The organism is Rhodococcus sp. DT1 (genome assembly GCF_049844875.1).
GTDB lineage: Bacteria > Actinomycetota > Actinomycetes > Mycobacteriales > Mycobacteriaceae > Rhodococcus.
On sequence record NZ_JBNCLW010000004.1, the window covers coordinates 55971 to 113641 of the forward strand.

Annotated in this window: 52 protein-coding genes (2 of these 52 cut by a window edge); 20 read left to right on the forward strand and 32 right to left on the reverse strand. The window is 67.9% G+C overall.

Annotated elements, in window-relative coordinates; translation table 11 throughout:
• Positions 1–1590, forward strand: the final stretch of a protein-coding gene (locus ACLQ3J_RS10920; protein WP_425903228.1) for an arabinosyltransferase domain-containing protein. It extends 1719 nt beyond the left edge of the window; 1590 of the gene's 3309 nt are visible here — the last part of the coding sequence; the start codon falls outside the window, past its left edge; its stop codon occupies positions 1588–1590.
• Positions 1591–1642: 52 nt separating this feature from the next.
• Positions 1643–2284, forward strand: coding sequence for a TetR/AcrR family transcriptional regulator (locus ACLQ3J_RS10925; RefSeq protein WP_169620772.1), 642 nt, complete (start codon positions 1643–1645; stop codon positions 2282–2284).
• 77 nt (positions 2285–2361) lie between these two features.
• On the opposite strand, the gene ACLQ3J_RS10930 is transcribed toward ACLQ3J_RS10925, so the two are convergent.
• From ACLQ3J_RS10930 to ACLQ3J_RS10995, 14 genes are all read right to left on the reverse strand, one after another.
• Positions 2362–3906, reverse strand: a complete 1545-nt coding sequence (locus tag ACLQ3J_RS10930) for an acyl-CoA carboxylase subunit beta (protein WP_169652235.1) — start codon at positions 3904–3906, stop codon at positions 2362–2364.
• Between the two features lie 7 nt (positions 3907–3913).
• Entirely contained in the window at positions 3914–8875 is a 4962-nt protein-coding gene (gene pks13, locus ACLQ3J_RS10935) for a polyketide synthase Pks13 (RefSeq protein ID WP_425903524.1), read from the reverse strand.
• Between the two features lie 51 nt (positions 8876–8926).
• Entirely contained in the window at positions 8927–10816 is a 1890-nt protein-coding gene (gene fadD32 / locus ACLQ3J_RS10940; protein WP_425903230.1) for a long-chain-fatty-acid--AMP ligase FadD32, read from the reverse strand.
• Positions 10817–11475: 659 nt separating this feature from the next.
• Positions 11476–12435, reverse strand: a complete 960-nt coding sequence (locus ACLQ3J_RS10945; RefSeq protein ID WP_169620775.1) for a cutinase family protein — start codon at positions 12433–12435, stop codon at positions 11476–11478.
• Between the two features lie 13 nt (positions 12436–12448).
• Entirely contained in the window at positions 12449–12994 is a 546-nt protein-coding gene (locus ACLQ3J_RS10950) for a DUF732 domain-containing protein (RefSeq protein ID WP_169620776.1), read from the reverse strand.
• Between the two features lie 135 nt (positions 12995–13129).
• Complete coding sequence (locus tag ACLQ3J_RS10955; protein ID WP_425903232.1) at positions 13130–15058, reverse strand: alpha/beta hydrolase-fold protein; 1929 nt, start codon at positions 15056–15058, stop codon at positions 13130–13132.
• Positions 15059–15272: 214 nt separating this feature from the next.
• A complete protein-coding gene (locus ACLQ3J_RS10960; RefSeq protein ID WP_378529126.1) occupies positions 15273–16283 on the reverse strand; it encodes an alpha/beta hydrolase in 1011 nt (336 codons plus the stop codon).
• 255 nt (positions 16284–16538) lie between these two features.
• Positions 16539–18377, reverse strand: coding sequence for a flagellar motor control protein ZomB (gene zomB, locus ACLQ3J_RS10965; RefSeq protein ID WP_425903525.1), 1839 nt, complete (start codon positions 18375–18377; stop codon positions 16539–16541).
• Between the two features lie 118 nt (positions 18378–18495).
• Complete coding sequence (locus ACLQ3J_RS10970; RefSeq protein WP_169652237.1) at positions 18496–19401, reverse strand: decaprenyl-phosphate phosphoribosyltransferase; 906 nt, start codon at positions 19399–19401, stop codon at positions 18496–18498.
• Entirely contained in the window at positions 19398–19895 is a 498-nt protein-coding gene (locus ACLQ3J_RS10975; protein ID WP_378600141.1) for a phosphatase PAP2 family protein, read from the reverse strand. Before ACLQ3J_RS10975 ends, ACLQ3J_RS10970 begins: the two co-directional genes overlap by 4 nt.
• A gap of 58 nt (positions 19896–19953) precedes the next feature.
• On the reverse strand, positions 19954–21843 hold the full coding sequence (locus ACLQ3J_RS10980) for a glycosyltransferase (protein ID WP_425903234.1): 1890 nt from the start codon (positions 21841–21843) through the stop codon (positions 19954–19956).
• A complete protein-coding gene (gene glf / locus ACLQ3J_RS10985; protein ID WP_169652238.1) occupies positions 21840–23063 on the reverse strand; it encodes a UDP-galactopyranose mutase in 1224 nt (407 codons plus the stop codon). The genes ACLQ3J_RS10980 and glf overlap by 4 nt, the downstream gene beginning before the upstream one ends.
• Before the next feature lie 73 nt (positions 23064–23136).
• Complete coding sequence (locus ACLQ3J_RS10990) at positions 23137–23892, reverse strand: MerR family transcriptional regulator (RefSeq protein ID WP_296550628.1); 756 nt, start codon at positions 23890–23892, stop codon at positions 23137–23139.
• A 126-nt stretch (positions 23893–24018) separates the two neighbouring features.
• On the reverse strand, positions 24019–25578 hold the full coding sequence (locus ACLQ3J_RS10995) for a SpoIID/LytB domain-containing protein (protein WP_425903236.1): 1560 nt from the start codon (positions 25576–25578) through the stop codon (positions 24019–24021).
• Positions 25579–25870: 292 nt separating this feature from the next.
• Between ACLQ3J_RS10995 and ACLQ3J_RS11000 the strand changes: the two genes are divergently transcribed.
• Positions 25871–27934: an N-acetylmuramoyl-L-alanine amidase gene (locus ACLQ3J_RS11000; protein WP_425903238.1), complete on the forward strand. Its 2064-nt coding sequence runs from the start codon at positions 25871–25873 to the stop codon at positions 27932–27934.
• A gap of 27 nt (positions 27935–27961) precedes the next feature.
• Here the strand turns inward: ACLQ3J_RS11000 and ACLQ3J_RS11005 are convergent, their stop codons facing one another.
• Both ACLQ3J_RS11005 and ACLQ3J_RS11010 read right to left on the reverse strand, forming a co-directional pair.
• Positions 27962–28783, reverse strand: coding sequence for an HAD family hydrolase (locus ACLQ3J_RS11005; RefSeq protein ID WP_169620786.1), 822 nt, complete (start codon positions 28781–28783; stop codon positions 27962–27964).
• A gap of 4 nt (positions 28784–28787) precedes the next feature.
• Positions 28788–29582 carry a lysophospholipid acyltransferase family protein gene (locus tag ACLQ3J_RS11010; RefSeq protein ID WP_169652241.1) on the reverse strand — a complete coding sequence of 265 codons (795 nt, stop codon included), beginning with the start codon at positions 29580–29582 and terminating at the stop codon, positions 28788–28790.
• 125 nt (positions 29583–29707) lie between these two features.
• Between ACLQ3J_RS11010 and ACLQ3J_RS11015 the strand changes: the two genes are divergently transcribed.
• The gene (locus tag ACLQ3J_RS11015; protein WP_169652242.1) at positions 29708–31291 is read left to right on the forward strand and encodes a Rieske 2Fe-2S domain-containing protein; all 1584 of its coding nucleotides are present in this window, start codon (positions 29708–29710) and stop codon (positions 31289–31291) included.
• Positions 31292–31310: 19 nt separating this feature from the next.
• Here ACLQ3J_RS11015 and ACLQ3J_RS11020 read toward each other — a convergent pair whose 3' ends face one another.
• Both ACLQ3J_RS11020 and ACLQ3J_RS11025 read right to left on the reverse strand, forming a co-directional pair.
• Positions 31311–32324, reverse strand: a complete 1014-nt coding sequence (locus ACLQ3J_RS11020) for a hypothetical protein (RefSeq protein WP_169620789.1) — start codon at positions 32322–32324, stop codon at positions 31311–31313.
• A 23-nt stretch (positions 32325–32347) separates the two neighbouring features.
• Complete coding sequence (locus ACLQ3J_RS11025; protein WP_425903240.1) at positions 32348–33541, reverse strand: MFS transporter; 1194 nt, start codon at positions 33539–33541, stop codon at positions 32348–32350.
• 216 nt (positions 33542–33757) lie between these two features.
• On the opposite strand from ACLQ3J_RS11025, the gene ACLQ3J_RS11030 reads away from it, so the two are divergent.
• Both ACLQ3J_RS11030 and ACLQ3J_RS11035 read left to right on the forward strand, forming a co-directional pair.
• Positions 33758–34177, forward strand: a complete 420-nt coding sequence (locus ACLQ3J_RS11030) for a hotdog fold thioesterase (protein WP_169621059.1) — start codon at positions 33758–33760, stop codon at positions 34175–34177.
• A 112-nt stretch (positions 34178–34289) separates the two neighbouring features.
• Positions 34290–34643, forward strand: a complete 354-nt coding sequence (locus tag ACLQ3J_RS11035) for a VOC family protein (RefSeq protein WP_296550632.1) — start codon at positions 34290–34292, stop codon at positions 34641–34643.
• Between the two features lie 45 nt (positions 34644–34688).
• On the opposite strand, the gene serS is transcribed toward ACLQ3J_RS11035, so the two are convergent.
• On the reverse strand, positions 34689–35948 hold the full coding sequence (gene serS / locus ACLQ3J_RS11040; protein ID WP_169620791.1) for a serine--tRNA ligase: 1260 nt from the start codon (positions 35946–35948) through the stop codon (positions 34689–34691).
• 10 nt (positions 35949–35958) lie between these two features.
• Positions 35959–36351, reverse strand: coding sequence for an ankyrin repeat domain-containing protein (locus ACLQ3J_RS11045; RefSeq protein ID WP_425903242.1), 393 nt, complete (start codon positions 36349–36351; stop codon positions 35959–35961).
• A 46-nt stretch (positions 36352–36397) separates the two neighbouring features.
• On the opposite strand from ACLQ3J_RS11045, the gene ACLQ3J_RS11050 reads away from it, so the two are divergent.
• Entirely contained in the window at positions 36398–37447 is a 1050-nt protein-coding gene (locus ACLQ3J_RS11050) for a septum formation family protein (protein WP_425903243.1), read from the forward strand.
• 11 nt (positions 37448–37458) lie between these two features.
• The gene (locus tag ACLQ3J_RS11055; protein WP_169620794.1) at positions 37459–37797 is read left to right on the forward strand and encodes a metallopeptidase family protein; all 339 of its coding nucleotides are present in this window, start codon (positions 37459–37461) and stop codon (positions 37795–37797) included.
• Between the two features lie 28 nt (positions 37798–37825).
• Here the strand turns inward: ACLQ3J_RS11055 and ACLQ3J_RS11060 are convergent, their stop codons facing one another.
• A complete protein-coding gene (locus ACLQ3J_RS11060; RefSeq protein ID WP_169620795.1) occupies positions 37826–37987 on the reverse strand; it encodes a hypothetical protein in 162 nt (53 codons plus the stop codon).
• Between the two features lie 198 nt (positions 37988–38185).
• Between ACLQ3J_RS11060 and ACLQ3J_RS11065 the strand changes: the two genes are divergently transcribed.
• Positions 38186–38587: a nuclear transport factor 2 family protein gene (locus tag ACLQ3J_RS11065; protein ID WP_296550633.1), complete on the forward strand. Its 402-nt coding sequence runs from the start codon at positions 38186–38188 to the stop codon at positions 38585–38587.
• Positions 38588–38613: 26 nt separating this feature from the next.
• A complete protein-coding gene (locus ACLQ3J_RS11070; protein ID WP_169620797.1) occupies positions 38614–39585 on the forward strand; it encodes an NAD(P)H-dependent flavin oxidoreductase in 972 nt (323 codons plus the stop codon).
• An 81-nt stretch (positions 39586–39666) separates the two neighbouring features.
• Here the strand turns inward: ACLQ3J_RS11070 and ACLQ3J_RS11075 are convergent, their stop codons facing one another.
• Complete coding sequence (locus tag ACLQ3J_RS11075) at positions 39667–39954, reverse strand: putative quinol monooxygenase (protein ID WP_169620798.1); 288 nt, start codon at positions 39952–39954, stop codon at positions 39667–39669.
• A 118-nt stretch (positions 39955–40072) separates the two neighbouring features.
• The gene (locus tag ACLQ3J_RS11080) at positions 40073–40483 is read right to left on the reverse strand and encodes an NUDIX hydrolase (RefSeq protein WP_296550634.1); all 411 of its coding nucleotides are present in this window, start codon (positions 40481–40483) and stop codon (positions 40073–40075) included.
• 335 nt (positions 40484–40818) lie between these two features.
• Between ACLQ3J_RS11080 and ACLQ3J_RS11085 the strand changes: the two genes are divergently transcribed.
• A complete protein-coding gene (locus tag ACLQ3J_RS11085) occupies positions 40819–41679 on the forward strand; it encodes an alpha/beta fold hydrolase (RefSeq protein ID WP_425903245.1) in 861 nt (286 codons plus the stop codon).
• Here the strand turns inward: ACLQ3J_RS11085 and ACLQ3J_RS11090 are convergent.
• The 4 genes from ACLQ3J_RS11090 to ACLQ3J_RS11105 all read right to left on the reverse strand — a co-directional run bounded on the left by ACLQ3J_RS11090 (position 41665) and on the right by ACLQ3J_RS11105 (position 44931).
• Positions 41665–42066, reverse strand: coding sequence for a TIGR03668 family PPOX class F420-dependent oxidoreductase (locus ACLQ3J_RS11090; RefSeq protein ID WP_169620800.1), 402 nt, complete (start codon positions 42064–42066; stop codon positions 41665–41667). The two genes, ACLQ3J_RS11085 and ACLQ3J_RS11090, sit on opposite strands and share 15 nt — an antisense overlap.
• A gap of 65 nt (positions 42067–42131) precedes the next feature.
• Positions 42132–42890 carry an SDR family NAD(P)-dependent oxidoreductase gene (locus ACLQ3J_RS11095; RefSeq protein ID WP_296550635.1) on the reverse strand — a complete coding sequence of 253 codons (759 nt, stop codon included), beginning with the start codon at positions 42888–42890 and terminating at the stop codon, positions 42132–42134.
• Between the two features lie 32 nt (positions 42891–42922).
• Positions 42923–43684, reverse strand: a complete 762-nt coding sequence (locus ACLQ3J_RS11100) for a 3-hydroxyacyl-CoA dehydrogenase (RefSeq protein WP_169620801.1) — start codon at positions 43682–43684, stop codon at positions 42923–42925.
• Between the two features lie 53 nt (positions 43685–43737).
• Positions 43738–44931 (reverse strand): thiolase family protein, encoded by a 1194-nt coding sequence (locus tag ACLQ3J_RS11105; protein ID WP_425903247.1) that lies wholly within the window; start codon positions 44929–44931, stop codon positions 43738–43740.
• A gap of 229 nt (positions 44932–45160) precedes the next feature.
• Here ACLQ3J_RS11105 and ACLQ3J_RS11110 point away from each other — a divergent pair, with 229 nt between their 5' ends.
• On the forward strand, positions 45161–45946 hold the full coding sequence (locus ACLQ3J_RS11110) for an enoyl-CoA hydratase (RefSeq protein ID WP_296550636.1): 786 nt from the start codon (positions 45161–45163) through the stop codon (positions 45944–45946).
• A gap of 3 nt (positions 45947–45949) precedes the next feature.
• Here the strand turns inward: ACLQ3J_RS11110 and ACLQ3J_RS11115 are convergent, their stop codons facing one another.
• The 4 genes from ACLQ3J_RS11115 to ACLQ3J_RS11130 form a co-directional block, all read right to left on the reverse strand.
• Positions 45950–46621 (reverse strand): TetR/AcrR family transcriptional regulator, encoded by a 672-nt coding sequence (locus tag ACLQ3J_RS11115; protein ID WP_296550637.1) that lies wholly within the window; start codon positions 46619–46621, stop codon positions 45950–45952.
• Positions 46622–46802: 181 nt separating this feature from the next.
• A complete protein-coding gene (locus ACLQ3J_RS11120) occupies positions 46803–47465 on the reverse strand; it encodes a histidine phosphatase family protein (protein ID WP_425903249.1) in 663 nt (220 codons plus the stop codon).
• Positions 47462–48376 carry a prephenate dehydratase gene (gene pheA / locus ACLQ3J_RS11125; protein WP_378528999.1) on the reverse strand — a complete coding sequence of 305 codons (915 nt, stop codon included), beginning with the start codon at positions 48374–48376 and terminating at the stop codon, positions 47462–47464. Before pheA ends, ACLQ3J_RS11120 begins: the two co-directional genes overlap by 4 nt.
• Positions 48377–48431: 55 nt before the next feature.
• A complete protein-coding gene (locus ACLQ3J_RS11130) occupies positions 48432–49094 on the reverse strand; it encodes a hypothetical protein (protein ID WP_169621061.1) in 663 nt (220 codons plus the stop codon).
• A 110-nt stretch (positions 49095–49204) separates the two neighbouring features.
• On the opposite strand from ACLQ3J_RS11130, the gene ACLQ3J_RS11135 reads away from it, so the two are divergent.
• The 8 genes from ACLQ3J_RS11135 to ACLQ3J_RS11170 all read left to right on the forward strand — a co-directional run bounded on the left by ACLQ3J_RS11135 (position 49205) and on the right by ACLQ3J_RS11170 (position 57164).
• Positions 49205–49999, forward strand: coding sequence for a DUF2470 domain-containing protein (locus ACLQ3J_RS11135; protein WP_425903251.1), 795 nt, complete (start codon positions 49205–49207; stop codon positions 49997–49999).
• Positions 50000–50102: 103 nt separating this feature from the next.
• Positions 50103–51155: an ABC transporter substrate-binding protein gene (locus ACLQ3J_RS11140; RefSeq protein ID WP_169652252.1), complete on the forward strand. Its 1053-nt coding sequence runs from the start codon at positions 50103–50105 to the stop codon at positions 51153–51155.
• 20 nt (positions 51156–51175) lie between these two features.
• Positions 51176–52528, forward strand: coding sequence for an LLM class flavin-dependent oxidoreductase (locus tag ACLQ3J_RS11145; protein ID WP_169620809.1), 1353 nt, complete (start codon positions 51176–51178; stop codon positions 52526–52528).
• A 27-nt stretch (positions 52529–52555) separates the two neighbouring features.
• Positions 52556–53446, forward strand: a complete 891-nt coding sequence (locus ACLQ3J_RS11150) for an ABC transporter permease (RefSeq protein WP_169620810.1) — start codon at positions 52556–52558, stop codon at positions 53444–53446.
• The gene (locus tag ACLQ3J_RS11155; RefSeq protein ID WP_425903253.1) at positions 53422–54144 is read left to right on the forward strand and encodes an ABC transporter ATP-binding protein; all 723 of its coding nucleotides are present in this window, start codon (positions 53422–53424) and stop codon (positions 54142–54144) included. The genes ACLQ3J_RS11150 and ACLQ3J_RS11155 overlap by 25 nt, the downstream gene beginning before the upstream one ends.
• A gap of 106 nt (positions 54145–54250) precedes the next feature.
• Complete coding sequence (locus tag ACLQ3J_RS11160) at positions 54251–55066, forward strand: CPBP family intramembrane glutamic endopeptidase (protein WP_169620812.1); 816 nt, start codon at positions 54251–54253, stop codon at positions 55064–55066.
• A 145-nt stretch (positions 55067–55211) separates the two neighbouring features.
• Entirely contained in the window at positions 55212–56453 is a 1242-nt protein-coding gene (locus tag ACLQ3J_RS11165) for an LCP family protein (protein WP_425903255.1), read from the forward strand.
• A gap of 156 nt (positions 56454–56609) precedes the next feature.
• Positions 56610–57164: a ferritin gene (locus ACLQ3J_RS11170; protein ID WP_169652255.1), complete on the forward strand. Its 555-nt coding sequence runs from the start codon at positions 56610–56612 to the stop codon at positions 57162–57164.
• 100 nt (positions 57165–57264) lie between these two features.
• On the opposite strand, the gene ACLQ3J_RS11175 is transcribed toward ACLQ3J_RS11170, so the two are convergent.
• Positions 57265–57671, reverse strand: partial view of a DUF5926 family protein gene (locus tag ACLQ3J_RS11175; protein WP_296550645.1) — the final stretch only. 511 nt of this gene lie beyond the right edge of the window; only the last 407 of its 918 coding nucleotides appear in the window; its start codon lies beyond the right edge, outside the window; it ends in the stop codon at positions 57265–57267.

The window sequence follows — 57671 nt, forward strand, 5'->3', positions numbered from 1 at the left end:
ACGAAGTGGACCCACCACTTCGGGGCGTACGCGGGCATCGCCGGATCGCTCGCGGCACTGACCGCCGTGCTCGTCTCCGCCAGTGCTCTGCGATCGCGACGAAACCGCACGATCTTCCTGGCAGGTCTGCTCTTCGTCCTCGCGGTGTCGTTCGCCGGCATCAACGGCTGGTGGTACGTCTCGAGCTACGGCGTTCCGTGGTTCGACAAGACCGTCTCGTTCCAGGGCACCCAGTCGAGCTCGGTGTTCCTGATCCTCTTCGGTGCGGCGCTGCTCCTCGTCGCCTGGCAGTACCTGCGCGAAGGCTATGCGGCGCCACCGGAGAAACCGACGACGCGCAAGGGCCGCCGTATCCGGACCTTCGCGGCCGCGCCGCTCACCGTCGTCGCCGCGGTCATGGTTCTGTTCGAGGTGCTTTCACTCCTCAAGGGCGCGGTGGCGCAATATCCCGCCTACTCGCTCGCCCGGTCCAACATCGGTGCCCTCGCCGGTGACACCTGCGGCCTCGCGAACGACGTGCTCGTCGAGATCGACCCCAACCAGGGCCGTCTCGAACCGATCACCGACCCCGCGAATCCGCCGGCCGGCGGGGATCCGCTCGCCGGATCCTCTCCCCGTGGATTCAGCCCGGACGGCGTTCCGTCCGACCTCACCGCCGACTACGTCGAGGTCAAACCCGGACAGGGCAACACCGACAACCAGAGTGTCGGCCCCACGTTCGAGACCGGCTCGGGCGGCGGCACCACCGGTGGACGAGGCGCTCAGACCGTCAACGGCAGTACCGCGCGCCTGCCGTTCGGACTCGACCCGGCCGTCACCCCGGTCCTCGGTAGCTACCAGCAGGGCGTGCAGGAACCGGCAAGCCTCACCTCGAGCTGGTACCAACTGCCCGAGCGTGCCGACGAGTCGCCGCTGATCGTGCTCTCGGCCGCCGGCCGCGTCTGGTCCTACGACGACACCGGTGCCCTGAACTACGGACAGTCGCTGCTCGTCGAGTACGGCACACGGCTGCCCGACGGAACCGTCGAGGCGAAGGGCACATACCTGCCGCGGGACATCGGTCCGGCACCGTCGTGGCGGAACCTGCGGGTGCCGATCGCGGATCTGCCGGAGGACACCGACGCGGTGCGGATCGTCGCGAACGATCCCAACCTCACCGGAGACCAGTGGCTCGCGTTCACGCCGCCGCGGGTGCCCGTCCTCGACACCCTCGACAGCGTGATCGGCTCGGAGCAGCCCGTCCTGCTGGACTGGGCCGTGGGTCTGCAGTTCCCGTGCCAGCGGCCGTTCGATCACTGGGCCGGTGTCGCCGAGATGCCGAACTACCGCATCCTCCCCGACCGTCCGCTCGCGGTGTCGTCGACCGACACGTGGCAGTCGGCGGACAACGGTGGTCCGCTCGGATTCACCGAGGTCCTCGCCCGTGCCGAACAGATTCCGACGTATCTGAAGAACGACTGGGCCCGCGACTGGGGCTCGCTGGAGCGGTACGTCCCGAACTACCCGGACGCGGTTCCCGCGGAGATCGCGACCAGCGAGGTGAACCGCTCGGGGCTCTGGAAGCCTGCGTCGATGCGCGTGTACGAGTAGCGTCCGAGGCTGCCGCACGGGTAACCATGTCGCGTATCCCTAGAATGCGGGAGTGACCATCGAGAACAGCGCGGACGCCTCGTCGCTCTCCCCGCGAGCCACCCAAGCGGTCAGGCGGAGTCTGACCCCGCGGCAGGAGGCTGCGAGTCGCGATGTGGACCGGCTCATCCGCGCCGGCCGAGAACTGCTGACGCAGGGTGCTCCCGCACGCGTCGCGGACATCGTCACCGCTGCCGGACTGTCGAACGACGCCTTCTACCGGTACTTCCGGAGCAAGAGCGATTTCGTCGACGCCGTGGTCGAGGAGGGCAGCCAGCGGCTTTTGAACTACCTGCGCCGGAAGATGGACGCGGCAGGAAGCCCCGAGGGCGCTCTCCGGGCGGGCGTCGCCGCGGTCCTCAGTCAGGCGGTCGACCCGAGCATCGGAGCCGCGACCCGCAATGTCGTCGCGGCGGGAGGCGGTCGTCCTCATGCGCCGAAGGTGCGCGAGGATCTCGAGTTCGCGCTCGCGGAGGTGCTCGCCGGACCGATCCGCGAGCTGGGCTCGACCGACCCCGAACGGGATTCGCGCGCAACGTCGATCCTGTTGCTCGCCTCGATGGAACACCTGCTCTGGCGAGACACCACCAGCTTCGATGCCGACGCAGAGGTCGAGCACATCGTCGGCTACGTGCGCCGCGCCCTGTCCGTCTAACCGGCACAGACGAATGCCGTAGTGGGCTGCACAGTGCGCGTGCAGCCCGCTACGGCATCGTTGTCACACGGTGGCCGTCAGAGCGGCAACAGGTGGTGCTTGCGCGGGTTCTTGAACACCGTCTTGTCGCGCAGCAGATTCAGAGCGCGCCGAATCTCGAGCCGCGTCGAAGCCGGGTCGATGACGGCGTCGATGTAGCCGCGCTCGGCAGCGATGTACGGCGTCGCCACATGCTCGTTGTAGAAGTTGATGAGCTGCTGCCGCACCGCGGGAGCATTCTCGCCCGCATCGGCAATCTGCTTGCGGCCGATGACCGCAACCGCGGACTCGGCACCCATCACGGCGATGCGGGCCGTCGGCCACGCGAAGTTGATGTCGGCGCCGAGTTGCTTGGAACCCATCACCGCGTAACCGCCGCCGTACGACTTGCGCACCACCACGGTCACCTTCGGCACGGACGCCTCGACGTACGAGAACAGGAACCTGCCGCCACGCTTGATGACGCCGATCTTCTCCTGCTCCACACCGGGCAGGAAGCCCGGAGTGTCGACGACGAAGACCAGCGGGATGCTGTAGGCGTCACAGACCCGGACGAAGTGCGCGGCCTTGTCGGCTGCGGCTGCGTCGAGCGCACCGGACAGATGGAGCGGCTGGTTCGCGACGACACCCACCGGGCGGCCGTCGACGCGGGCGTATCCGGTGATGATGTTGTGCGCGGTCTGCGAACGGACCTCGAAGAAGTCGCCGTCGTCGAAAATCTTCAGCAGGATGTCGTGCATGTCGTAGCCGGAGTTGTCGGCGTCCGGCATGAACGAATCGAGTTCGAGGTCGTCGGGCGTGATTTCCGGTTCCAGACCGGGATTGACGACCGGCGGCTTCTCCTGCGCGTTCGACGGCATGTAGCTCAGGTACTGGCGCACCCACTCGAACGCGGCCTTCTCGTCGGGCGCGACGTGGTGCACGTTGCCGTATTCGGCTTGCTTACGCGCGCTTCCCAGTTCGTGAAGGCTGACGTCCTCACCGGTGACGGCCTTGATGACATCCGGTCCGGTGACGAACATGTGGGCGTCTTCGGTCGCGACCACGACATCGGTGTTGATCGGGGCGTACACGGCACCGCCGGCACACTTGCCGACGATGACCGAGATCTGCGGGCACAGGCCCGACAGCGGCTCGGTGCGCTTCCCGATCTCGCCGTACCAGGCGAGCGACGTGACGGCGTCCTGCACGCGCGCGCCACCCGAATCGTTGATGCCCACGACGGGGCAGCCGATTTTGAGGGCGTAGTCCAGGACCGCGGAAACCTTGCGGCCGAACATCTCTCCGACGCTGCCGCCGAGAACCGTCTGGTCGTGGGAGAAGACCGCGACCGGCCTGCCCTCGACCGTGCCGTGCCCGACGACGACGGCGTCGCCGTAGAAGGCGTCCTCGCGGCCGGGCGTCTTCATCAACGCGCCGATCTCGACGAAGCTCCCCTTGTCGAGGAGCATGTCGATGCGCTCACGCGCACTCGGAATGCCCTTCTTCGCGCGCTTGGCGACTGCGATCTCGCCCGCAGGTTCCTGCGCGATCTCCAGTTTCTGGCGCAGCTCGGCCAGCTTTTCTGCCGTGGTGGTGGTCACTACTCGTTCAGCTCCTCGAGGCCTCGATGGCGGCCAGCTTACGGGTCAGGTCTGCCCCCACCTTGGCGATGTACGGCTCGTCGACGATCTGCAGGTGATCGCCACCCACCGACACGACTTCCAGATTCGCGACGACGTCTCCCCAGCCACCGTCGGGCTGCCGGGTGCCGAAAGCCGGCTCCAGGTCGATCGCGTCGTCGTGGTAGCGATCCGCCATGTAGAGAACGACATCGCCGTCGTAGGTTTCGAGTTCGGCGGTCTGGATCGCCCGGTTGTCGAGCCACGACGTGCGCTGGTGCTCGATGATGCCGCCGGGGATCTCGACACCGCTCATCTCGAGCAGGCCCATGAGGATTCCGATCTGGTCCTCGTCGGACTCGGCCTCGGCCAGAAGGTCGTACGGCAGCGGTGCTTCGATGCCGTAGGTCTTCTTCGCGAAGCGCGCGTAGCGCTGCCAGCGCTTCCTGATCTCCTCGGGCGTGTTCTCGACCTTCTCGCCCGCCATGACGGTGTCGATCAGTCCGACGACACGCACGTCCTTGCCACGCTCGCGCAACAGGCGCGCCACCGCGTAGGCGAGCACACCTCCGAGCGACCAGCCGTAGAGCACGTACGGGCCGTCGCCCTGGATCTCCTCGATGAGCGGCAGATATACCGCGGCGCGCTCTTCGATCGGTCCCTCGGTGCGTTCGAAGCCGTACATCGGCGTATCGGCGGGAAGACGCCTGAGCAGCGGTTCGTACGCCACGGTGGAGCCACCTGCCGGGTGGAAGACGAACACCGGCACCGCATCCGAGCCCTCGGGCCGCGGTCGCAGGGCGCGCACCAATCCGTCGATCCGGTCGGAGGATTCGAGGTATCCGCGGACGACATCCGCGAGTTTCTCGATCGTCGCAGCACCCCGCACATCCTCGACGGTGATGCTGCCTCCGGAACGCTCCGTCAGACGGGCCGCGAGCTTCTCGGCCTTCTCGTCGTCCAGCGTGGGAAGCGTGTTGAAGATGCTCTTCGCCGACCGCCCGGTAACCACCGCCCACGACGCGAACGTCAGGCGTTCGGCGGCGTCGCGCGGGGGCACATCGACGCCACCGTCATCGGTGGTGTCCAACGACGCGGTCTCGGCCGGAGCGGTCTCCGGCGCGGTCTCGGCCGGCGCGGCAGGCGCCGCGTCCTCCAGGATCTGCTCGGCTTCGGCGACGACCGTGGTGTCCTCCACCGAGGTCGGTGCCTGCTCGTCGGCCGCTGCGTCTTCTGCGGCGTCCGCCGCGCGCTCGGCAGCCTTGTCCGCGGCCTGCTGCTCGGCGAGTGCCGCGACTTCCTCGCGGTTCTCGACGGCGTACCGCAGGTACTTCGCGACGTCGCGCAGGCTCGCATCCTTCACCGCGGAGATCTGGAGTTGCGGAATGTCGAACTCGTACTCCACCCGGTTCTTGATCCGGACCGCCATGAGCGAATCGAGGCCCAGTTCGATCAGCGGAATCTCGACCGGCAGGTCCTCGGGCGCGTATCCCATCGACTCCGCGACGATCAGCGCGAGCCGATCCTCGAGGGTCTGCGAGCCGGCCGGATCCCATCGGTCGCCGGCGCTCTCGGCCACCTCGGCGGTGTCCTCGTCCGTACGGGTCGACACCGCGGTGGCGGCAACAGGTGCGGACAGCACCTCACCGGAGGTGACGACACCCTCGTGGACGAGCGTGAACCCGCCGTCGTCGAGAGCGTGTACCTGCAGCGACGCACCACCGGGATGGCGGGTGAGCGTGGTGGTGAGCGTCCCGGCTGCGGGCACCGGTGCGTGCGGCATCGACGCGGTGAGCGTCACGTCGGCGAGCACCTGCGAGGCCGCGGCCACGAGCAGCGCGGCGGGATCGGTGACGGCCGAAGCCTGCACCTCCCACACGTGCCGGCCGTCGGGGAGTGCGACGTGCGCACCGGGAACCCGGCTGTTGCCCGCGGAGCCGATGCGGGCCTCGACCCAGTACGGCTTCCGCAGGAACGCGGTCCGCGGGATCTCGGCGTAGTCCCCCTCGGGGAGCAGGCTGCCCAAGTCCACGGGATGCCCGTGCACATACAGCTGCGCGAGGGCGAGGAGCACGCCGAGCGACTCGTCTTCCTTGCGCTTGAGCGTCTGGATGAACTGTCCGTCCTGCACGCCCGCGTCGAAAGCGGTCGACGCGACCGACATGAGCGTCGCGGGATTGGCGTTGAGCTCCACGAAGGTGGTGTGGCCGTCGGACAGCGCCTGGCGCACGGCCTGCGTGAAGTACACGCTGTGGCGCATGCCCTTGGTCCAGTACTCGACCCCGTGAATGCCTTCGTGTCCCGGCCGGTACAGGGTTTCCTGGTCCACCGACGAGTACACGGCGACCTTCAGCGGGTGCGGCTCGATACCCGCGAGTTCGGCAGCGAGCTCACCGAGAATCGGGTCGACCTGCGAGGTGTGGCTCGCGCCCTTCGTCTGCAGGACACGAGCGAACTTCTCCTCGGCCTCGGCGCGGGCGACGATCTCGTTGACCTCGCCCTGCGGGCCACCGATGACCGTGTGGGTGGGGGCGGCGTAGACGCACACCTCGAGGTGCGGGAAGTCCGGGAGCACCGAGGTGATCTCGTCGGCGCTGTATTCGACGAGCGCCATGAGACGGATGTCGTCGCCCTCGAGCTGGCCTTCCGCCTCACCCATCAGCCGCGAGCGGGCGCAGATGACGCGCACGGCGTCCTCGAGCGCGAGTCCACCGGAGATGTACGCGCCGGCAGCCTCACCCATCGAGTGCCCGACGATCGCGGCGGGCTCGGCACCGTGGTGGCGCAGTACCGCCGCGAGGCCGATCTGGATCGTGAAGATCCCGACCTGCGCGGTCTCGACGTCGTAGTCCTGGCTGTCGTCGAGGAACTTCTCCGTCATGGAGTAACCGGACTCGTCGACGATCAGCTCGTCGACCTCGTCCACGGCCCGCGCGAACACCGGGTTCTCGAGATACAGCTGCTTTGCCATCTTCCGGTGCTGGGCACCGAAACCGGACAGCACCCACACCGGTCCCGCGGACGCGGGAGAGTCGGCGGTGAAGACACCCTGGGCCGGCTTGCCGGCGGCGACGGCGCGCAGACCGGCGATGGCCTCGGCACGGTCGGCAGCGACCACGACCGCGCGGGAGCGACCGTGATTGCGACGCGCGAGCGTGCGGGCGACGTCGGCGAGCGGAGTCGTGCTGCCCTGCTCGGTCTCGAGCCAGTCGGCGAGGTCGGCGGCGGCGCGGCGACGGCGGGACGGCATCGGAGCGGACACCGCGAGCACGACCGGCATCTCACGAGCCGGTTCCGCGGGGGTGCCGGCGATCTCGGAGACGGCGTCGGACACGATCTCGACCTCGGCCTCGGCTGCTTCCTGCCCGTCGGGGCCGGTGTATTCGTGCACCACGACATGCGCGTTGGTGCCGCCGAATCCGAAACCGGAAATGCCCGCGACCGCGCGTCCCGTGTACCGGGGCCACTTCGCACCGTCGGGAATGACCTGGAGATGCGCCTTGTCGAACGGAATGTACGGGTTGGGCGCGGTGTAGTTCAGCGTCGGAGGAAGCGCGTCCTCCTGCATCGCGAGCACGACCTTGATCAGGCCCGCAGCACCGGCAGCCGACTCGAGGTGGCCGAAGTTGGTCTTCGCCGAACCGAGGAGCACCGGCTTGTCGGCATCGCGGCCGCGGCCGACGACCCGCCCGAGTGCATCGGCTTCGATCGGGTCACCGAGCACCGTGCCGGTGCCGTGTGCCTCGATGTAGTCGACACCCGACGGCAGGATCTGCGCGTCCCGGTAGGCCCGGCGCAGCACGTCGACCTGTGCTTCCGGGTTGGGGGCCGCCAGGCCGTTCGAACGGCCGTCCTGGTTGACGGCCGTGCCGGCGATGACGGCGAGAATGTTGTCGCCGTCGCGCTCGGCGTCCTCGAGACGCTTGAGCACGACGAGACCGCCGCCCTCGGCACGGATCATGCCGTCGGCGTCGGCGGAGAAAGCCTTGATGCGGCCGTCGGGAGCCATGACGCCGAGTTCGTCGAAACCGAGGGTTCCGGCCGGCGCGAGCAGCATGTTGACGCCACCGGCCAGCGCGACATCGGCTTCACCGCCGCGCAGCGCACGCACCGCCTGATGCACCGCGACGAGCGACGACGAGCACGCCGTGTCGAGGGTGACCGAGGGGCCGTGGAAGTCGTAGAAGTACGAGACGCGGTTGGCGATGACCGCGGACGACGTACCCGTCAGCGCGTACGGGTGCGCAACGGACGGGTCGACCGAGGCCAGCAGCATGTAGTCGCTCGCCGAACTGCCGATGAAGACACCGACCGAACCACCCTTGAGGTCGCTCGGAGGAATGTGCGCGTGCTCGAGCGCCTCCCACGTCAGTTCGAGCGCGAGACGCTGCTGCGGGTCGACCATCTCGACCTCGCGCGGCGACATCGCGAAGAACTCGGCGTCGAAGCCCTTGACGTCGTCGAGGTAGCCACCACGGGTGTTGGCCTTGCGGATCGACTCGCGGACGGCCGGGTCGCCCTCGAACTCCGACCAGCGGCCCTCGGGAAGATCGCCGATGGCGTCCCGCCCGGACGAGAGCAGGTCCCACATCTGCTCCGGCGTCTCGATATGACCCGGGAAGCGCGTCGACACACCGACGATCGCGACGTCCTTCGACGCCCCCGACGGTCGCGCCGCATACAGAGACGCGTCGTCGTCGTCTTCGGGACGTTCCGGTTCGCCCTCGATGATGCGCGTTGCCAGCGACGCGATGGTCGGATGCTGGTACGCGATCGTCGCGTTCAGGGTGACGTCGAGAAGATCCTCGATCTCACCGCTCAAGGCCACCGCGTCGCGGGACGACAGTCCGAACTCCTCGAGCGGACGATCATCCGTGATCTGCGAGACCGGCTGGCCGGTCGTGTTTGCGATCCAGTTCCGCAGCCAGTCGCGCAGTTCCGCAACGGTCATTTCCATGTCAGCCATCAACCCACCACGCTACCCGGGAACAAGAACATTTCTTCACACGCTGTCGGGGAACGCCTGCTGCTGGTGACCACCGCGCAGCGTTCCCTCGATGTAGGCGGCCTTGCAGGCGCGCCGTGCGATCTTTCCGCTGGAAGTACGCGGGATGGAACCCGCGGGAACGAGCAGCACGTCGCGTGCCGTCACGCCGTGGCGTGCCGAGATCGCGGCGCGCACGGCATCCGCGACCGGCTGCGGGTCGACCTTGCCCGCACCCGGTGCGCGCTCGGCGACCACGACGAGTTGCTCGGACGAATCGTCCGCGTCGAACTCGAGGCCGGAGGCGGCGTTCTCGAACACCACCTGCGGAAGCTGGTTGGCAGGCACCGCGAACGCGGCCACGAACCCGGGGCGCAGCGCGGGGCTGGCCTCCTGAGCCGAGTACTCGAGGTCCTGCGGATAGTGATTGCGGCCGTCGACGATGACGAGGTCCTTGACGCGGCCGGTGATGTACAGCTCACCGTCGATGTACACGCCGTAGTCGCCCGTGCGGAGCCACTTGGCGTCGTCGGGGGTGCCCTCGGCGTGACTGCCCTCGGGAAGCCGCTGCGTGATCTTGTTGTGGAAGGTCTCGTCGGTTTCCTTCTTACGACCCCAATAGCCGATGCCGACGTTGTCGCCGCGCAGCCAGATCTCGCCGACGTGCTCGTCCGGAACCTCGGCGCCGGTCTCGGCGTCGACGATCGCGGCCCACTGGCTGATCGACACGAAACCACAGGACACCTGCGGGATCGCGTTCTCGGCGTCGCGGTCGACGCGCACGACCCGGCCGCGGTTGAGTTCGTCGCGGTCGACGTAGAGGACCTTCGCTTCGTCGCTGTGCTTGGTGGACGAGACGAACAGCGTCGCCTCGGCCATCCCGTACGACGGCTTGATCGCGGTCTTGGGCAGGCCGTACGGCGCGAACGCCTCGTTGAACTTGCGCATCGACGACGTGGTCACCGGCTCACTGCCGTTGATCAGCCCGATCACGTTGCTCAGGTCGAGGTTCTCGCCGTCCTTCGGCAGCCCACGTGCGGCGGCATGCTCGAACGCGAAGTTCGGGGCGGCGGCGAACGTGCCGGCACCGTCGGACACCGCAGCGAGCTCGCGGATCCAGCGGCCGGGCCGCGCGACGAACGCACGCGGACTCATGATCGTGATGTACTTCCCGCCGATCGCGGGCAGGATCACCGTCAGCAGGCCCATGTCGTGGAACAACGGCAACCAGGTCACGCCACGCGAGGTCTCGTCGAGCTCGATCGAATCGGCCATCTGGATGACGTTGGTGAGCACCGAGCGGTGGGTGATCTCCACGCCGGCCGGGACGCGGGTCGAGCCCGACGTGTACTGCAGGTACGCGATGTCGTCGGTGGAGACCGCGGGGCTGGTCCACGAGTCCGCGAGTGTGTCGGGGATCGCGTCGACGGCGATTACCCGGGGACGCTGCGCGGCGGGGAGGGGGCGGAAGAACTGCCGGACACCTGCGGCAGACGACGTGGCGGTGAGGATCGCGCTCGGAGTGCAGTCGCCCAGAACGGCGTGCAACCGGTCCGTGTGGCCGGGCTCGTCGGGATCGAACAGCGGTACGGCGATGACGCCCGCGTAGATCGCGGCGAAGAAGGAGACCACGTAGTCGAGGCCCTGAGGGGCGAGGATCGCTACCCGGTCGCCGGGATCGGTGACCTGCTGCAATCGCGCGGCGATGGCCTTGAGCCGGACGCCGAATTGGTTCCACGTCAGTTCGTGGACCTCACCGTCCCGTTCCCGCGAGTAGTCGATGTAGCGGTAAGCCGTCTCGTCACCGTTGGAGGCCACGTTCTGCTCGAGGTGATCGAGCAGCGTGTTCCCCTCCGGCAAGTTGATCCGGCCGTTTTCATCGATGAACTCTTCGAACCCGACGCTCAATTCCTTCTCCCTGTCGAAGCGATCCCACAACCACTCGACATGGTTGCGCCCCTAACTCTTTCTTGCGCTGCCAGATCATCTCCTCGAACACCGCGAACAGCATCTGTGTACGACTCACTGAAGGTGTTCATCGGTCCGAGGTCACGGATATGTTACAGATCGGCATCGCTTACCCACCCCACGAATACCGGAATCGACGGGACAGGCACTTCCGTCCCCTTCGGGAAGCCACCAACATACGACATCGCCGACCCGCTGTGCACATTCGGCGCCCTTTCCGCAGGGGTCCCGGGCCCGGTATGCGTGCCGGTGTCATCCCCCGACCTGCGCAGTACCCGCCTCGGCCCGCCCGAAACGTGCGCCCGGCGCGCCGACCCGATATCGACGCGCGGACGCGCGGAGGACGTGGCAGTGACGTGGATCATCGGAACGCGGCGGAGGCCGAGGTCGCCGGTGCGGGTACGCCCCATCGCCGGGCGGGTATTCGCCGCTCCGTCGCTGGCACCCATCGGACCTCTTCTCCTGTGGCAGTCATCGCGAACCGCGCGCCCCGGATCGGCCGGGCGTGTCGGCCGAGGGATGAGTCTAGAGGCCGACGGCAGGACCGTTGCACCCGGTGGTGACGACCGACACTACTGGCGAGTAACCCTCGAGGAACCTCACTCCTCGGCAGGATGCGGGGCGGATTCGATCAAATCGGTCGCCCACGACGTGATCCACTGCGGTGCGGTGGTCCCGTTCTCGTCGACGACATACCAGTTGTACTGCGCATGGATCGGGTTGTTCACGTACTCGAGGATGCGCGGCGCAGCAGTCGCCCAGTTCGACGGATTGAACGCGTTCGCAGGGGCGTCGCAGATGCTGTCGGTCGGCGCGCAGATCTGCACGGTGCGGTCGTCGAGCGCTCCGAAACCGCCCGGACGTTCGCCCGTCATGGTGATGCCCGGCAGTCGCAGTCCGGCGAGCGACAGTTCCGCGCCCACTCCCGCGACGGGGGCTCCGATGTCGGTTCCCGACACGCCGTCGCGCCGGCCGTCCGCGATCAGCGCGACCCCGAGGACACGATCCGCCGGAACCGGACCGTTGCCGGCACCGATCTGCGCCGCTACGTCACCCACGATCACCGCACCCTGCGAAAAGCCGGTGAGCACATAGCTCGTGAGCGGGCATTCGGCGAAGCGCTGCGACAGGAAATCTGTGGTCGCCGCCGTACCCGCGCCGCGGCTGTTGTTGTACGACTGCTGACCGTCCGGGGGAATGGCGATCGGATTCGAGAACTGAGCGACGTACGGGACGGTGTACACGTCCGCCCGCTGCGGATCGAACCGCTCCTGGAGCGGGCGCGTCACGTTGAGCATCAACGACATGGGATTTGCGGTCGGGTTGTAGGGATCGTCCCCGATCGCCGACTCCCACGTCCCCGGCACGCTGACGACCTGCACATCCGGGCACGACGCCGGCTGCGACTGCGTGTCGTCGGGACCCTGCGGTGGGGTCGGGCCCGGCACATCGAGCCGTCCCGCAAGCAGGTACCAGAGCACCAGCACGACGGCCAGGAGGAGCAGCGCCCCCAGAACCACGATTGTGCGCCCACTACGGCGCTGCTTCGTCCTGACCATCGTGCCGACCTTCCTAGCTGCAGTACGTGTCGCCCGCGACGGCGATGTAAGTGTCCGCGGTAGCAGCGGCCTGTTCCTCGGTGATCTCGCCGCCGGAGGTGACCGACTCGCTGCCGACCAAGGCGGTGACGAACGTCTTCACCTCGGACGGGGAGCCACCCTGCGCCTGAGCGCTGCAGATGTAGTCCGCGATGCTGATCGCGCCGGCCTCGTCGGACGGCTCGACACCCTCGGCACGCAGCGCGGCGAGGAACTCGTCGCCTTCCGCGGTGGGAGCGGGCGCCCCACCGGGTGCCCCGCCACCGGGGGCCGGCGTCGCGGCGGGCGGTGCGGACTCGTCACCACTCGCGGTGGTGCTCGAGGTCTCGCCCGCGCCGGTCTCGTCCGCCTCGTCGGTGGGAGACACCGTACTGGTCGACGTCGTCACACCGGTCGTCGTCGGTGTGCTCGTAGCGGTGGAGTCGTCGCTTCCGCAGGCGGACAGAACTGCGGTGGCGGCGATTGCCGCGGCGAGTGCGCCGAAGACGCGGGTGGAGCGCGAGCGGGTCCGTGCAGGCATGTGGTGGTGTCCTCACATCCGGTATCGAGCAGAACTGGAACAGGGTGTGCCCCAGGCTACATAGCGCACGCGCGGCCGTACGGAGCGCCTCGCTCCGTACGGCCGCGCGTGCGGGAGTAACAGTCCCCGGGCGGGTTACGGGTGCAGCGTAACCGCGTCGCCGTCGACGGTGACGAAGCCGTTCTGGAAGTTCTGCTGGACACCGCGTCCACCCTCGGCCGGGAACTCGTCGCCGACGGGATAGCCCAGGCGGCCGTTCTCGGCACCCTCCGCGGACCACGCGTCGAGGACCTTGCCGCGCACGGGCCACGCGCCGGTGGGCTGGCTCCAGTAGATGCGGCCGTTCTCGAAGTCGGCGACGCGGCCGTTGTCCTTGACGACCTGCTCGCTCGAGATCGGGAACCCGAGCACTCCGCCCTCGTAGCCGAGCTGACCGTACTTGTCCATGATCATGCCCTGGACCGCGTGCGCGCCGGTCTGCTCCGACCAGTACATCGCCCCGATCTCGAAGCCCTGCACGACGCCGCGACCGTCCGAGGTTCGCGCCTCGTCGAGGACCGGGTAACCGAGAGGGCCACCTTCCCAGCCCTGGCGCTTCCACTCTTCGAAGATCGCGCCCCGCACCGGGCGCGCGCCGTGTTCGGGAGTCCAGTAGATCGCGCCGTTGCGGAAGTGGTTGTACCGGCCGCGCCCGTCCGCGGTGCCGCGTTCCTCGGTGACCGGGTAGCCGAGCGCTCCCGCGGGTCCGCCGCTGCCTTGGTAGAGCCCGCCGATCGCGCCGGCGACCGGGACGGTCACTCCGTCGGACGAGAAGACCCGCCCGAAGCGGAAGTCCTGCACGGTGCCACCGGCAACCGGGTATTCGGCGGTGAGGCAGTCGCCCAGCCACGGGCCGGCAGCGGCAACGTCTGCGATGGCTCCGGCAGGCGCGCACGCCGGCTTCTCCACCTCGACACCGAGTGTGTTCGCGAGCTGCGGCCACAACTGGTGCAGCTCGAATTCCCAGTACTTCCACGCGTGGGTGCCGGAGGGCCGGTACACGATCTGCGCCGGGATACCGGTCTTCTTCAGCTTCGTCGCGAACGCCTGGGACGTCAGGCGCGACAAGATTTCGAGGCCCATGCCCGCGTAGTTGGTACTGACGCCGGGAACGCTCGACGGGTCGTCGTACGGACCGGCACTGCCGCTTCCGCTCGACACGTACAGGCTCACGCCTCGCAGCTTGTCGGCGAGGAGATACGGGTCGTGCGCCTCCCAGCCCTCGCCGCCGGGTTCACCCCACATCGCCTCCGAGTCGAACCCACCCGCATCCTGCATCGCGTAGTGGATGGCCTCGGGCATGCCGAGGGTCGTGGTGGTGAGGATGCCCGACAGCGATGCGGCGAACTGCGCGAAACCGGGGTTGCGCGCCGGGAGGAACATCGCGGCCGTGCCGCCCATCGAGAGGCCGACGACACCGCGCTTGTCCGTGCTGCGCCAGTCCTTCTCGAGGATCGGTGGGAGTTCCTTCGTCAGGAACGTCTCCCACTTGTAGTTCTGGCCGTTGTTCTGGTCTACCCAGTCCGAGTAGAAGCTGGACTGGCCACCGACCGGAAGGACGACGTTGACGTTCTTGTCGGCGAAGAACGCCTCGGCGTCCGTTTCGAGCGTCCAGCCGCTCTGGTCGTCGCGGGCGCGCATCCCGTCGAGCATGAACACGGACGGAAAGCGCTTCTCCGGCGCGATGTTCCAGTCGCGGGCGAGGAGCATCTGCACCTGGATGGGCGTTCCCATCGACGGGGAGTCGATCCACAGCGCCACGCGGCGGTCCGTGAGCCAGTCGACCGCACGCACCGTCGCACCCGACTGGTTCTGGCCGACAGGGTCGGCTTGGGTCGCGAGAGGTTGCGCGGAAGCGACCGGCACCGTGGTCATCCCGGCTGCGAGCGGTGCCACGAGCGCGGCTGCGAGCAGCCCGAGTGCACGCCGCTTCCCGCGTCCCACCGAACGTGTGCCGCTGCTCTCGGATCGTGCGCTGCCGCCCGATCTGCTCCGGTGACCGCCAAGCTGGGTTCGCATCTGCATCGCTCGCTTCCTGCGTTACCGGGCGCCCACACACGGGCGCTGCTGTGCCGGATGTCCCCCGTCCCGAACCTTGTTTGTACACGTAGGAGAGCCGGTCGCGGGGGTGCCGCGCTGTGACTGATGGGAAAATTGTTACAGAGAACGCAGCGCCGCCCACCACCGAACGGTGGTGGGCGGCGCTGTGAGGAGCAGTGCTACCGGATCTCTAGGGAGATCAGAAGGCGTTGAGCGCCTCGAGGATCTGCGGGCGAGCCTTCCACAGCTCGTCTTCCCAGTACTTCCATGCGTGGGTGCCACGCGACGGGAACTCGAAGGTCGCGGGGATACCGAGCGCGGCCAGCTTGACCTGGAATGCGCGGGTCTGGACCAGCGACAGTGCCTCGAGGCCCATGGCGTTCGCCGTGTTGTAGAAGCCGGCGAAGCCCTCCGGGTTGTCGTGCTGGCCGGGCAGGCCGCTCGCTGCGGAGATGTAGAGGGACAGGCCCTCGAGCTTCGGAGCGAACACGAACGGGTCGTTGCGCAGCCACGACGGGCTCCACGGCGGGCCCCACATCGCGTCGACGTTGAAGCGGCCGGCGTCGAGCATCGCGATACGGATGGCCTCACGCATGCCGGGAGCCGACAGGTTCAGGTAGCCCGACAGCGACGACGCGAACTTGAACTGGTCGCGGTGGTAGGCAGCCAGCGTCAGAGCGGCCGAGCCACCCATCGACAGGCCGAGGATGCCGTTGTTGCTGCGCGACACGCCACGGGTGGCGAGGTAGTCGGGCAACTGCTGGGTCAGGAACGTCTCCCACTTGTAGGTGATGTCCTGGCTGTTGAGATTGCTGGGCGAGTACCAGTCGGTGTAGAAGCTCGCCTGGCCGCCGACCGGCATGACCAAGCTGACGTTGTCGTTGCCGAACTGCTGGAGAGCATTCGTCTCGAAGGTCCACGCGTTGGCGTCGTCGCGGGCGCGCAATCCGTCGAGCATGTAGAGAGCCGCATCACCGCCACGGGCTGCCCACTGGATCTGAACCTTGATCGGGCCCATGTCGGAATCGACGAAGACCTCTTCGAATCCTCCGGCCGGTGCGCGGTGCGAGACCGGTGCACTCTGGGCCGGTGCGGCGACAGCCGCGGAGGTTCCGGCAACACCGGCGGCAACGGGCAATACCAGCGCCACGGCGGCGGTGCCGAGCAGGCGCCGACGAAGGCCCTGCGACAACCTGGGGACAAAACGCATGAACAATGCTCACTTTCTCGATCAGCGGCGTCCGCGTTCGCGTCCCCCGTGAATACCCGGCGTTCGACGACCGGCGGGCGGTCGCCACAAGTCACACTGCGGTCAAGACTGTAAAGGACGGCGTGATCTCTGACAAACCCCGATTTCTGAGGTCGTGGGCTTGCGCAGACCGACGTGCCGCGGCGACCGTTCTCGCCGTTATCCGACCGTAATATGCCGTGATACTAGCGAGACCTGAAGTTCAAGCCAACTCGGTCATCCACCCGCGGACGGCATCGGCAGGTCGCACCGCTGGATCTCGTACTCCGGTACCCGGTCGATCCGGTATCCCGCGTACTCGAATGCGTTCCGCAGATTCCGCTTGAACAGCGGCCAGGTCAGCTCGGCACCGGACGAATCCAGCAACTCACGCGTCTCGGGGCACGTGAGCGCGAGCTTGGCCATCGCCACCCACTCTTCGTCGAGGTAGCCCGGCAGCCAGGGATAGACGTCGACCACTCCCGACTCGGCCACCACCCAGTCCGGATACAGGATCTTGTCGTGTCCGATCCGGCCGTCTTCGAGTCGTTCGGTGTGTGCCGCGAGCGGATAGGCCAGGCCCATCTGATCGACCACCCGAACATCCAGCCCGACATTCATGCTCGTCATGCCCAGGTTCAGAAAAAAGACCGTGTGCCCCGCTCCGCCCGGCGGAATGGGTTCCGGGGGCGGGACGACGTCCCAGGCGTCGTACGACGGCGTGGGCAGCAGCAGGCCCCCGTTCGGCGTCTCGGCGATCGTGGAGACCATCGCGCGCATCCGCGGGTAGTCGAGGTAGTCCTCGGCGCGGATCGGGTGGAGGTGCCCGGTGTTGAGCGAGTAGAACGCCCGCTCGTCGACGATGCCCGATCGGCCGACCACCGCACCCTCCGGCATGCCGGTCGTGTTCGACGCGAACAGCGCCCACACCACCGTGCCGACCCAGAGCACCGCGACCGCGCCGGCCACGCGGGTCCGGGGATTGTTTCCGAGTTCGGACCGGTCGGGAACCCGGAGCGGGATCACCGCTACCGGCAGCAGCAGGCAGAACAGGGGCGGGAGCAGCACGCGGCCGTGCATGAAGTCGCCGCCCACGCGCAGTGAATACAGCAGGAGCAGGACACCGGACAGGACCACCAGCACGACCACGGCCGTGGGGGTGCGCAGTACTCGTTGTCCCGCCGTCAGCAGGGTGCGCACGTCGGTTCCCTTCGACAGGAACCTTTCACGGTTGCCGGCAACACCGGTACCGCGACCGCTGGACAGCATCACCGCGACGGTCACCGTGACGAGGAACAACAGCGGCAGCCACAGCAGATACGGCACGACCAGGTTGCCGAGGTAGTCGAAGCCCTGTGTCCACTTCGCGCCGCCCGCGTCCTTGGAGACCGCGGTGTTCGGGTACGGCAGGCCGTAGTAGCCCATGCGCCAGATCTGGTAGACCACCGGCACCAGACCCGCGACCGCGACCATCGCAGCGCGGATCCGCCAGGTCAGGCCGTCCGCGAGGAAGAGCAGAGCGAGGGTCAGACCCGCGACGATCGCCAATTCGGGGCGCACCAGCGGACCGAGCCCGGCGACGAACGCCGTGCCCAGGATCCCCACGGTCCCCGGCAGAGGCCGCTTCCCGGCGGGATCGGGCGTTGCCCACCGGACCATGAGCAACCACACCAGCGCGAGCCAGCAGATCACCAGGCAGGTCTCGAGTCCGGATGTCGCGAAGTCCCGGGCCGGCGGCACCGCGATGTAGACGAGCACACCGGCGGGCAACAGCAGAACCGTGCCGGTCGCGGCACGCATGCGCCACCGGTACAACCGCGCCGCGCCGAGCATCGCCAGGACCACCGCGGTCGTCGAGAGCACCAGCGCGAGGCCGAGTACGACGTACTCGAGGCGGATGCCGGTGAGCCATCCGGCGCCGTAGACGATGTACGTCCATGCCGTGGAGGTATTCGCCTCGACGCGTTCCCCGGCGTTGAAGACCGGTCCGTATCCGGCCAGCAGGTTGCGCACCGTACGCAGGACGATCAGGCCGTCGTCGGCGATCCACCGGCGGTCCCACGCGCCCCAGAACATCAGGAGTGCCGAGAGGGCCACTCCCCCGGCGAACACTCCGCGTGCGACACCGCGAGGCAGGCCGGGTCGGTTGGTGCCCGCTCGGCCTGCCGCGTTGTCGTCGACGTCGTTCACGACGTCAGAAGAGGTAGACAGCACCGCCGACCACCAGGATCCAGGCAACCGCGAGGAACTGCAGCACACGGTCCTTCAAAGCGATCTCTTCCGGCTCCCCGGCTTCGCCACCGTCCACGTCCACCGCGTACCGGAGGATCGCGACGACGAACGGCACCATCGAGATGGCGTACCAGTTCGAGTCCGCGCGGTTGTCCTGCTCGAACGCCCACAGGCCGTAGCAGATCACGACGGCGGTCGCGGCCACGGTCCACACGAACCGCAGGTAGGTCTCGGTGTAGTACTCGAGCGACTTGCGGATCTTGGCTCCGGTGCGGGTCGCGAGACGGAGTTCGGCGTAGCGCTTACCTGCCGCCATGAACAGCGATCCGAACGCCATGATCAGCAGGAACCACTGCGACAGCGGGATCTCCGCCGCGACACCGCCCGCGATCGCCCGGATCAGGAATCCCGACGAGACGATGCAGATGTCGAGCACGGCCTGATGCTTCAATCCGAAGCAGTACGCGAGCTGGATGCCGATGTAGACGGCCATGACCACCGCGAGCTGCCAGTTCGCGAGGAACGACAGCAGGATCGAAGCGACCAGGAGGCCCACCGCGATCATGTAGGCGAGTCGTATCGGCAGGATGCCGGCGGCGATCGGCCGGAAACGCTTCGTGGGGTGCGCACGGTCGGCTTCGACGTCGAGCGCGTCGTTGACCAGGTAGATGCCGGACGCTGCCATGCAGAACACGACGAACGCGAGCGCGACCGGCAACAGCACGTCGAGCTGGGTGACCGATCCCGCAGCCATCGGTGCCGCGAGCACCAGGACGTTCTTCACCCACTGCCGCGGGCGCATCGCCTTGACGATCCCTGCGGGCAGGGTCTTCGGGGCCTCCTTGACGGCGGCCGGTTCCTCGCTCATCGCTCTCCAAACTTCTTCTCTGCCCGCACCACGACGGCGGCGGACGCCGCACCCAGTGCCGCGCCGGCCAGGACGTCCGTCGGATAGTGCACGCCGAGAACGAGGCGCGACAGCAGCATGGGCGGCACGAGCACCGCGGGAAAGGGTAGCCCGGTGACTCGGGCGAGCAGCACGGCAGCCGCGGTCGTGGAGGTCGCGTGCGACGACGGGAAACTCAGCCTGCTCGGCGTCGACACGTTGACCTGCACCGACGGGTCGGACGGCCGGCGGCGGCGCACCACCCGCTTGATGACGATCGAGGCGGCGTGCGCACCGACGGCACCGACGGCAACGCTCGCCCACTGACGGCGGCGCTTGCGGTCGACCACGGCTCCGAGTCCGCCGACGGCGACCCAGCCGAGCGCGTGCTCACCGAAGTGCGACAGACCGCGCGCAGCGGAGATGGCGCCCGGAGTGCTGCCGACGGCAGCCTGCACGGTCTGCAGGATCCGTATCTCGGTGTCGGTGCTCTTCCAACGACCTGTGCGAGCGCACTCGGCCGGATTCGTCTCGCTAGTTACCGGCGCCGAAGACACGCTCCCACTCCTCCTTGCTGGTCAGGGCGGGAACCGCGTCCCGGTACCGCTTCTTCATTTCGGGGAACCGGCGCGCAAGTTCACGGCGCAGGCGAAGCGCCTCGGTCAGCAGGGCCTGAGCCTGTGCTCGGTCGCGCTTACGGTAGACGACGCCCCGGCCGTCCGCGGTGGTGACGGTCACACCGTCGACCTGGGACAGCAGGAACCAGCGCGCATCGATCGTGGGCACGTTGAGCTGGGGACGGTTGTGGTGCTCGGCGTTCTCCGGACGGAAATTGTGCAGCACACCCTTGGCGAGACGCTTGACCTTCGCGGCCGCGCCTTCGGGGATTCCGACCGCGCCGACCTCGGCTCCCGACGCCATCGGCAACTCTGTCGACGACGGCAGCACCACTGCGTCGGAGAAGTTCTTCCGCAGCGCGTGCACCTCACCGAGGGCGCGGGGCAACAGGTCGAAGAGCTGCTCCGGGCCGGCCAGGAAGTCTTCGATCGCCTTGTTCTGGATCGCAACCGTGGAGTACTCGAGGCACACCAGGTGCTTGACCGTGGCCTTGACCGTGTCCAGCACCAGGGCCTTGGAGTCGCCGTCCATGTGCATCGCGGCGACGACCAGGCGGTTGCGCAGGTGGAAGTACGCCTGCCAGTCGATGGCGTCGTCCTTGTCGCTCCATGCCATGTGCCAGATCGCGGCACCGGGCATGGTGACCGTCGGATACCCGGCGGCGCGGGCGCGCAGCCCGTACTCGGCGTCGTCCCACTTGATGAACAACGGCAGTGGCTGCCCGATGTCCTCCGCGACGACCCGCGGGATCATGCACATCCACCAGCCGTTGAAGTCGACGTCGATGCGGCGGTGCAGCAGCTTCGAGTTCTCGCGGTCGTGCAACGGCTTGGTCGCGAAGTCGTGGTCGTATTCCACGTTCGGAGCGGCACTCCACATGAAGTTCGCCCGGTTGATGACCTCGCCCATGGTGTGCAGGTGGCTACGTTCCTGCAGGTTGAGCATCTGGCCGCCGACGAGCATCGGCTTCTTCGCGAAGCGCGACAATGCCAGCGCGCGCAGCACCGAGTCCGGTTCGATCTCGATGTCGTCGTCCATGAACAGAATGAACGGCGAGTCGGTGGTCTTCAGCGCCTCGTACATGATGCGGCTGTAACCACCGGAACCACCGAGGTTGCCCTGGTCGTGGATGACGAGCCGGTCGCCGAACGGTGCGGCTGCCTCGGCGAAACCCGGTTCGTCACGAACCTTGCGGGTGCCCTGGTCCGGAATGATCACGGCGTCGACGACATCCATGACCAGCGGGTCGGACGCGAGCGCCCGCAGTGCCTTCACACAGTCGGCGGGCCGGTTGAACGTCGGGATACCGACAGCGACGGACGCGCGGCCTTCGGCCTCCACCGGCGAGTACCAGCCCGCGGAGTGCAGCGTGACCTCGGTGTCGGTCGTGATGTCGAACCAGATCCAGCCGCCGTCCTCGAACGGACCGAGATCGGTCTCGAGTTCGACGACGACCTTGTCGCCGGAGAACTCACTGCCGGTGACGTGGATGCGACTCGCGTCGGCCTTGCTGCGGTAGATGTCGATGCGGCCGTGGCCGGTCAGCTCGAGGCGCAGCACCACCGCCGGCAGTGTGCTCCAGCGCCGCCAGTAGCTTGCCGGGAACGCGTTGAAATAGGTGCACAGCGACACCTCCGACTCGGCGCCGACGGTCAGGGCCGTGCGGGTCGTGGCGTGGGCACGACGGGCATTCGTCGGCGACTCCTCGAGGTACAGGGTGCGCACGTCGAGGGGTTCACCCGGCCGGGGCAGGATGATCCGCTGGAGAAGGGTCTTACCGAGCAGGCCCGGTTCGCTGATGCTCACGACGCGTCACCCGCGATCGGGGCACCCGACTCGAAGTGCGGCGCGAGGACATTGTCGAACATCGACAGCGCGCTGGCGATCGCCATGTGCATGTCGAGGTACTGGTAGGTCCCCAGGCGGCCGCCGAACAGCACGTTGTTCTCGGCTGCTTCCTTCTTTGCGAGTTCGCGGTAGGCGGTGAGCTTCGCGCGGTCCTCGGAGGTGTTGATCGGGTAGTACGGCTCGTCGTCGTCACCCGCGAAGCGCGAGAACTCACGCATGATGACCGTCTTGTCGGCCGGGTACGTCTCGCGCTCGGGATGGAAGTGCCGGAACTCGTGGATGCGGGTGTACGGCACGTCGGCGTCGTTGTAGTTCATCACCGGGGTGCCTTGGAAGTCGCCGCAGTCGCGCAGGACCTCGGTTTCGAAGTCGAGGGTGCGCCACCCGAGCTTGCCTTCGACGTCGTCGAAGTAGCGGTCCAGCGGGCCGGTGTAGACGACGGGCGCATCGGGGCTCGCGGCCCGGATCTCGTCGCGAACCTCGAACCAGTCGGTGTCGAGCCGCACCTCGATGCGGTCGTCCTTCGCCATGTTCTCGAGCCACGCGGTGTAGCCGTCGACCGGCAGACCTTCGTACGTGTCGTTGAAGTAGCGGTTGTCGAAGGTGTACCGGACCGGGAGCCGGGCGATGTTGCCTGCCGGCAGTTCCTTCGGGTCGGTCTGCCACTGCTTGGCGGTGTAGTCGCGCACGAACGCCTCGTACAGCGGACGGCCGATCAGGGAGATCGCCTTCTCCTCGAGGTTCTTCGCCTCGGAGGAATCGATCTCGGATGCCTGCTCCTTGATCAGGGCGCGCGCCTCGTCCGGCGTGAAGTAGCGGCCGAAGAACTGGGAGACGAGGCCGAGCCCCATCGGGAACTGGTAGGCCTGGCCCTTGTGCATCGCGTACACGCGGTGCTGGTAGCCCGTGAAGTCGGTGAACTGGTTGACGTAGTCCCACACGCGCTTGTTCGACGTGTGGAACAGATGGGCACCGTACTTGTGGATTTCGATGCCGGTCTCGGGCTCGGGTTCGGAGTACGCATTGCCGCCGAGATGGTAGCGGCGCTCGACGACGAGAACTCGCTTGCCGAGCTGCGTGGCGGCCCGCTCTGCGATCGTCAGTCCGAAGAATCCGGAGCCGACGACGATCAGGTCGTACTCACCGGTGGAGGGCTGGGGCGCTGATGCAGCAGTCACGGAGAACCAGGGTAAGCGACCGGGGTACGAACGCGCCGGTTCGGTCCGTCACCGGACCGACCGGACGCTCCGTTCACACGTATCGGTGCAGCGTGTCGCGCACGAACGCGGCACCGGCGGGTCCGCCGTAGTTCGCGGCGAACCGTTCGTCGGCCACGTACATGTCGGCGAGGCCGAGCACGTACTCCCGGCTGATGCCCTCCGGGGTGCCGTATCCGGGAGTGCCGGGAATCGAGGACAGCCACTCGACGTGACGGCGAGCGAGTTCCCGGGCTTCCGGGCCGGCCGGGTCCACCCCTGCCTCGGCCGCTGCGGTCCAGTCCGCGGACAGTTGCGCGGCGCGGCTCTTCCAGTCGCCGCGTTCGCCCTCGCCCATTCCGCGCCACCAGCGGTCACTGTTGTCGTACGCGTCCTTGCCCCATCGGTCGATCACCTCGTCGCGGTACTGCGTGTGATCGAAACCGTCGAACACTTCGTCTGCCATGAGCTCTTCTCCCTTTTCGGTCTTCGCGAGGGTGCTGCGCACCGCTTCGATGCGCCTCTCGAGTTGCCGCCGCTCGTGCTCGAGCAGTTCGAGGTGCGTCCGCAGCGCTGCCGTCGTGTCGTCGTGCCCGTCGAGGACCTCCCGGATCGCCGGGAGACCCAGACCGAGGTCACGCAGCAGGAGGATGCGCTGCAACCGGACGAGCGCGTCGGCATCGTAGAACCGCATCCCGTTGCTGCCGGTACGACAGGGGACGAGCACTCCGACGTCGCCGTAGTGCCGCAACGTGCGGCTGGTGACACCCGCGCTCCGGGCCAGTTCCTGGATCGACCATTCGCGTGGCATCTCGCCCTCCTTTCGGCACTTTTCAGGGTGCGTCTTGACGTTGCGTCAATGTCAACCCCTTCCTCGGACACACAAGAAGGGGACGGACCTGATCAGGTCCGTCCCCTTCCTGCGTTTCGCGGGCGGCTACTCGGTACTACCCGTACCCGGCAGCCACTCGTCGAGGAAGCTGGCGTCGATCACCTGCGCGCCGAGATCCGGCGTCCAGACGATGGCGCCACCGGTGAAGATGCGGAACTTGCCCAGTTCGTCGGGCAGCATCAGTTCCGGACCGACCGGCGTGCCGAGTACACCGTCGACACCACCGAGTTCGAAGAATTTCGCTTCGATGGGCGACGCGCCGTTCCCGCTGCCGAACGGATCGATACCGACTTCGGGTCCGGGCTCCGCGGCCGGGGTGGTCGGCGGGGCCGGCAGATTTGCGCCTTCGGCGATCGTGAACCAGTCCGAACGCAGACCCAGTTTGGCGCGGGCTTCGGCGCCGGTCGTCTCGATGGTGCGGTCGCTGCCGACGACGCGCACGCGGGTGACACGTCCACCGTCCGCGCCGAGGTTGTTGCGGGCAAGCACTTCGAACGCCTGGAGTTCGCCCACGCCGAACGCGGAGCCGATCTCCCCGGCCGACAGGGTCTTGGCCCAGGCCCGGTTCGGTGCCACCTTGTCCCCCGCGTCTTCGACGGGCGGGAAGACGCCTCCGGCACTGTATCCACCGGTCGACGCCGAGAACTCGCTCCGGACGACGGCGCCGTCCTTCATCAGAACGGTGCCGCGCGTGCTGCGGACACCGTCGTCGGTACGGGGGTCCTCGGCGTTCGATCCGGTGTACACCTGGCAGTCGGTCGAGTCGCAGGTCTGCCAGAGTTCGTTCCGCTTTTCGGCAAGTGCGTAGGAACGTGCCGCGACGGCCTGCGCACGGAGGGCTTCCGCGCCACCGGTGTCGGCCCAGCCCGGAAGTGCCTCGGCCGGGACGACACTGCGGAGATAGTCCTCGACGTGCAGTCGGTTCACCGTCCGGGGCGCCGCGCCGTCGAGCACCACTCCGAGGGCTCCGCGATACGGCGTGTCGCTCCCGCACAACCGGAGGTGTTCCTCCGCCGGGCGGTCCTCGCCGAGGTCGACGGGATCTGCCCAGGGCACATCGGTCGCCGCCTGCCAGAGCACTTCGCCGCTGCACCCGGTCGTGACGACGACGTTCGCACCGCCGCCGGGCGTGGGGGTCAGATGGGCAGCCTCACCGGGCGCCAGTTGTTGTCCTGCAACTCGGAGACCGGTCTCGGAATACACATCGAGTGAGCGGTCGTCCTGCCCCGTCAGGCGCACAGCGATCATCGAGTCGTCGATCGAACCGAGCGTGGTTCCGCCGTAGTAGTGCGCGATGATGCGCTCGGCCGTCCAGCCCTCCTGGGCGTAGCCGTAGGCCCCCCATTGCCCCATGCCCCGCCCGTGGCCGTGGCCGAAACCGGAGAAGGTGTACGGCGTGTCGGCCGACACCGCTTCGACGACGCCGACCGAATCGGAACGGTTCTGCACGAGCACGCCGACGCCCGAACCGACGACCAGAGCCGGCGCGAGTCCGATCACCGCGAGACGAGCAACGGAGGGCTGCCACCCGTTCCGCAGTGGTCGTCCGATGACGAATCGTCTCCGACGGATCTTTCCTCTGCGGCCGATGGATTGTGGTGCCATGGCGTTCCGCTCCCTCGTTCTCGCATTCCGGGACGATGCACGGACTCGTAGATCGCCGGATCGGACATTTACGACCGATCCTCAAGCTCAGGTTGAGGCTTAAGGTTGCCTGGGTCTAGTGTGACAAGAGTGACGGACCAACGCAACACAAGTCACAGCAGAAACAACAGCACCACAAGTTGCACCCGATCGCGGCCATTTCGCTCTCTCGAAGCGGTCCGCGATGGAGGTTTTCGACCTCTCGGAACCCCTCCTCCGACCGCAGATCTACACGAACAGGGAGTTGCAAACAGTGCCGCATCGCCGCCCTAAGCCGTCGATCGTCCTGGGTGCCGTCGCCGCCCTGGCCGTCGCCACGCCATTTGCCGTGTCCGGACTCACCGCAGGACCGACGGAAGTTCGCACCACCAGCGACTCCGTCGAATCCGTCAGCCCAGACATTGCGGAAGTGGTGCTCGCGTCCGTACCGGACCTGATCATCCCGCTCGAGGAACTGACCGGGCTCAACCTGCCCGACATCGGTCTTGCGGAGATCATCGACGGATTGCCGCAGATCACCACCACCCCGGATCCCGACGGCGGTCCCATCGCCCGTGTCGGCGCCACGGTCAAGGAACTCACCCGGGAGACTCCGTTCAGCCTGGTCGCACTGGCCGCCGACGACATCGCCGACACCGACGCGCTGATTCGCGCGCAGAACGGCGACGGTTCGTGGGGCCCGTGGTCGGTCACCGAACCCCTCGAGTCGAGCCGCAACGACACGTCCGACGACGCGCGACGCGGCACCGAGCCGATCTTCGTCGGCGCGACACGCGCGGTGCAGGTTCTCCTCACCCCGCGTCCCGGCCCCGAACCCGCGCTCGCCGGCGCGGAAGCACCGCCGGCCGAGACACCCGCCGCACCGGCACCCGCCGCACCGGCACCCGACGCACCGGCACCCGGCGCTCCGGCACCCGAGGCGCCCGCCCCGGTCGACGAAGGGCCGGTCCCGGTCGCCGAAACAGGCGGCGCGGCACCGGAACTCGGTTACGTACCCGCTTCCTCGTCGAAGCCGTTGCGCAGCCAGGAACCCGTGCTCGCGGCTGCGGAAGGCGTCAGCGCGGTCCTGATCGATCCGGGTACCGGCGAGGCCGACGGCCGGCTCGACGACATCGCGGCGCCGCTCGGCACCTCGGGCCTGAAAGTCATCGGCAGGTCGCAATGGGGTGCCGACGAGTCGCTGCGCTGCCAGAGTGCGACGTACGACGACTCCCTCGGTGGCGCCACCGTGCACCACACCGCGGGCAGCAACAACTACTCGAAGGCGGAGTCCGCGGGCATCGTCCGCGCCATCTACGCGTACCACGCGCAGACACTCGGCTGGTGCGACATCGGGTACAACGTGCTCGTCGACAAGTACGGACAGATCTTCGAAGGTCGTGCGGGCGGTCTGGAACGCAATGTGCAGGGCGCCCACGCGGGCGGCTTCAACGAGAACACCGTCGGCATCGCGATGATGGGCGACTTCTCCACGGCCGCACCGCCGGAGGTCACCGTGCAGAATGTGGGCAACTACCTCGGCTGGCGGCTCGCCGCGGCCGGTCTGGACCCCAAGGGCCGCACCACCATGTACTCGGAGGGCACGTCGTTCACGCCGTACCCGCGGGGTGCAGCGGTGGATCTGCCGATCATCTTCGCGCACCGCGACGTCGGCAACACCAGTTGCCCGGGCGACGGCGGCTACGCACAGATGAACAAGATCCGCGACATCGCCGCGGCCGCCGCCAAGGGCGCGCCGAGCGCGCCGCCGATCGTGGTGAACAATCCTCCGCGGGATGCGGGTCCCGTACCGGGCACCGGCGCGCTGCCGCCCGGCTCGGCCGAGACCGCCACGAACGTGCAGGATCTGGTCGCAGAACTGATGCGACTTGCCGAAAACAACCCGCTCGCCCGGAAATGGATCGCGGAAGGCGGCGAAACCGGCCGTCTCGGCACGGCCGTGTCGCCGATCGCACCCGCCAAGGGCGGCTTCGAGCACGCCCGGTTCGTCAACGGCGCCCTCTACTCGTCCCCCGGTGGAGACGTGTGGGCGGTGCTCGGCGAGATCTACAAGGCGTGGCAGGAATACGGACTCGACACTGGTGAGCTGGGGTTGCCCACCAGTGACGAGTACCGGGTGCCGGACGGCTGGCGTTCGGACTTCGAGTTCGGTTCGCTGATCTTCAACGAGGCCACCGGGGTCGTCACCAAGGTGCTGCGCGCCTACAACGACGCCTACGAGCAGTCGATGCAGGATCAGCCGGCCGACATCGCGGTACCCGCACCCGAGGGTGCGCCCGCGCCGGAACCGGCACCCGAACCGGTGCCTGTGGGCTGAGTCCCGCGGTTCACCGGTAGCTACGAATCACTGCCACCAGCGTTCGAGGATCCGCGCAACACCATCCTCGTCGTTGGTGGCAGTGATTTCGTCTGCCACCGACTTCGCGTCGGGATGAGCGTTCTCCATGGCGACGCCATGGCGGGCCATCGACAGCATCGGTATGTCGTTGGGCATGTCCCCGAATGCCACGATGCGGTCGTCCGAGATGTCGAGGTGACGGGCGAGCTCACGGAGCCCGGATGCTTTCGTCACGCCGGCTGCGGAGATCTCGACCAGGCCGTTGGTCGTCGAATAGGTGACGTCGACCAGTCCGTGCAACTTCGGCGCGATCGCCTCGGCCATCTCACGACTCGTCGCTCCGGCGAGCCGGATCAACAGCTTGACCGCCGGTTCGGCGATCACTTCGTGCTCGGCGAGTTCGGTGTTGTCGGGGTTGAGCCAGGCATGTTCGTAACCCGGGGAACTGACGAACTGCGGAGTGGCGGCGTCGTGCGCGCTCTCCCCCACACGCTCGGCGGCAAGACCGCAGCCTGGAAGCACCGCAGCGGCCACCTCGGCGACCCACGCGAGCTCGTCGGCCCGGAGCACCGCAGCGCTGAGCACCCGATCGGTCGCACTGTCGTAGAGCACGGCGCCGTTCGCACACACCGCGAGGGGAGCAAACCCGAGCTGCTCGACGACGGGCGCGATCCACCGCGGTGGACGCCCCGTGGCCAGAACGAAGGGCGTACCGGAGTCGACGACCGCATGCACGGCAGCCCGAGTGCGGTCGGACACCTGCTCGGACTTGTCGATCAGGGTGCCGTCGACATCGGTGGCGACAAGGCTCGGGCGCTGTGAACTCACTCCGTCATTGTGCCGAAACGCCGCGGTCGCCGCTGTCCGGCCCTTCGCGCTCGGTCCGCTCGCGTTCCTTGCGGGCCCGGCGTTCCGCCGCGACACGCTCGTCCTCGGCGGTTGCTTCCTCGAGTGTGGGCGCCGAACCACCGAGACGGCGCGGCACCCAGTAGGCGCCGGGCTCGTGGTGATAGGCGTCCTGCACCTCGTGGAGCATCTGCTCCATCGTCGCGTGCAACTGCTCGGTCATGGCCGACGCCGGCAGATAGGGGGGAATCGGAGCGCCGACCTTGATCGTGATGGGCGTATTGGTGCGGCCCAGACGCTTGGGATGACCCTTGGTCCACACCCGCTGCGACCCCCAGATGATCATGGGGATGACCGGCACACCTGCCTCTTCGGCCATCCGCGCCGCGCCCGTCTTGAACTTCTTCAGTTCGAAGCTGCGGCTGATCGTCTCCTCGGGAAACACTCCCACCAGTTCTCCCGCGCGCAGCGCTTCGACTGCGAGGCGGTAGGAGTCGCCGGCGTCACCACGGTCGACAGGGATGTGCTTCATCGCGCGCATCATCGGCCCGGAGATCTTGTTGTCGAAGACCTCTTTCTTCGCCATGAAGCGCACGTAGCGCTTCGCGGGACGGGCGGGCAGACCCGCGTAGGTGAAGTCCATGTAGCCGGTGTGGTTGATCGCGATGACCGCACCTCCGGTCGCGGGGATGTGCTCCTCCCCGGTGACGGAGAATTTCAGTCCCTGGCCTGCGAACAGAGTGCGCGCGACGCCGATGATCGTCCGGTAGAAGGGTTCCACGTCGGCCAGCGTAGCCGGGCGGCCGATACGGTGCCGCACCCGTGGCCCCGGCGGGCTGCCGCGTGTCTCCACGGCCTCTCCACATACCCTGGAGGTACATAGGTCAGCACGTCAGGAGGCAACGAGTGCAGATCACCAGCGTGGGCCACGCCGGGTTCCACATCCGGACCGAGGCAGGCTCCATTCTCTGCGATCCGTGGGTCAATCCCGCTTACTTCGCGTCGTGGGTACCGTTCCCCGACAACACGAGCCTCGACTGGGATGCCCTCGGCGACGTCGACTACCTCTACGTCTCGCATCTCCACAAGGACCATTTCGATCCCGGGACGCTCGGTGAGCACGTCCGCAAGGACGCCACCGTGCTGCTGCCCGATTACCCGGTGCCGGATCTGCGCCGCGAACTCGAGGCGCTCGGTTTCACGAAGTTCTACGAGACCACCGATTCGGTCAAGCACCGGATCAGCAAGGAAGGCATCCGGGACGCGCCCGACGCTCCCCTCGCACCCGGCGAGCTCGACATCATGATCATTGCGATGCGAGCACCCGCGGACGGCCCGATCGGCGACTCCGGGCTCGTCGTCTCTGACGGCGAGACCACCGTGTTCAACATGAACGACGCGCGGCCGATCGACATGGACCCGATGCACGACGCGTTCGGTCACATCGACATCCATCTGCTGCAGTACTCGGGCGCCATCTGGTATCCGATGGTCTACGACATCCCGAAGAAGACGAAGGCCAACTTCGGCAAGCAGAAGCGCCAGCGCGGCATGGACCGCTGCCGCAGCTACATCGAGCAGGTCGGCGCGACCTGGATCGTCCCGTCCGCCGGTCCGCCGGTCTTCCTCGACGACGAACTGCGCTACCTCAACGACGACCACGGCGACGAGGGCAACATCTTCCCCGACCAGAAGGTGTTCCTCGAACAGTTGCGCATCAACGGCCGCGACGGTGGCCTGCTGATGATCCCGGGCTCGGTCGTGGACCTCGCCGGGAGCGAGAAGATGACACTGGCCCATCCGATCCCCGAGGACGAGGTCGAGGCGATCTTCACGAACAAGGCCGCCTACATCGAGGACATGGCTCAGCGCTTCGCGCCGGTCATCGCCGCGGAGAAGGCCACGTGGGCGCCGGCCGACGGCGAGCCGCTGTTGCCCGCACTCAGGGCGAAGTTCGAGCCGATCATGGCGCAGTCCGATCTCATCTGTGACGGCATCGGCTACCCCGTCGGCCTCGTGATGGGCGACGAGACCGTGGTGCTCGACTTCCCCAAGCGCATCGTCCGCGAGCCCGTCGAGGGAGAAGGCAAGTACCGCTACGGATTCCGCATCGCGCCGGAGATCGTCCGTACGGTGCTACGCGACGACGAGCCGGACTGGGTCAACACGATCTTCCTCTCGACACGCTTCACCACGTGGCGGGTCGGCGGGTACAACGAGTTCCTGTACACGTTCTTCAAGTGCCTCACCGACGAGCGCATCGCGTATGCGGACGGCTGGTTCGCGGAGGCGCACGACGACTCGGCGTCGATCGAGCTGGGCGGTTACGAGATCCAGCGGCGCTGCCCGCACCTCAAGGCCGACCTGTCGAAGTTCGGGGTGGTGGACGGCACCACGCTCACCTGCAACCTGCACGGCTGGCAGTGGGATCTCGAATCGGGGCGGTGCAAGACCTCCAAGGGCCACGAACTGCGCAGCAGCAAGGCCTGACGGGCACCGCCCCGCCCGATTATTCCGCCGCTCGCCGCTGTCCGGCCCGGGCTGCCGGCCGTGCACCGGCCGGCAGCAGGGCCGCCGCGGCGAGCGCGACAGCTCCCGCGGCGATCAAGGCGTACGGCCACCATTGCCGTGCCGCGACACCGGCTTCGTCGACACCGGCGGCAACCTGTTCCGACGTACCGTCGGAAGTCGCCGAGGACGGTCGCGCGGGGAGCACTCCCGTGGCCTCGCTCACGTTCTCCGAAATCCCCTTGACGACGTTGCCGACCGGCTCGACTCCGCCCACGAGCTGCCCCGTGCCGTCGACGAGCTGACGGCCGCCGTCGTCGAGCTGCATCAGCCCGTCGCGCAGCTGCCGGGACCCGTCGGCGGCCTGAGACATTCCCGCGACGAATTGTGCGTCGGGCGAGGTCAATTCGTAGGACAGCTGCCGAGCACCGTCGCGCAGTTGCCCGAGTTGGTCGAGTGTGTCCGGTCCGAGACCCTGGCTGTTCAGCATGTCGACGAGGGAACGCAGTTCGTCGGCGGTACCAGCCGAGACCGGATCACCGCTCATGGAGAGTGTGTCGGCGACGACGGAGAGCCGTGCCGTCACCGATCCCTGCATCTCACCGAACCCGCTGAGCCGCGTGACCACCTCGTCGACGCCCGACGAGATCTGCGACGCGCCGTCTCCGAGTTGCCCCACTCCGCCTTCGAGTTGGCCGAGTCCGTCCGCGAGCTGCTTACCGCCCTCGTGCGCCTGCGTGAGTCCGTCGGCGAGTTGTTGTGCGCCGACGTCGAGTTGGCGGCTTCCGTCGGCGAGTTGTCCCACTCCGCCGTTGAGCAGGGCCAGCGGGAGACTCGCCTGCTGCAGGGTGTCCCGGGCGGCGGCGACCGCGGCGGCATCCGGCGTGTCACCGCTGCCCGCGGTCTCGGCGACGACCGTCACCTGCGGGTCGTCGGTGTAGGCGAACACGGAGCCGGTGCCGACCATGACGGCACCGGCGGCGATGAGGGAAATAGGGAGAAAACGGGCATACATGCTCCGTAATCTAGGCGGACGAGTTAAGGGCTTCCTGAGGGCTCCCCCTTCGCGGCGGAAGGAAGCATCCGGCCGGCCACGGCTCCCAGGACGAACAGTGGCATCGTTGCCGCCGCGACGAGGATCGCGACGGGCAACCACACCGAGCCGAGGGCGAACCCGGTGAATATCGCCACCGACACCATCTCGCTCGTGACGCCCACGACGGACGACACCGTGGCGCGGGCGCGGCCCGACATCGTCTCCTGGAGTCGGGCTTCGGCCACGATCGCGGTGTGGTGCAGGGCGCCGTAGCCGAGACCGATGGCCACGAAGCCCCCGACGCCCCCTGCGAGAGCGCCCAGGGCCAGGGCCAGCGCGCCGATCGTCACGATCACGCCCATCGCGCGGCCGCGCATCTGCGCGCCGCGTCCCGCCGTTGCCGCGCCGACGACCTGCCCGACGACGGTGAGCGCGACGAGAACGGGTACGAATTCCGTACTCGCGCCGTCCTCCCGGGCGAGCAACCCGAAGTACTCGTCGAACGCGAGACACGCGAGCAGCGCAGCGGTGAGAACAACGGCGCGACAGACGGCGGAATCGGTGCGGACCTCGTTCGTGCCGTCGCGCAGGCTTGCGAGGTACCGCGCCGCGAGGGTGTCGCCGGGGCCGTCGATCTCGTCGGCCTCCATCGATTTCGGCGCGGCCGGGAGTGTGAACACCAGCAGCGTGCCGGCGACCGTGATCGCCACCGACGTCCATCCGACGAGCGCGTAACCGCCCAGGCCGAACAGCGGGGCCGCAGACAGCGTCGCGGCGAACACGCACACCATCTCCCCGGCGGCGGCATAACCCATCACGGCTGCGTACCGGTGTTCGCCGCCGCGCGCGGCCAGTCCGTCGTAGACGAGTGCTTCGAACGTGCCGGATTTCAGCGACTCACTGAGGCCCCACAGCGCGAAACCGGCGGCGAATCCCCAGTACGTCGGCCACACGAGCCACATCGTGAAGGCCGCGGTGAGCAGGACGCCGCTTCCGGCGAGGAGTGCCCGTCGCGACACCGTGTCCGCCCAGGCGCCCGACGGCACCTCGGAGACGAACGCGACCACCGACCAGAGGACGAACAGGGACGAGATGCTGCCGGCGCCGAGTTCGTGATCTTCGAACAGCAGGACGTACAGGCCGTAGAACGGCACGAACTCCCGGATCGAGGCGTAGGCCACCGCGCGGACGAACACTGCACGGACCGATATCGCCCGGCAGGACGGGGGATCGTGCGGTTCGGATCAACGTCGTCGGCGCATGATCCCAGGGTGCCACTCGTCCCCGGTGCCTGTCACTCCCCCTTTTCCGGCATCGGATACGGTCGGACGGTGACCGAGGAGAATGCACCCGAGCGCTCGCGCACCTACACCTGGGACGATCCGGCACCCACCGCCGCCGCCAATCGCGACATGCACGGCCTCGACTTCCTGCGCGGCATGATCGACGGTTCCATCCCGCAGCATCCGACGTCGCGGACCCTCGGTTTCGCCGTCACCGACGCCCGCGAAGGGTTCGTCGAGGTGTGCATCGAACCTCAGGAGTTCCACGCCAACGCCGTCGGCAGCGTGCACGGCGGCGTGCTCGCGGCGATGTTCGACACCGCCATGGGACTGAGCGTGTCGAGCACGCTCGAGGCCGGAGTGGGGTACACGACGTTGGACCTGCAGGTCCGGTACATAAGGCCGATCCAGCCCGGACAGTCCGCCGTGCGTGTCCACGGGTTCTGCGAGTACACCGGGCGTCGCACCGCGACCGCGCGGGGCGAGGCGCGCGACGCGGACGGCCGACTGATCGCCACCGCGTCCTCGACCTGCCTGGTTCTGCGCTGAACCCGACGCGTCAGGGTTGGAGCGCCTCGGTTCGTCGCGCCCGCAGCTCGAAGGGTCGACATCGAGGCGCCCTGCGCCGACGATCGGTGTACCCGCCGCGTAGGAGGACGACATGCATGCCAGGCGCATCACCACCAACCTTCATGTATCCGACGTCGAATCGGCCAAGGATTTCTACCGCGACTACCTGGGGTTGAGTACCGAAGAGTTCGACATGGGCTGGGTGGCCCGCTACACCGATCCCGACAGCGGAGCGCACGTCCAGCTCGTCAGCGGTGACGCCACCGCACCGGAGGATGCGGTGATGTCCGTCCACACGGACGACGTCGATGCCGCATACGACGAAGCCCGGCAGGCCGGCTACGAGATCGTCCACCCTCTCACCACCGAGGAGTGGGGTGTGCGCCGATTCCTGGTCCGGGCACCGGATGGCAACGTGATCAACGTCGTGCGTCACCGCGAGTGAGCGCGCGTAACCACACCTTCGACGAGTGAGCCCGAGCGGCTCAGCTCAGACGACGGGCTCGAGCACCTCGCGCCCGACGAAGGGCACCAGCGCCGCCGGCACCTTCACCGAGCCGTCGGCCTGCTGGTGGTTCTCGAGCAGCGCGACGAGCCAACGCGTGGTCGCGAGCGTTCCGTTGAGGGTCGCCGCGATCTGCGGCTTGCCGTTCTCGTCGCGATACCGGACGTTGAGCCGGCGGCCCTGGAAGGTCGTGCAGTTGGACGTCGACGTGAGCTCGCGGTAGCGCTCCTGCGTGGGCACCCAGGCTTCGCAGTCGAACTTCCGGGCCGCCGACGATCCGAGGTCGCCACCGGCGATGTCGATGATCCGGTAGGGCACGTCGATCGAGGCGAGCATCTCGCGCTCCCACGACAGCAGACGCTGATGCTCGGCAGCGGCGTCCTCCGGCTTGCAGTAGACGAACATCTCGACCTTGTCGAACTGGTGCACGCGGATGATGCCGCGCGTGTCCTTGCCGTAACTGCCGGCCTCGCGGCGGAAGCACGAGGACCAGCCCGCGTACCGCTTCGGGCCCTTCTCCAGGTCCAGGATTTCGCCCGAGTGGTAGCCCGCGAGCGGAACCTCGGACGTACCGACCAAGTACAGATCGTCCTCTTCGAGGTGGTACACCTCGTCGGCGTGCTGCCCGAGGAACCCGGTGCCCTGCATGACCTCGGGACGCACGAGCACCGGCGGGATCATCATGGTGAAGCCGTTCGCGGTGGCCTTCTGCGCGGCGAGCTGCAGCAGGCCGAGCTGCAGCAGAGCGCCGTAGCCGGTGAGGAAGTAGAACCGCGCACCCGACACCTTGGCTCCGCGTTCCATGTCGATCAGCCCGAGCGACTCACCGAGCGCGAGGTGATCCTTGGGCTCGAAGTCGAAAGTGGGCAGCTCACCGACGGTCTCGAGGGTGATGAAATCGTCCTCGCCACCGGCGGGGGCGCCCTCCACGACGTTGGAGATCGCGAGGTGCGCGCGCTCCCGGGTCTGCTCGGCGGCGTTCTGCTCGACCTCGAGTTCCTTGACCTTGGCGGCCAGTTCCTTCGCTCCCTCGAGAAGCGCGGCCCGCTCCTCCGGGGCGGCCTGGCCGACCTTCTTACCCAGAGCCTTCTGTTCGGCTCGCGCGTTGTCGCCGGCGAGGACAGCCGCCCGGCGCGCCGCGTCGGCCTCGAGCAGAGTATCGACGAGGCCCGGATCTTCGCCTCGGGTGCGCTGCGATTCACGCACGACATCGGGATTCTCGCGGAGGAACTTGAGGTCGATCACGACTGGAAGCCTACCGCTGCCACAGTTCCAGGTAGTCCTCGCGCCCGAACATCTTGGCCGTATCGATGGCGGTGGGATGCCCGAGCCGTGGATCGGCACCGGCTTCGGACAGAACCCGGACGACGTCTTCGGCTCCCTTGAACACGGCGCCCGCCAGCGGCGACTGGCCCTTGTCGTTGAGGCGGTCGAGATCTGCACCCCGCTCGGCCAGCACCCGTACCGCATCCGCATGCCCGTGGTACGCGGCGAGCATGACCAGCGTGTCGCCCGAACCGTTGGTGAGGTTCGGGGGCACCCCCGCGTCCACATACTCGGCAAGGGTCGCGGCATCGCCGGCGCGCGCCGCGTCGAACATAAGCTGGGCGATCTCGAGAATTCGCGGATCTATAGGCTCATCGGTCATGATCCGACGCTACCGCCGGCCGCACGAACGGGCATGATGGAACGTGATGGCCGAAGAATCTGAGCAGCAGCCCCACCGACGCCCGCCTTCCGCGAGGCTGACCCGACGCGCGCTGATATTCGTCGCCGTGGGCGCTGTGCTCGCGGCGGTCGCGACGTTCGTCGTGGCGGGTTTCGAGGGTTCCACCGACGGCACCACCGACAACGGCCGGAGCGTGGCGACCACGGGCGCGGTGGCGGGCGAGGCGTTCGGCACCGCCTCCACGGGTGACTGCCTCACCTGGACCGCTCTCGACGCCGGCGATCTCACCAAGGTCGACTGCGAGCAGACGCACCTGTTCGAGGTGGTCGCCGACATCGATCTGAGTACGTTCCCGGGTGCCGAGTGGGGGCCCGGTTCCCGATTCCCGTCGGTGATGCGGTTCACCGCGCTGCGCGACGAACTGTGTGTCCCGGCGGCGATGGACTATCTCGAGAGCCGATTCGATCCGGTCGGCAAGTTCAGCGTCGGTCTGATCAATCCCGGCGAGGCCGGATGGGCCGCCGGAGAACGAACGCTGCGGTGCGGTCTGCAGTTCTCGTCGACGACGGGCAATCTCCTCCCCATCGAGGGACGGGTGGCAGAGCAGGACCAGTCGCGGGCGTGGGACACCGGAGTGTGCATCGGCATCAACAACGGCATCCCGGCCGACCCCGTCGACTGCGCGAAACCGCACGCGTTCGAGGTCGTCGCCACCGTCGATCTGTCGTCGCAGTTCCCCGAGGGTCTCCCCAGCATCGAAGACCAGGACAGGTACCTCGAGGAGACGTGCACGCGACTGGTCGGCGAATACCTGGGCGACCCGCAGGCGCTCCGCAACAAGACGCTGACGTTGTTCTGGGACAACCTCGGGTACGACAGCTGGCTCGCAGGCAGCCGTAAGGTCAACTGCTCGATCGGCAAGCAGGTCGAAGGCGGCGGATTCGCATCCATCACGGGATCGGCGAAGGGTGACATCCTCATCGACGGCCAGCCGCCGGTGGCGCCGGAACCGCTGCCCGAGGGCAGGTCGCTGCCGAGTCCGCTGCCCGGCGCCGTTCCCCTCCCCGGTCAGTGATGGGCGTACACATGAGCGACGAGCATTTCGAGGAGCTCGTCTCGGAGGCGCTCGACGAGATCCCGGCCGAACTGGCGCGCGCGATCGACAACGTCGTGGTGCTCGTCGAACCGCGCCACGACGAGGAGCCGGATCTGCTGGGTCTGTATCAGGGGATCGCGCTCACCGAGCGCGACAGTCATTACGCGGGCTCGTTACCGGACACGATTTCGATCTACCGGGACGCCATTCTCGATATCTGCCGGACGGACGACGACGTCGTCCACGAAGTGCTGGTGACGGTGGTCCACGAGATCGCGCACTACTTCGGCATCGAAGAAGAGCGCCTCCACCAGCTGGGCTGGGGGTAGGCGCTCTCCGGCCGGTCCGACGGGCTGGTTACTCGGCGCGGTGTGCGTCGGCCTTGACCAGGCTCGGGTTCTTGGCCTTGCGCTGCATGAAATGCGGGTTGATCGTCGAGATCACGAGCAGGATCAGGGTGCCGACGGTCACGACAGCGATCGAAAGCACAACGACGATCATGCCGAAGAGTTCAAACATCCCGGTTACCTCCACTTTCGATGTCACGACGAGGCACGCGACACGCGCCGCCCCGTCGTACCTTAGCCTCTGCCGCTGCGCCGCCGGGGACCGGCACCCGGGCGCACCCCAGCTGGAGCGGAATCACGAACAGTCACTGTTGACCGTTTAGTCGGCGGACTCTACGCTCGGACCCACCCCACCGAGAGGCGAACCCACGTGACGCATCCCGCCCGCCCGGCAGTGATCGGCCGATGGCATCACCTGATCGAGACGAACGACCTCGACGCGCTGGACGCGCTCGTCGCCGACGACGCCGTGTTCCTGTCACCCGCCGTGTTCACCCCGCAGGAAGGTAAGGCCAAGACGGTCGCGTACCTCCGGGCGGCGCTGACCGTGTTCGGTGGCGACACCGGGTTCCACTACGTCGGCGAGTGGTACGGGCCGAACTCCGCGGTGCTCGAATTCGTCGCCGATCTCGACGGCGTACACGTCAACGGCGTGGATCTGATCGAGTGGGACGACCGGGACCGGATCGTCGGGTTCAAAGTCATGATCCGCCCCGTCAAGGGCCTGCAGGCGCTGATCCCCCGCATGGCGGCACAACTAGAGCAAGCCTGACCACTCACCCTCGAGGAGTTACGTATATGAGTCTGCCGCCGATTCTGAAGGATCGCCTGCGCCTGCCCGTCGTGGCATCGCCGATGTTCATCGTGTCCAACCCCGATCTCGTGATCGCACAATGCATTTCGGGTGTCGTCGGGTCGTTCCCGTCGCTCAACGCCCGCCCGCACTCGCAACTGCGCGAGTGGCTGACCCGGATCACCGACGAACTCGCCCGGTACGACGCCGACAATCCCGAGACACCGTCCGCGCCGTACGCGGTGAACCTCATCGTGCACCGGTCCAACGACCGCCTCGAAGAAGACCTCGCGACGATCGTCGAGTTCCAGGTGCCGCTGGTCATCACCTCGCTCGGGGCACGCACCGACGTCAACGACGCGATCCACTCGTACGGCGGCATCGTCCTGCACGACGTCATCGACAACCGGTACGCGAAGAAAGCCGTCGAGAAGGGCGCCGACGGCTTGATCGCGGTCGCCACCGGCGCCGGCGGACATGCGGGCACGCAGTCTCCGTTCGCTCTCGTCCAGGAGATCCGCACCTGGTTCGACGGTCCGCTGCTGCTGTCCGGCGCGATCGCGCACGGCAATTCCATTCTCGCCGCGCAGGCTGCCGGTGCGGATCTCGCGTACATCGGGTCGGCGTTCATCGCGACGACGGAGGCACACGCCCAGGACGAGTACAAGCAGATGCTCGTCGACTCGTCGGCCTCGGACATCGTCTACACGAACCTGTTCAGCGGCGTGCACGCCAACTACCTCCGGGGCAGCATCAGCCGCGCGGGCATGGACCCCGACAACCTCGCCACCTCGGATCCGTCCGCGATGAACCTGGGTGACGACAAGACCGAACCCGGCGGCACCGCGAAGGCGTGGCGCGACATCTGGGGTGCGGGTCAGGGCATCGCCGTCATCGACCGGATCGCTCCCACCGCTCGCGTCGTCGAGCGACTCGCCGACGAATACGCCGCGGCCCGCAAGCGGCTGTCGCTCTGACGACCCTCCGGGTTCGTCCGGCACACACGACAGCGTGGCATGCCCAGGCATGCCACGCTGTCGTCGTCTGTGGGGTGCGACTCAGAGAGTCGTGTACTGCGTGAGCTTCGGCGCTCCGGCCAGGAGCGGACCGAGATCGGTGATGGCGCCCTCGCCCGCGCGGAACTTGCGGTAGGCGGCGTCGTGCTCGGCCGAACGCCACTTCTCCACGACGACCCAGCGGGCCTCGTTCGTCCGGTCCACCAGAATCTCGATTCCGTCGCAACCGTCGAACTCGCGGGTCTCGCCGAGCACCCGGCTCATCACCGCTTTGGCGTCGTCGAGCGCGTCGGCCTTGAATTCGAGTTCGAGCAGGGCGGTGAGCGCCATGAAGAGTCCTTCCGTGCAAACGTGTGCAGTGCCGTACTGGTGCCGCTCACATTTCCCGATTCACGAGAACGGCGCAATACCGATTCGGAAATGACACTTCCCCCGGGCGCGTAGTCTGTCAGCGCGCAATCGCCGGGAGGACGAAATGCTCGAGCAAAGGTGCGAGATCGCCGGGCAACGGGTGGAGCGCCGGGTCGAGCCAGCGCATCTCCTCGATCTCCGCCGCGCTGCCCGTAATGCCGACGAACGGGTGCTCGAACACCGTCCCCTCGATTTTCCAGCCCGGTTCGTTGGCCGCATCCGCCAGAAACACCCCGATCCGTCGCAGCGAACCGAGGTCGAGCACCGCCCCGACTTCTTCCGCGCACTCCCGCACCGCAGCCTCGGCTGCCGACTCGCCGGGTTCGGGCTTTCCACCGGGAAGCATGAACCGGGACGTGTTGCGCTTGCGTACCGTCAGCACCTGCCCGTCGGCGTCGCGGAGCACCACCGCGCTGACACGGATGAGTTTTTCGGGGGAATCGGACACCCGCCCATCCTAGGAACCACGAGACCGAAGCCGCCCGCGGCACACGCACCGCGGTGGGAACTATCGGGCGGCGAGGACGGAACGGGCGCCGCCGAGGGACTCGGCCGATGAGATCGGGACGTTGCTCCGGTCTGTCCGAGTAACGCCCGGCCCACTTCCTGCTTGTGCGGGCTTTGCTTCCGGAAAGCGGACGGGCACGAAGCTTGTCGAGAAGGAGCCGAGACCATGGGACACACGCAGCAACGTCATGAGGGTCGTCGACGCCGAGATTGTCGAGGCTGCCGGCTGTTCGAAAACCGTGGCGGCAGTCGCCGCGCCGGAAAGCTGAGCGGCAGATGACCACCGTCGGTGCCAACGGAGTCGATCTGGGTGTCGAGTCCTTCGGTGACCCCGATGCGCCACTCGTCCTGCTCGTCGGCGGGACGACGATGCTCTCCTGGCCCGATGGACTGTGTGAGCACCTCGCCGCGGGCGGACGTCGCGTCGTGCGGTACGACCTGCGCGACAGCGGTGAGTCGACGACGGCGGACCCGGAGACACCCACCTACACCCTGCGTGACCTCGCCGCCGACGCGGCGGCCCTCGCCGACGCGCTCGGCGGCAGGCCTGCGCACCTTGCGGGAATCGGGGTCGGTGGGATGGTCGCCCAGCTCGCTGTGCTCGAGCACCCCGGCGCGTTCCGGGCACTCACCTTGGTGGGTACCCGCGCGGTCGCGCCCGGCAAGTGCGACCCCGACCTCCCCGACCACGACCAGGCGACGATGAATCGACTGTTCGCGCTTCCGATGCCCGACTGGACCGACCGAAACGCGGTGGCGGAGTTCGCCGCTGCCGGCGCGGAGATCCTCGGCGACGCCCCCGTCACCGCACGCGCGACCGCCGCGCGCATCTGGGACCGGACACCCGGCACAACTCCCGCGATCCAGATGGCCAACCAGCTCGGAATGGTCTTTTCCACGCTCGACTGCACGCCCCGCTGGCGCGAGCGCCTTTCCCGGATCCATGTCCCCACGCTGGTCGTACACGGCCGGCGGGACCCGTTCTTTCCTCTCGGCAACGGCGAGGCCATCGCGCGCGAGATTCCGGGAGCACAATTGCTGGTGCTCGACGACGCTGCCACAGCGGTCCCCGAAGCGGCGGTCGAGGAGGTCGCCGAAGCGATGCTCTCGCTGACTTCGGACTCACGCCGACCATGATCGCCAACGCAGCCGAGCGATGGTGATCACCGGTCCCGGTGGTCGTGTCGACCGGTACTGCGGATATTTGCGCACCAGGGCATCGAGGCCGGTGGCGCCCGCATCGGTGTCCGCGGCGTGGACCGTGGCGATGCCGTCGATGCGAATCCACCACAGCTGTGACCAGTCGTCGCTGTAATGGTCGACGAGCACACTCACGCGGGGGTTCGCTGCGATGTCTGCGAGGCGACGTAGCCGCCGGGTGGTCTTCGGCTTGTCGTCGACGCAGGTGTGAATCGCATCGCCGTCGAGGGCGAACACGATCGGGACCAGGTGCGGTTCGCCGGACCCGTCTGCGGTGGCCAGGCGGGCCACCCGGGCTTCGGTGACGCGGCGGCGGACGTCCATGTGCCTCACCGTAGCCCGGCCGAGCCGGTATGCCGGTCCTTCGATCGACTCGGCCGGGCTGCGGATCAGAACATGCTGTAGCCGCCGTCGATCACCGTCGCGCTTCCGGTCTGGAACGCCGATGCGTCGCTCGCGAGGTACACGGCGATACCCTCGAAATCCTCCGGCCGCCCCCAGCGACCCAAGGGCACGCGGGAGATGACGTTGCGGTTGAACACGTCCGAGTCCTGCAGCGGCCCGGTCATATCGGTCGCGATCCAGCCCGGCAGCACACTGTTGACCCGGATGCCGTAGCGCGCGAGTTCGACGGCGCACCCGTTGGCGAGCGCGAGCACCGCGGCCTTGCTCGCGCCGTACGCCTGGTTGCGTCCTGCACCCTGCAACGCTCCCAGGCTCGACGTCACGATCACCGACCCGCCGGTGCCTTGATCCACCAGCACCTTCGACGTCTCCCGCAACGTGAAGTACGCACCGTCGGCGTTGGTGCCCATCACTTTCCGGTACTGCTCCGTCGACGACTCGTGGAACTTCTGCAGTGCCGCACCGATGCCCGCATTGACGACCACCGTGTCCAGACCACCGAATTCGCCGACGACGGATGCGACACCGTCGACCACCGCGTGCTCGTCGGACACGTCGACCGAGCGCGTCGTCACGCGGACACCGAAGCCGCTCAGTTCGTCGGCCGCGCGTCCGAGTTTGGCGGTGTCTCGTCCCCAGAGCGCGATGTCTGCGCCGGCACGTGCGAGACCCCGCGCCATACCGAGGCCGAGACCGGCGGACCCGCCCGTCACCAGCGCCCGTGTGCCTGTCAGGTCGAACATCGAGATCCTCCCGGCGGGTTCTTCCGCGAGGTTCAGCGCGGCGCCATGCGGATGGCACCGTCGAGACGGATGACCTCCCCGTTGAGCATCGGGTTGGACACGATGTGCGCTGCGAGAGCGCCGTACTCGGAGGGGTCGCCGAGACGCGCGGGATGCGGAACCTGCTGTCCGAGAGACGCTTGCGCCTCCTCCGGCAGAGAGCCGAGCAACGGGGTCTTGAACAGGCCGGGTGCGATGGTGACGACGCGGATGAGGAGCGAGGCGAGGTCGCGTGCGATCGGCAGGGTCATGCCGACGACGCCGCCCTTCGATGCCGAGTAGGCGGCCTGGCCGATCTGGCCGTCGAATGCCGCGACGGAGGCGGTGTTGATGATGACGCCGCGCTCGCCGTCGACCGGTTCCGTCTTGGCGATGCGCTCGGCGGCGAGGCGGATCACGTTGAACGTGCCGAAGAGGTTGACGTCCACGACTTTCTTGAAGGCGTCGAGCGGGAACGCGCCCTTCTTGCTCACCGTCTTCATGGCGTTGCCGATCCCGGCACAGTTGACCGCGACGCGCAGGGGGCCGAGCGATTCGGCGAGGTCGAGCGCCTCCGTGACCGCGGCCTCGTCGGTGACGTCTGCCGCCGCGAAGCGGACCCGGTCGCCGAGTTCTTTGGCGACGGTCTCGCCGTTGGACGACGGCAGGTCGATGATGACGACCTGGGCGCCGTCGGCGAGCAGAGCCTTGACGGTGGCGAGGCCGAGCCCGGAGGCACCACCGGTGACGACGGCGACGCTGTCGTTGACGATCATGAAAAGCCTTTCGCTGTGGGGATTTCGGACGAGAGATTCGGTACGGCGGTGGGTCAGAGACGTTCGATCACGGTCGCGTTGGCCATGCCCGCGCCCTCGCACATGGTCTGCAGGCCGTAGCGGCCGCCGGTCGCCTCGAGGGTGCTGACGAGCGTGCTCAGCAGGCGCGTACCCGACGAGCCGAGTGCGTGACCCAGTGCGATGGCACCGCCCCACGGATTGAGCTTGGCCTCGTCCGCGCCGAACTCCTCGGCCCACATCATCGGGACGGGCGCGAACGCCTCGTTCACCTCGTAGGAGTCGATGTCGTCGATGGACAGGCCCGACTTGGCAAGCACTTTGTGGGTAGCCGGGATGGGCGCCGTGAGCATGAAGAGCGGGTCGTCTCCGGCGACGGCGAACGAGTGGAATCGTGCGCGCGGAGTCAGGCCCAGCTTGGTCGCGGCTTCTTCGCTCATAATCAGAACGGCCGACGCACCGTCCGTGAACGGCGACGAGTTACCGGGGGTGATGAGCCACTGTGCTTCGGGGAAGCGTGCGGCGTACTCGTCGGTGCGGAAGGACGGACGCAGCCCGGCGAGTGCCTCGACGGTGGTCGACGCGCGCACGGTTTCGTCGACGCTGTGCACGACCTGCTCGCCGTCTGCGTTCGTGACGGTGATCGGGGCGATCTCCCGGTCGAAGTTTCCTGCCGCGATCGCGGCGGCGGCGCGCTGGTGCGAACGCGCGGAGTAGGCGTCGACGGCGTCGCGGTCGAAACTCCACTTCGCGGCGATGAGTTCCGCCGAGATCCCCTGGTTGACAAGACCTTCCGGATACCGGGCGGCGACGCCGGGGCCGAACGAGTCCTGCCCGATCGAAGACGTGCCCATCGGGAGGCGGCTCATCGACTCGACACCGCACGCGATGACGATGTCGTACGCACCCGCGATGACGCCCTGCGCCGCGAAATGCGCAGCCTGCTGGCTCGATCCGCACTGACGGTCGATGGTGGTGGCCGGAACCGAGTCCGGGAAACCCGCCGACAGCAGTGCCGAGCGCGAGATGTTGAGCGCCTGCTCGCCTACCTGCTGCACGCAACCGCCGATGACGTCGTCGACGAGGACGGGGTCGAGGTTGTTGCGCTCGACGAGCGAACGCAGGACGTGGGCCAGAAGTTCGACGGGATGCGTACCCGACAGCGCACCACCGGGCTTGCCTTTGCCGACGGCAGTGCGGACCACGTCGACGATGACGGCCTGTGCCATGACGTTCCTTCCGAGGGGTTCGAGCAGGGCCGGCCGGAGTGCGAGGAGTGTGGAGCGCCCCACTCCCAACCGTGTACCTATCGATCGCTAAAGACTTACCACGGGGTCAGCACGCGGTCAACGAACTCGGTACCCAGCGGACGACACGCAGGTCTGATAGGGAGAGAAGAGGCTTCGCCGCTGCGCGCCGTCACCGCAGGCAGTCGGCCACCACACCGAGGAGAACCGCATGAGCACCGACCCGCCCGGAGTCACCTCGAGCGTCGGCAACGGCATCCTGCGCGTCACGATCGACCGTCCCGCCCGGATGAACGCGGTCGAGACCGACACCCTGGTCGCCGTCGCGGAGGCTTTCGACAGGCACGGCGGCGACCCCACCGTCCGCGCCGCGATCCTGACCGGAAGCGGACGGGCGTTCTGTTCGGGCGCCGACATCTCCGGCCGTGACCTGACCGCTCCTCCCACGCCCGACACCATCGACGCCGCGAACCGGGTCGTCGCGACGATCCGGGATTTTCCGCGACCGGTTGTCGGGGCGGTCAACGGCGTCGCCGCCGGCGTCGGTGTGTCACTCGCACTTGCGTGCGACCTCACGGTCGCGAAGGAATCGACCTACTTCCTGCTCGCGTTCGCCAAGATCGGCCTGATGCCCGACGGTGGTGCGACGGCGCTCGTCGCAGCGTCGATCGGTCGTGCCCGGGCCCTGCGGATGGCGATGCTCGCCGAGCGACTCCCGGCGCCGGAAGCACTCGCGTCCGGCCTCATCGCCGATGTCTACCCCGACGACGAATTCGACACGGCAGTCGAGGAATTGATCGTCCGGCTCGCAGACGGCCCGTCTGTGGCCCTCGCGTCCACCAAACGGGCGATCAACGACGCGACGCTCACCGAACTCGGCAACGCGTTCGGCCGTGAGCGCGCAGGTCAGCTCGATCTGCTCGCGGGCCCGGACTTCGCCGAAGGAGTGTCCGCCTTCCAGGACAAGCGCACCGCGGACTTCCGGCGTCGCGCCTGACCGTCAGAGCGGATCGCGGCGGGCGCCGACCGTCTTGAGGGCGATCGCCACATACTTCTTCGCGACCGCCTCGGGGCTCAGAGTGCCCTCCGCGTGGTACCAGCGCGGGATCGATTGGCACATCCCGAGCAGCGCCCGGGTGGTCTCGGCCGGGTCGTCGACGTCGAAGTCGCCCGTCGCAGCACCCTCCTCGACGATCTCGCGCACCAGGTCTTCGATGCCCTTGCGCACCGCGCGGTACCGCTGACGATTCTCGGGACTGAGATAGCGAGCCTCACCTTCGAGCGCGGCGAGCGCGGACCGCATCGTCATCCGCAGCACGATCGCCTCGATCACGTTCGCCAGTCTGCGCACCGGATCGCCGGCACCCTCCGCGTCGGCGGCGTGCGCTCGGGAGAGAACATCGCTGGTCGACAGCTCGAGCAGGGCGATGAGCAGGCCCTCTTTGTTCTCGTGGTGGTAGTACAGCGCGGGCACGGTCACTCCGACCCGCCGCGCGATCTCGCGCACCGACGTCCCGTGGAACCCGGTCTCGTAGAAGGCGTCGAGCGCTGCGGACAGGATCGGGCTGAGGTCGAGCGGCTGCAACGTCCGCCAATCGGAGTGCGCGTTCTCCCCATCCGGCACGACCCGACCCTCGAGCGGGTCGACGGCGTCGTCGGTGGAACCATCCATGTACCGCACCCAACCTACCGATCGTTACTTCATCCGGACGGCTCGACGATACCCGGCGGTTCGTCCGCGAACGATCGACACCGCGGCACGTCGCTCCGCCGGAGGGACGGGATGCGCGCCTGCATACGAGCAGTGGGCGAGAGCGATATCGATTGCGAGAGTCCGCGTGAACTGCGCGTTCTCAGCCCATCGGGTCGTCGGCGCCGGCGCGGTGGGTGTCGCGGAACGGGCCGGTGAACGTGCCCCACCGCACACACTCCCAGCCCCCGCCCCGCACCGGCACGAGTTCGACGGTCTCGGTGTTGGCCAGATGATTGCTCGTGGCGAACCCGCCCGGCACTTTGCCGAGGTACGCCGCGACGAGACGGATGGCTGCGCCGTGGCTGACGACGACGACGTCCCCCGCCCCTTCATCGAGATGGTCGGCGCGCAATGCGTCGATCACCGGCACGAACCGGTCGAGAACGTCGATCGCCGATTCGCCGCCCGGCACCCGCGTGCGCAGGTCGCCGCTGTGCCACTCCTCGTAGACCTTCATGAACAGGGTGTGCGACTCCTCGTCGCTGCGATCCTCGAGATCACCGACCTGCACCTCGTGCAGGCCGTCGAGGACCGAGGTGTCGAGCCCGACGGCCGGAGAGACCTGCTCCGCGGTCTGCCGCGCCCGGATCGCCCGCGACGCCACGAGAAGCGACGGGCCGCGCTCGACGAGATTGCGGCCGAGGCTCCGTGCCTGCTCGATTCCCAGTTCGGTCAGTTCCGCACCGGGCAATTTGGTGTCGAGACGCCGTGCGACGTTCGCCACCGTCTGGCCGTGCCGGGCCAATATCAACTTTCCGCTCACCGCTGTTCCTCTCCGCGGCGCAGTCGCTCGAGCCACTGCGCATCGTCGTCGTCGGAGACGGGAGGCACCCCGTGCTCGGACACTGCCGGCCACGAACCGAGGAACCGTACCTGCGCGAAACGGTGCAGGGCCTTGAGTGCCTCCGCGACGAGCGCGTCGTCGATATGGCCCACCCAGTCCAGATGGAAGAAGTAGGTCCCGTAATCCATACGGGTGGGGCGTGATTCGATGCGGGTGAGATCGATTCCGCGGGTCGCCAGTTCCGTCATGGCCCTCACCAGCGAACCCGGAACATTCGGCAGTTGCAGGACCACCGACGTGCGATCGCAGCCGGTGCGCTTCGGTACCGGCCCGGGCCGCGAGACGAGCACGAACCGGGTGCGGGCACCCGCGAAGTCCGCGACGCCGTCGGCCAGCACCGCCAGACCGAGCCGTTCACCGGCCAGCGCCGTGGCAACCCCCGCGTCGACCTTCCCGGATGCGACATCCTCTGCCGCCCCCGCGTTCGAGGCCGCGGCGACGATCGCGGCGCCCGGCAGATTGTCGGCGATCCACTCCCGCACCTGGGCCGCTGCGACGGGATACGCACCGATGGTCGCGACATCCTCGCGAGCGACTCCGGGCCGCGCGACCACCGTGAAGGCGATGTCGAGTTCGGTTTCGGCGACGATCTGCAGCCGAGAGCCGAGGGCGAGTCCGTCCATCGTCGGCGGCACCGAGCCTTCGACCGAACTCTCGATCGGCACGACCGCTCCGTCGACCTCGCCGTCACGCAGCATCTGCAAGGCCGCGGGAGGGCTGGCGGCGGAGACCCGCTCGACCGGCGCATCGAAGGCACCGAGTTCCTCGAAACGGGCGAGGGCCATCTCGGTGAAGGTTCCCGACGGGCCGAAATAGGCGATACGTGGCACGCCTACGAGGTTACGCACCCCGAGTCTGCGGATTGCGGTGTCGGGCCGGTGCCGTTCAGCCGGCCGACAGCCCCAGTTCGCCGAGTTCGCGCGCGACCCGGCCGGGGTCGTCGACTTCGACGGCCAGAAGAATCTCCCGCAGTGCGGACGCCGCTTCGGGGATCAGCCGTCGCAACCAGGACACGTCGGGTGACGCGAGGGCCTCCCGGATGTCGAAACCGCTCAGGGCCGCCGCGGTCCCGGACAGCAGCGCCACCACGTCCTGCGTGCTGGTCGCGCGGGCGACGTAGCCCGTGTCGGCGTGGGCGAGGACCGCGAGGAAGTCGGAGACCGCGCCGAGGCCGTGACCTGCGGGAAGACCCGGTACATGTCCGGCTTCGGTGAGTGCGCGTGCGGTGTCGGCGAGCGTGTCGTCGGGTCCGTCCACGTATACGGCCAGCGGTGCGGGTGCCGTGACTGCGAGGACATCGTCGAGGACGTCGGGAGTGCACCCGATCTGGTAACGCACCGGTCGCCAGCCCGCCGGCGCGGGGGGCGGACCCGACGTATCGAGTTCGACGACGAGGTCGCGGCCCGGAGGGACGGTGATCGCGCGGGCCGGGACGATCGGAGGCGCGAACAGCGGTCCGGTGACCTCGCGGTCATCGTCCGGCGAGTCGTACCGTCCGGTCAGCAGCCCGTCCAGCAACCCGCGCGGCTCCTCGCGGGACGGCGGCATTCCGAGGGGAAGGGGGATCGGCACGCATCCCAGATTAGACCCGGGACCTCTTGCCTCCCCGAGGACGATGACTTAGGTTTGCCTCACCTACATAGCCAGGAGGGGTTGTCATGCACACCACCACGTCCACCGCCGTCCCCGCACCCACCACGGCCGAACGCGTGCGCACCGCCCTCATCCGCGCCGACACCTCCCGCCTCGCTGTCGACGGCTGCGATCCCGTCCCCACCACGATCCACCACCTCCATACCGACGACGACCTCGCCATCGTCGTGCCCGCGCACAGCCCCGCCGCCGCACTCACCCGGCATGCGGGCAGCGCGGGACTGCCCGCGGTCCTCGAACTCGCCGACCACTCACCGCTGGCCCTCCGCAACCCGGTGCGCTCGCTCATCTGGTTCAGCGGCACCCTGCACCCGGTCCGGGACCCTCGCCTGCTCGCCGCGGAAATCGCGGAAACCCTGCCTCATCCGGAACTTCTCGACGTGGGCCACGGGTCCGAACTGCTGCGGCTGAGCCTCGATTCCGTCGTCGCGGCGGATACGACCGGCGCGGAGGCCGTGAACGTCGTGGATGTGCTCGACGCCGCGCCCGACCCGTTCGCCGCACTCGAGACCGCGTGGCTCGAGCACCTCGAAGAACAGCACGCGGACCTGGTGATGCGCATCGCCCGCCGGATTCCGGAAGCCCAGAGAGGGGGACGAATCCGTCCGCTCGGCATCGACCGGTACGGCGTGCGGCTGCGGATCGAATCGGGCCGCGGCGACCACGACGTCCGCATCCCGTTCGACGAACCGGTCGATGACCCCTCCGGGCTGAGCCGGGCGTTGCGCCTGCTGGTCGGATGCCCGTTCCGGAACGGCCTGCACCCTCGCCTGCGCCGGGAGGACTTCGGATCACGCTGACGCTAACTGTGGTGACCCCCGCGCTCGAACTCGATGATGATCATCAGCCTCCGGCACCGTCCGGGCGGCCTCACCGTCGATCGTTCGAGCCCGAGGGAAGTACATGTTCCGCCTACGTCACGCCGGATTCACCACCGCAGCCGCATTCGTCCTGACCGCGGTCGTCGCGTGTGGTTCGGGGCCGGCGGGCGGCGGTCTCTCGCCCGACAGTCCGCTTCCGACCGACATCCCCGCCGGGACGAAGATCGTCATCGCCGACCAGGGCGAACGACAGCAGGTCGCGCTGGCAGCGTCCGGCAACCTCGACTCGCTGCCGTTCGAATACGAGTTCGCCACGTTCCAGGGCGCACCGTCGATCCTCGAGGCATTTCGCGCCGACGCCGTCGACGTGGCGTGGGCAGGCGAGATCATGGCTGTGCAATCGCTCGTCGCGGGCGACGACGTGCGGGTGATCACCGCTGTCCAGACCGACAACAGCCTCAACTTGGGCGTCGCGCCGGGCTCCGACATCGACTCGCTGGCCGCACTGTCGGGCAAGCGCATCGGCTACGCCGAGGGCACCTCCCAGCAGGCGTTCGTCCTCCGCGCGCTCGACAAGGCCGGTCTCGACGTCGACGATGTGACACTCACGCCGATGGCACTCGCCGACTTCCCGGACGCGCTGCGATCCGACCAGATCGACGCCGCACCGATGAGCGAACCGGTGTTCTCCCGGTACATGCAGACCCCGGGCGCCACCGCCCTGCCCCGCGACGAGATCGCCGACCTCAGTGACGGGATCTCCTACCTGTACTCGAGCGCGAAGGCACTGTCCGATCCCGCGACAGCGGCCGCGATCCGCGCCTACGTCGGCGCGTACATCGCCTCCGTGGACTGGGCGAACGACAACCGCGACGCGTGGATCGACGAGTACTTCGTCAAGAGCCAGGGCCTGACCGTCGAGGACGGGCGCCGCATTCTCGACGCCAACGGCCCGACGACCTTCCCGAGACTCGACGAGAACCTCGTCGCCACCCAGCAGCACACCGTCGACGTGATCGACGCGGCCGGCGAACTGCCACGACCCGTCGAGGCAGCCGAAGCATTCGACCTGCGCTTCGACGAAGTAGTTCAGGCCGCGGTAGCCGACGCCGGCGCCGGACACGTTCGCAACTGATCTCCGAGGGGACCTTTCTCATGACGCACCGCCAGCTCAGCCTCAACGCCTTCATCTACCCGACCGGCCACCACGAAGCATCGTGGCGTCACCCCGGGAGCGCACCCGAGCGCATCTACGACGTGCACTACTTCCAGGAACTGGCACGTGCAGCCGAAGCCGCCAAACTCGATGCGGTGTTCTTCGCCGACGGGCCCGCGCTGCGCACCGAAGTGCGGTACCGGCCCGACTACGGCCTCGAACCGATCACCACGCTCGTCGCGATGGCCACGGTCACCACGCATCTCGGCCTGATCGCCACCGCGTCGACCACCTATTACGAGCCCTACAATCTCGCGCGGCTCTTCTCGTCGCTCGACCACATCTCCGGTGGCCGCGCAGGATGGAACATCGTCACCACCGCGTCCGATGCCGCAGCGGCGAACTTCGGCCTCACCGACCATCCCGACGTACGGCAGCGATACGCACGTGCACGCGAATTCGTCGACGCCACAGTGAAATTGTGGGATTCGTGGGAGGACGACGCCGTGGTCGCCGACAAGGCCGCGGGGGTCTACGCCGACCCGGACAAGATCCACCGCGTCGACGTGGAAGGTGAGTACATCAGCGTTCGCGGCCCGTTCAACTCGGCCCGATCCCCACAGGGCCGGCCGGTCCTGGTCCAGGCCGGATCGTCGAACGACGGACGCGATTTCGCCGCGAACTATGCCGAGGCTATTTTCACCGCACACCAGCGGATCTCAGATGCGCAGGCGTTCTACCGAGACATCAAGCTCCGCGCGGCGGACGCCGGACGCAATCCCGACCACGTCAAGATCCTCCCCGGCCTGAGCCCGTTCCTCGGCGCGACCGAGGCCGAAGCACAAGAACTGCACCGCGAATTCAACGAACTCACCATCGTCGAGTACGGACTCGGGCAACTACAGAAGATGGGGCGGATCGACGTCTCCGGACTGGACCTCGACGCCGTCGTGCCGGCCGAACTCTTCGCGGGAGCCGGCGACATCACCGACAACGACAACAGCCGGCGTCTCGTCTTCGCCAAGATCGTCGAGCGTGAACAGCCGACGCTGCGTCAACTGCTCCACAAGCTTGCCGGAGCGCGCGGGCACAACGTCGTCGCCGGAACCCCGGTGCAGATCGCGGACATCATCGAAGAGTGGTTCACCCGCGGTGCGGCCGACGGGTTCAACATCATGCCGCCCCAGTACCCCCAGGGACTCGAGGCGTTCACCAGCACCGTCGTCCCGATCCTCCAGGAGCGCGGACTGTTCCGCACCGAGTACACCGGTACCACCTTGCGCGACCACTACGGCCTGACCCGGCCGGAAAGCCAGTACGCACGCACTTTCGCGAGTTCCGGGACGGCCTGACTCTCCCCCGACGAAAGGACAAGCCACATGAGCGTGCCCACTGTCGACCTCCGGCGATTCGGGAGCGGCCTCGCCGGGGACGGCGCCACCGACCAGAAACCGGACCTGGACAACGAGCCGGGTCTGCCTCCTCGGCGCGGCCGTAGCCGCCTCGCACCCGGACGGCCGATCAAGTTCGGCCTCGCCATCGGACCGACGATCCTGCTGGCCGTCTGGATCGTGGCGTCGGCGACCGGGCAACTCGACCCGAAGACACTGTCGGCACCGTGGACGGTGGTGACCACCGCCTGGGATCTGATCGCCGACGGACGCCTGCAGAGCAACCTGCTCACCTCCGTGCAGCGTGCGGTGATCGGCGGCGTTCTCGGTGTCTTCTTCGGGTTGCTGCTCGCTCTGATCTCGGGCCTGTCCCGGATCGGTGAAGCGCTCCTCGACGGCCCGGTGCAGATCAAGCGGTCGATTCCGACGCTCGCACTGATGCCGCTCGCGATCCTGTGGTTCGGCATCGGCGAGGAGATGAAGATCCTGCTCATCGCCCTGTCGGTGTTCGTGCCCGTCTACATCAACACCTATTCGGCACTGCGCGGCATCGACTCCCGCTACGTCGAACTCGCCGAGACACTGGACCTTTCGCGCGCGCAGTTCGTCCGGCGGGTGGCCCTGCCCGGCGCGCTCCCGGGGTTCTTCACCGGTCTCCGCATGGCGGTGACGGTGGCCTGGCTCGCCCTCGTCGTCGTGGAACAGGTCAACGCGACGAGCGGTATCGGGTTCCTCATGTTCCAGGCCCGCACCTACGGGCTCACCGACATCATCATCGTCGGCCTCGTGGTCTACGCGATCCTCGGCTTCGGCAGCGATCTGCTGGTCCGCTCGGCAGAAAGGAAGGCGCTGGCATGGCGCAAGACGATCGGAAGCTGACGGTCCGCACCTCGGGCCTGAGCCGGGGATTCGACGGGCGCGCAGTCCTGCGCAACGTCGACCTCGAGATTCGCGAAGGCGAGTTCGTCGCACTGCTCGGCCGGAGCGGGTCCGGCAAGAGCACGCTGCTGCGCGCCCTCGCCGAACTCGACCACGGGGTGCCCGGGTCGGGGGAGATCGACGTGCCGCGCAAGCGAGCGGTCGTCTTCCAGGATTCCCGGCTGCTGCCGTGGGCCCGTGTGCTCGCCAACGTCACCCTCGGACTCACCGGCACCGACGCGACGGAACGTGGCCGGACAGCGCTCGCCGAAGTCGGCCTCGCCGGCCGGGAGTCGTCGTGGCCCAACGAATTGTCCGGCGGTGAACAACAGCGGGTCTCGCTTGCGCGGTCGCTCGTCCGCGAACCCGAGTTGCTTCTCGCCGACGAACCCTTCGGTGCACTCGACGCGCTGACGAAAATCAAGATGCACGCGCTGCTCCAGGAGTTGTGCGCGGTCCACCGGCCGGCGGTGCTGCTGGTCACCCACGACGTCGACGAAGCGATCGCGCTTGCCGACCGCGTGCTGGTGCTCGATCACGGTTCGCCGGCGGTGGAACTGACGATCGATCTGCCACACCCGCGAGCGGCGCACCCCCTGCAGACGGCGGAGTATCGGCGGATTCTGCTCGAGGCGCTCGGCGTCGAGGTCGCGGCGTGAGCTAGGCCGAACGAGACCGCCGCGGTCCGGCACAGTGACACCGCCGCGGTCCGGCACAGTGACACCGCCGCGGTCCGGCACAGTGACACCGCCGGGGTCCGGCACAATGACACCGGTGACGACGCTTCGTTCCTGGCTGAGCCCGCCGGCGCAGAACCCCGCCACGCCTCTCGATGCCCCCGCACGCCGCGCGCTGTGGATCGAGATCGCGATCGTTCTGCTCGTCACGTTCGGGCTCAGCGGTCTCTCGTCGATCCTGTCGCTGCTCGAGGCGGCGCTCGCACCGGAGCCGTTGTCGGACCGGACCGTTGCGCTGAACAGCCCGCAGTCGTCACAGCAGTTCATCGATCTCGCCCGTCAGCTCCTGGGCATCCTCCGGCTGTCCGCCTGGGGAGCGCTGGGCCTGTACCTGCTCTGGCGCAGCGGCTTCGGCCCGAAAGCCGTGGGTCTGGCCCGTCCGTATCTCCGCCGGGATGTACTGCCCGGTGTCGGGCTCGCCGCCCTGATCGGTTTCCCCGGCCTGCTGCTCTACCTCGGCGCGCGCGCGGCGGGACTGAACCTCACGGTCGCGCCCAGTGTGCTGGCGGACTACTGGTGGCGCGTGCCCACCGAGGTGCTGTGGGCAGTGGCGAACTCCGGTGCCGAGGAGATCCTCGTCGTCGCGTACATCCTCACCCGCCTGCGGCAACTGGGCTGGTCGGAGAACTCTTCACTGTTCGCGTCCGCAGTGCTGCGTGGCAGTTATCACCTGTACCAGGGCCTCGGTGGCGGGTTCGGCAACGTCGTGATGGGTCTCGTCTTCGGCCGGTATTGGCAGCGCACGGGCAGGTTGTGGCCCCTGGTGATCGCCCATGCCTTGATCGACACCGTGGCATTCGTGGGATATCAGGCACTCCGAGGACACGTGTCCTGGCTGCCGTGACCGTACAGTTGTGCGAGTGAACGGCGATCCTCGCGACCCTCGGAACAGGCCGCGGCCACCGCAGGGACCTCCCCCGCAGCGGCCCGCGCCGATCCGCCGTCCCGTGCCTCCGCCCCGGGCGACGCCGCCTCCCGAGGGAACACAGGTGATTCGCCGCGACGGACGACGACCCGCACCGCCCCCGCAGGCGTGGTCGCAGGCCCCCACGCCGACGTACCGTCCCCCTGCCCCGCCGCCCCCGCCGCGGCGCCAGCCACCTCCCCGCGTGCCCGCGCCGCAGGAGGAGGCGTCACGCAGTCGCGACTGGGCGCCCACGCAACGGCCCGAACGAATCGCCGACGAACGCTCTCGCGGCGGGACTCCGCCGCCTGTTGTTCCGCCGGTGCGGCGCAAGCCCGCCGCGCAACCCGAACCACGACGACCACGCCCCGGCGCCGGACGACGCACGATGCGGCGCCTGGGTGCGGTGCTGGCCGTACTCCTCGTCGCCGTGATCGGCGGGACGATCTACCTCGACGGCACGCTCGACCGCGTCGACGCGCTCGCCGCGTACGACGGGCGCGGGGGCGACACCCCCGGCACCAACTGGCTGCTCGTGGGCTCCGACAGCCGGATCGGCCTCACCCCGGAACAAGAACAGGAACTCGCCACCGGCGGCGACGTGGGTACCGACCGGACCGACACGATCCTGCTCATCCACGTACCGAGCGGCGGAGGCGCGACCACCATGGTGTCGCTGCCCCGCGATTCCTATGTGGACGTGCCGGGCTTCGGGCGGGACAAGCTCAATGCGTCGTTCGCACTCGGCGGACCCCAGTTGCTCGTACAGACCGTCGAAGGCGCGACCGGCGTGCACATCGACCACTACGTGGAGATCGGCTTCGGCGGGTTCGCGTCGATCGTCGACGCGGTCGGCGGAGTCGATATCTGTGTCCCGTACCCGATCGACGATCCGCTGGCCGGTCTGTCGCTCGAGGCAGGGTGCCAGGAACTGAGCGGACCCGAGGCTCTCGGGTTCGTGCGCACCCGCGCGACACCTCTCGCCGACCTGGACCGGATGAACAACCAGCGGCTGTTCCTGTCCGCTCTTCTGGGCAAGGCAACAAGTCCCTCCACGTTCCTCAACCCGTTCCGCGCGGTGCCGCTCGCGACGGGTGCCGCCGGATCCGTGCGGGTCGACGAGGACGATCATCTCTGGGACCTCGCGCGACTGGCGTGGGCGATGCGCGGTGAGACGTTGACCGCGACGGTGCCCGTCGGAGGATTCGACGACGTCTACGGCATCGGCAACGTGTTGCTGTGGGACCGCTCCCGCGCGGCGCCGTTCTTCGATGCGTTGGCGAAAGATCAGCAGATCCCGGCTGAATTGCTGACGCCCGGACCCTGACATTGCGGTCTCCGCGGCCCGATATTCTCGCGAAATTCGGGGCGGAGATATTCGGCCAGGCAACCCTGAATTGACCAAGGCAAGCCGAAGCTTTGAAGAGTCAGCCTAGCCAAAGCTTGGATGAATTATCACCTGACCTGCATTAACGTCTTGATCATGACGACAATGGGCGAAACGCACAAGACCAAATTCCATTCGCTGCTGCACGACCAGATCCGCAACGAATTCAATGCGTCGCACCAGTACATCGCCATCGCGGTTTTCTACGACAACACCGATCTTCCCCAGCTGGCGAAGCACTTTTACGCGCAGGCAGTGGAAGAACGCAACCACGCCATGATGATCGTCCAGTACTTCCTGGACCGGGACATGGCCGTCGACCTCACCGGGGTCGACGCCGCACAGTCGATGTTCGACAACGCGCGCGAACCGATCGCGCTGGCTCTCCGCCAGGAGCGGTCGGTGACCGACCAGATCGTCGAGCTGGCGCGCACCGCGCGCGACGAGGGCGACTACCTCGGCGAGCAGTTCATGCAGTGGTTCCTGCAGGAGCAGGTCGAAGAGGTCGCCACGATGACGACGCTGCTCACCGTCGCCGACCGCGCCGGTTCCAACCTGTTCAACCTCGAGGATTTCGTCGCGCGGGAGCTCAACTCGAAGGCCCGCGAACTGCGCGGCAACGCGCCGACCGTCGCCGGCGGCAGCATCTGACGCGACCTGCAGCCCACAGGGCCCGAATGCCACAGTTCCCGGATCACCGGCGAACTGTGGCATTCGGCTTTGCGGGGGACTTCTCTCGGCCCCGGAAAAATCAGCGCAGGGTGATCTGACGACTGCGGATTCCGTCGCGGGAGCGCAGCTCGGCAGTGGTCAGCGGCTCGTCCACGGCCAGCGCGGCATCGAGGCGCGCGCCGAGTTCGAGTGCGGGTTCCACCCATTCGTCGGCGTGCTTCTCCCGGTCGAGATCGAAAACCGGAACCAGCAGTCCGTGCGTGCGGAACGACCCGGCGAAGCGTGATCCCTCCCCGAGGTGGAGGCCACCGGCCGCGTGCACGCGCGACAACGCGGCCATGAGCGCGTCCTCGTCCTCGGGCCGAACCCAACGCAGGTGTGCCTTCTCGCCGGGATCCACCCACCACGCACCGACCAGCCCGTCACCGTTCAGACGCGCCGAGGGCAACACCGCGCTGTTGGCGTGCTGCACGGTGTGCGCGATGT

Coding starts and splice junctions, on each gene's coding strand:
- pks13 (WP_425903524.1), bottom strand. CDS start 8,875: ATGACCGTTGCGGAACTGCGCGACTGGCTGCGGAACTGGATCGCAAAC.
- ACLQ3J_RS10945 (WP_169620775.1), bottom strand. CDS start 12,435: ATGGTCAGGACGAAGCAGCGCCGTAGTGGGCGCACAATCGTGGTTCTG.
- ACLQ3J_RS10950 (WP_169620776.1), bottom strand. CDS start 12,994: ATGCCTGCACGGACCCGCTCGCGCTCCACCCGCGTCTTCGGCGCACTC.
- ACLQ3J_RS10955 (WP_425903232.1), bottom strand. CDS start 15,058: ATGCAGATGCGAACCCAGCTTGGCGGTCACCGGAGCAGATCGGGCGGC.
- ACLQ3J_RS10960 (WP_378529126.1), bottom strand. CDS start 16,283: ATGCGTTTTGTCCCCAGGTTGTCGCAGGGCCTTCGTCGGCGCCTGCTC.
- zomB (WP_425903525.1), bottom strand. CDS start 18,377: ATGTTCTGGGGCGCGTGGGACCGCCGGTGGATCGCCGACGACGGCCTG.
- ACLQ3J_RS10970 (WP_169652237.1), bottom strand. CDS start 19,401: ATGAGCGAGGAACCGGCCGCCGTCAAGGAGGCCCCGAAGACCCTGCCC.
- ACLQ3J_RS10990 (WP_296550628.1), bottom strand. CDS start 23,892: ATGCCACGCGAATGGTCGATCCAGGAACTGGCCCGGAGCGCGGGTGTC.
- ACLQ3J_RS10995 (WP_425903236.1), bottom strand. CDS start 25,578: ATGGCACCACAATCCATCGGCCGCAGAGGAAAGATCCGTCGGAGACGA.
- ACLQ3J_RS11020 (WP_169620789.1), bottom strand. CDS start 32,324: ATGTATGCCCGTTTTCTCCCTATTTCCCTCATCGCCGCCGGTGCCGTC.
- ACLQ3J_RS11030 (WP_169621059.1), top strand. CDS start 33,758: ATGCACGGCCTCGACTTCCTGCGCGGCATGATCGACGGTTCCATCCCG.
- ACLQ3J_RS11035 (WP_296550632.1), top strand. CDS start 34,290: ATGCATGCCAGGCGCATCACCACCAACCTTCATGTATCCGACGTCGAA.
- ACLQ3J_RS11045 (WP_425903242.1), bottom strand. CDS start 36,351: ATGACCGATGAGCCTATAGATCCGCGAATTCTCGAGATCGCCCAGCTT.
- ACLQ3J_RS11050 (WP_425903243.1), top strand. CDS start 36,398: ATGGCCGAAGAATCTGAGCAGCAGCCCCACCGACGCCCGCCTTCCGCG.
- ACLQ3J_RS11055 (WP_169620794.1), top strand. CDS start 37,459: ATGAGCGACGAGCATTTCGAGGAGCTCGTCTCGGAGGCGCTCGACGAG.
- ACLQ3J_RS11060 (WP_169620795.1), bottom strand. CDS start 37,987: ATGTTTGAACTCTTCGGCATGATCGTCGTTGTGCTTTCGATCGCTGTC.
- ACLQ3J_RS11070 (WP_169620797.1), top strand. CDS start 38,614: ATGAGTCTGCCGCCGATTCTGAAGGATCGCCTGCGCCTGCCCGTCGTG.
- ACLQ3J_RS11075 (WP_169620798.1), bottom strand. CDS start 39,954: ATGGCGCTCACCGCCCTGCTCGAACTCGAATTCAAGGCCGACGCGCTC.
- ACLQ3J_RS11085 (WP_425903245.1), top strand. CDS start 40,819: ATGACCACCGTCGGTGCCAACGGAGTCGATCTGGGTGTCGAGTCCTTC.
- ACLQ3J_RS11090 (WP_169620800.1), bottom strand. CDS start 42,066: ATGGACGTCCGCCGCCGCGTCACCGAAGCCCGGGTGGCCCGCCTGGCC.
- ACLQ3J_RS11095 (WP_296550635.1), bottom strand. CDS start 42,890: ATGTTCGACCTGACAGGCACACGGGCGCTGGTGACGGGCGGGTCCGCC.
- ACLQ3J_RS11100 (WP_169620801.1), bottom strand. CDS start 43,684: ATGATCGTCAACGACAGCGTCGCCGTCGTCACCGGTGGTGCCTCCGGG.
- ACLQ3J_RS11105 (WP_425903247.1), bottom strand. CDS start 44,931: ATGGCACAGGCCGTCATCGTCGACGTGGTCCGCACTGCCGTCGGCAAA.
- ACLQ3J_RS11110 (WP_296550636.1), top strand. CDS start 45,161: ATGAGCACCGACCCGCCCGGAGTCACCTCGAGCGTCGGCAACGGCATC.
- ACLQ3J_RS11115 (WP_296550637.1), bottom strand. CDS start 46,621: ATGGATGGTTCCACCGACGACGCCGTCGACCCGCTCGAGGGTCGGGTC.
- ACLQ3J_RS11130 (WP_169621061.1), bottom strand. CDS start 49,094: ATGCCGCCGTCCCGCGAGGAGCCGCGCGGGTTGCTGGACGGGCTGCTG.
- ACLQ3J_RS11135 (WP_425903251.1), top strand. CDS start 49,205: ATGCACACCACCACGTCCACCGCCGTCCCCGCACCCACCACGGCCGAA.
- ACLQ3J_RS11140 (WP_169652252.1), top strand. CDS start 50,103: ATGTTCCGCCTACGTCACGCCGGATTCACCACCGCAGCCGCATTCGTC.
- ACLQ3J_RS11145 (WP_169620809.1), top strand. CDS start 51,176: ATGACGCACCGCCAGCTCAGCCTCAACGCCTTCATCTACCCGACCGGC.
- ACLQ3J_RS11150 (WP_169620810.1), top strand. CDS start 52,556: ATGAGCGTGCCCACTGTCGACCTCCGGCGATTCGGGAGCGGCCTCGCC.
- ACLQ3J_RS11155 (WP_425903253.1), top strand. CDS start 53,422: ATGGCGCAAGACGATCGGAAGCTGACGGTCCGCACCTCGGGCCTGAGC.
- ACLQ3J_RS11160 (WP_169620812.1), top strand. CDS start 54,251: ATGACACCGGTGACGACGCTTCGTTCCTGGCTGAGCCCGCCGGCGCAG.
- ACLQ3J_RS11170 (WP_169652255.1), top strand. CDS start 56,610: ATGACGACAATGGGCGAAACGCACAAGACCAAATTCCATTCGCTGCTG.